Below are 56,923 nucleotides of genomic sequence, written 5' to 3'. Positions count from 1 at the left end.
TACCCACATTTTTGTCACAGATAAATCAAATCTCAGGCAATTAATCCAGAGACAAGTATCGAATAAAGTGGTGGGATGGAAAAACCCCGCGCGGTTCTGTTCGACGCCTACGGCACGCTGTTCGACGTGTACAGCGTGGGCCTGCTCGCCCAGCAGCTCTTCCCGGGCCAGGGCGCCCGCCTGGCCACCGTGTGGCGCGACAAGCAGATCGAATACACCCGGCTGGTGACCACCAGCGACCAGGGCGCGCCCCATCAGCCCCATTACCGCCCGTTCTGGGAACTGACCCAGGCCGCACTGGCCTACGCCATCAAGCTGATCGAGCCCGCCGCGCGCAGCGACTGGGCCGCCTACGAGGCCAAGGCCACGCAGCTGATGAACCAGTACCGCAGCCTCAGCGCCTTCCCCGAGAACCGCGAGGTGCTGCAGGCCCTGAAAAGCCGCGGCATCGTCACCGGCATCCTGAGCAACGGCGAGCCGCAGATGCTGGGCATCGCCGTGCGCAGCGCCGGCCTGGAAGGCCTGCTGGACCACGTGATCAGCGTGGACGGCGTGCGCAAGTACAAGACCCACCCCGACGCGTATGCGCAGGGCGAGAAGGTGACCGGCCTGACGCGCCAGCAGATCGTGTTCGTCAGCAGCAACGCCTGGGACGCGCTGGGCGCGACCTGGTTCGGCTACCGCACGCTGTGGGTGAACCGCCAGAACCAGCCCTTCGAGGAACTGGGCACCCCGCCCACGCGCACGGCCACGAACCTGCGCGAGGTCCTCGCCTTCTTCGACTGATTTCCTTTTCCTTTTGAACCGACGGAGTCCTTCCATGACGCAACGCACCAGCATCCACGGTCTGCAGGTTTCCACCGACCTGTACCAGTTCATCAACGAGCAGGTCCTGCCCGGCACCGGCGTGAGCGCCGAGAGCTTCTGGAAGGGCTTCGACGCCATCGTCACCGACCTGGCGCCCAAGAACGCCGCCCTGCTGGCCGAGCGCGACCGCCTGCAGGCCGAGCTGGACACCTGGCACAGCGCCAACCCCGGCCCGATCCTGGACATGGCCGGCTACCGCAAGTTCCTGGAAACCATCGGCTACCTCGTGCCCGAGCCCAAGAAGGTCAAGGCCACCACGAAGAACGTGGACGACGAGCTGGCCACGCAGGCCGGCCCGCAGCTGGTGGTGCCCATCCTGAACGCCCGCTACGCCCTGAACGCCGCCAACGCGCGCTGGGGCAGCCTGTACGACGCGCTGTACGGCACCGACGTGATCAGCGAAGACAAGGGCTGCGAGAAGGTCGGCAAGAAGGGCGGCTACAACCCCAAGCGCGGCGCCAAGGTCATCGAATACTGCCGCTACGTGCTCGACCGCTGCGCCCCGCTGAAGAAGGGTTCGCACGTCGGCTCCACCGGCTACAAGGTCAACAAGGACGGTGAACTGGTCGTGGGTCTGGCCGAAGGCGGCACCTCCAAGCTGGCCGACAAGAGCCAGTTCATCGGCTTCCAGGGCGAGGCCAAAGCGCCCACCGCCGTGCTGCTCAAGCACAACGGCCTGCACCTGGAGATCCAGATCAACCGCGCCACCGCCATCGGCAAGACCGACGCCGCCGGCGTGAGCGACCTGGTGGTCGAAGCCGCGCTGTCCACCATCCTGGACCTGGAAGATTCCGTGGCCGCGGTGGACGCCGAGGACAAGGTGCTGGCCTACCGCAACTGGCTGGGCATCCTGCAGGGCACGCTGACCGAGTCGTTCGAGAAGGGCGGCAAGACGATGACCCGCGGCCTGAACGCCGACCGCGAATACACCGGGGCCAACGGCAAGAAGGTCCGCCTGCACGGCCGCTCGCTCATGTTCGTGCGCAACGTGGGCCACCTGATGACCAACCCCGCCATCCTGTGGGGCGCGGAAGGCAAGGAAATTCCCGAAGGCATCCTGGACGCGATGGTCACCACCGCGATTGCCATCCACGACCTGAAGAAGAGCAAGAAGGACGCGATCCGCAACTCGCGCAAGGGCTCGGTCTACATCGTCAAGCCCAAGATGCACGGCCCGCGCGAAGTGGCGTTTGCCTGCGAACTGTTCAGCCGCGTCGAGAAGGTGCTGGGCCTGGCCGACAGCACAGTCAAGCTGGGCATCATGGACGAGGAGCGCCGCACCTCGGTCAACCTCAAGGCCTGCATCGAAGCCGCCGCCAGCCGCGTCGCCTTCATCAACACCGGCTTCCTGGACCGCACCGGCGACGAGATGCACACCGCCATGCTGGCCGGCCCGATGGTGCGCAAGGGCGACATGAAGACCAGCGCCTGGATCCAGAGCTACGAGCGCAACAACGTGCTGGTGGGCCTGTCCTGCGGCCTGCGCGGCAAGGCACAGATCGGCAAGGGCATGTGGGCCATGCCCGACCTGATGAAGGCCATGCTGGAGCAGAAGATCGCCCACCCCAAGGCCGGCGCCAACACCGCCTGGGTGCCCTCGCCCACCGGCGCCACGCTGCACGCCCTGCACTACCACCAGGTGCTGGTGTCCGACGTGCAGAAGGAGCTGGAGAAGGTCAAGGCCGACAAGCTGCGCGACGACCTGCTGACCGGCCTGCTGACCGTGCCAGTGAGCGCCAACCCGAACTGGACCGAGGCCGAGAAGCAGGCCGAGCTGGACAACAACATCCAGGGCATCCTGGGTTACGTGGTGCGCTGGGTCGACCAGGGCGTGGGCTGCTCCAAGGTGCCCGACATCAACGACATCGGCCTGATGGAAGACCGCGCCACACTGCGCATCTCCAGCCAGCACGTGGCCAACTGGCTGCACCACGGTATCGTGACCGAGCAGCAGGTGCGCGAGACCTATGAGCGCATGGCCGCCAAGGTGGACAAGCAGAACGCCGGCGACAAGCTCTACCAGCCCATGGCGGGCAACGTGGCCACCAGCAAGGCTTACCAGGCGGCCCTGGACCTGGTGTTCAAGGGCAAGGAACAGCCGAGTGGCTACACCGAGCCGCTGCTGCACGCGTGGCGTCTGAAGGTGAAGGCTGCCTGACGGTCACTGAGAGCCGAGGAGACAAAAGCGGCGCCCTTCGCAGTCCGTGTCAAAACGGATGAGCGGGGGCACACAAGAGACGCCTTGGTGCAACCCAAGGCGTTTTTTGCTTCAGAAAGCAATGCCCCGCAACTCACGTTGCGAGGCATTGTGCACAGCTCTTCAGCGTCTTGTTAGTGTTCTGACACGGACTGCATTGGCGGCCCTTGCTCATGTCCGGCGGCGACTGCTCAGAACGCGTCGATCTTCAGCCCCTGCTTCTTCACCACGGCCTTCCAGCCGTCCAGATCGCGCTGCAGGAACTGGCCCAGCTGGGCGGGGCTGCCCACCGCGGGTTCCAGCGCGTCCTTGGCGAGGCGCTCCTTCACATCCGGCATCTGCACCACCTGGGCCAGCGCGGCGTTGATCTGCTGCACCACCGCATCCGGCGTGCCCCGCGGCGCGACCAGTGCGAAGTAGTTCAGCACGTTGAAGTCGGCCATGCCGGCTTCCTTCATACCCGGTACGTTCGGCAGCGCGGGGCTGCGCTCCGGGCTGGTGACCGCCAGTGCCTTGAGCTTGCCATCGCGGATGTGGGGCGCGAGCGCGGGGATGGTGCCCGTCAGCAGCTGCAGCTGGCCGGAAATCGTGTCCAGCGTGGCCGGCGCGATGCCACGGTAAGGGATGTGGGTGATGTAGATGCCGGCGCGCGCCTCCAGCGATTCGAGCACCAGGTGGTTGATGCCGCCCACGCCGGCCGAGCCATAGTTGAGCACGCCCGGCTGCTGTTTCGCCAGCGCGATCAGTTCGGGCATGGAGCTCGCAGGCAGATCCTTGTTGGCCACCCAGACCAGCGGGCCGTGCGCGATCATGCCGACTGGCACGAAACCGCCCACCGGGTCGTAGCCCGCCGTGGGCAGCGCGGCGGCCACCGTGGTGAACGGCGCGGCGGCCAGCAGCAGCGTATGGCCATCGGGCGCGGACTTGGCCACCTCCTGCGCACCGATGGCCCCCGAGGCGCCGGTGCGGTTCTCGACCACCACGTTCACCTTGAACAGCTCGCTCAGCTTCGCAGCCACCAGACGGCCCATGGCGTCGGTGCCGGCGCCCGGCGCGAACGGCACGACGATGCGCATCGGGCGTTCGGGGAACGTGGCGGCGGATGACAGTGCGGGTGCCAGGGCCAGGCCAGCGGCGATCTGCTGGCAGAAGCGGCGGCGGTTCGGGTGGGGTGTGCTCATGGTCGTTGGGAACTCAGGTTCTGAATGACAAGCCGGACACTTTAGGTCGGCGCCTTGACGCCGTGATGACAGAAGGGTTTCAGTTGGCCCGTTGCAGCCAGTCGAGCACGCCCTGCCCGGCCCGGTGGCCGCTGGCCAGGCAGGCGGTCAGCAGGTAGCCGCCGGTGGGCGCCTCCCAGTCCAGCATTTCGCCGGCGCAGAACACCCCAGGCAGCTGCTCGCACATCAGGCCGCTGTCCAGCGCCTCGAACAGCACGCCACCGGCGCTGCTGATGGCCTCGTCGATGGGCCGCGCCGCGACCAGCGGCAGCGGCAAGGCCTTGATCGCCCGGGACAGCTGCGCCGGGTCGTTCATCGCGTCCTTGCCCAGCCGTTCGTACAGCACCGCGGTCTTGATACCGTCCAGGCCCAGCCGGCTCTTGAGGTGGCTGGAGAGGGAGCGCGAACCGCGCGGATGGGCCACCTCGCGCTGCACCCGCTCCGCGGTCCAGGCCGGCAGCAGATCCAGCTCCAGGGTGGCCTCGCCCGCCCGGACGATCTGGTTGCGCAGCAGCGCGGACGCCGCGTAGACCAGGCTGCCCTCGACGCCGGTCTGTGTGGCGACGAATTCGCCCTGGCGCTCGAACACCGGCACCGCCTCGCTTTCGAAGCGGATCGCCACGTTCTTGAACGGCTGGCCGGCAAAGCGGCTGCGGAAGTGTTCGCTCCAGCCGCCGGCCACGTCGAAGCCGCAGTTGGCGGGCAACAGCGGCGCCACCGCCACACCGCGCGCCGCCAGCAACGGGACCCAGGCGCCGTTGGAGCCCAGCCGCGCCCAGCTGCCGCCGCCCAGCGCCAGCACCACCGCGCGCGCCTGCACCGGTTGTTCGCCCGACGGCGTCTCGAAGCGCAGCGTTCGGCCATCGACGGCCCAGCCCAGCCAGCGGTGGCGCATGTGAAAGCGCACGCCGGGGCCGCCACCGGCCGGGTGGCGCAGGCGCTGCAGCCAGGCCCGCAGCAGCGGCGCGGCCTTCATGTCGGTCGGGAAGACGCGGCCCGAGCTGCCGACGAAGGTGTCGATGCCCAGACCGAGCGCCCAGGCGCGCACATCGCCAGCGCCGAAGTCGGCCAGCAAGGCCTCGATCTGCTGGCGGCGCTCGCCGTAGCGGCCGGCAAAACGGTCAGCCGGCTCTGAATGCGTCAGGTTCATGCCGCCCTTGCCGGCCAGCAGGAACTTGCGGCCGACCGAGGGCATGGCGTCGTACAGGCTCACCGGCACGCCGGCCGCCGACAGCACCTCGGCGGCCATCAGACCGGCCGGTCCGCCGCCGATGATCGCGACGTCAGAATTCATGGGGTTTCCAGTTCAATCAGTTGTCCGGTGGCGCTGACGAAGGCCAGCCGCACCGGTTCGCCAGGACGGGCCGCCTGCAGCGCCCGGCGGTAGCGCGCCATCTGCTCGCGCAGCGCGGCCTGCAGTTCCGGCCGCTCGGCGCTCTTGAAGTCAAGCACCCACCATTCGCCGCTGTCGCGCCGCCGCACCAGCCGGTCCAGCCGCAGCAGTTCGCCCTCGTGCCAGAGCTCGACCTCATTGCCCCAGTGCAGCAGGTCTTGCGCCGACCAGGCCCAGGCGGCCTCGCCCGCCACCACACGCTGCGCCATCGCCAATGCCTCATCGCCGGCCTGGGGGCTCAGCTGGAATTCGCGCACCACCGCCCGCAGGTGCTCGTCGGACCATGTGAAGCTCTCCACCGGCGTGGGCCGCCACTGCAACAGGCGGTGCATGGCCTGGCCCAGGCGGGAGCGCTCGTCGTCCTCTGCCACGTCCGTGTCGGGCATGTCCATGCGGAGCCACTTGGGGTCCAGCGCCGGCAGCGCCGGCAGTTCAATGGGCGTATGCACCGCGACCGCCTGGGTGGCCACCACCGGCGCCGGCAGCGGCTGCGCCAGCGGCTGCAGCCGCCGCCACCAGCTCTGGTCGGGCGGCTGGTGCGGCACGAAGCTAGAGATCACCAGGTTCGTCTCGGCCCGTGTGAGCGCGACGTACAGCGCATTGAGTTCCTCCAGCGCACGCGCCTGCTGTTCGGTGGCGAGCAGGTCCACCGCGCAGGTGGGCGGCCTCTTCTCGCTCGCCAGGAACACGAAGCGACGCGGTGCATCCTCGCCAGCCGGCCAATCCACCAGCACGCCCATGCTCTCGGGCTTCTGCGGCGGGTTGTCGGTGTCCAGCAGGACCACGGTGTCGGCCTCCAGGCCCTTGGCGCCGTGGATGGTGAGCAGCCGCACGGCGCCCGGCTGGTGGGCGCCGCCCGCGGCGATGCCGCCCGCCTTGAGCGCCCGCACGAAGCGGTAGGGCGTGAGAAAGCGTCCGCCGTCCTGGGCCAGCGACTGAGCCAGCAGATCCCGCAGCGCGGCCAGGGTGGCGCCGCGTTCGCTCGCGGGCACCGCGCAGGCAAAGCGCGCCAGCACGTCGCCGTGGTCGACGATGGCCGAGAGCGCATCGTGCGGCGGCAGGCGGCGCAGCCAGTCCTGGTAGAGCGCGAGCGTGCCGGCGGTGGCGGGGTCGACGCTGGGCAGCACCTCCCACCACCCGGGTTCGTCTTCAAGCCCCTCGCCTGCGGCGCGCACCGCGGTGGCCAGCGCCACCAGCCGGTCGTCGTCCCAGCCGAACAGAGGCGACTTGAGCGCCCGCGCCAGGCTCAGGTGGTGGCGCGGCGACACCAGCGCGTCCAGCAGCGCGACCATGTCCTGCACCGCGGGCGATTCGATCAGTTCGGCCTCGCCGGGCGCCTCACTCGCGATGCCGCGTTCGCGCAGCGCCTCATGCACGAGATGCAGCCGGTTGCGCTTGCGCGCGAGCACCATGAAACCGTCGGGCGCGTGGCCTGAGGCCACCTGCTGCGCGATCCAGTCGGCCACCTGGGCGGCCTCGCGCTCGGCACTGCCCTCTTCGTCGGGCAGCACGCGCGGCTGGTTCAGGCTGTCGCGCCAGACCGGCTCCTCGTCGCTGCTCGCGTCTTCTTTCGCGGGGCGTTCGATGGCGGGCAAAGCCCCCACCGAACCGGCCTCCTGGCTGTGCGTTGTGTGGGGCCGGAAGCCGGCGTATTCGCCCGCCGTCATCGCTGCGGCCATGGCGGTGTTGAGCGTCTGTACCACCGCCTGCGAACAGCGGCGCGTGTGGTCGCAGCTGAGCAGCGCGCCGCCCAGCCCCTGCACCACGAAGGCCTGGGCGGCCTTGAACACCTGGGGCTCGGCGCGGCGGAAGCGGTAGATCGACTGCTTGGGGTCGCCCACCAGGAACACCCTGGGCGCCTCGCCCGAACCGGCCCCGGCGTAGGCGCTGAGCCAGCCGTACAGCGACTTCCACTGCAGCGGGTTGGTGTCCTGGAACTCGTCGATGAGCAGGTGGCGCACGCGGGCGTCCAGCCGCTGCTGCATCCAGCCCGAGAGTTCGGCGTCGCCCAGCAGGCGGCAGGCGGCGGACTCGAGGTCGTTCATGTCCACCCAGCCGCGCTCGCGCTTGAGATCGGCGTAACAGGCCAGCAGCACCCGCGCCAGGCGGGTCATGCGCTGCTGGTGCAGCCAGGCCTCGTGCTGGGCCTGGGCCTTGAGCAGCTCCTGCAGTTCGGCTTCGGCGGCCTGGGCCGCGGGGAACTTGGCCAGGTTGGTGTTGAGGCGGTCTTCGGTCGCCACGAAGAAGGCCTTGCGCAGCGCCGCCAGCCGCCCACCCACGCGACCCGGCTCATCACCGGCGGCGAACGCGTCCACCACCGCATCGGCCGCCTTCTGCGGCGTCTTGTTCTTCTCCGCGCCCAGTTCCCGGGCCCAGCCCAGCCAGCGCGCGCGCGCGGCGTCACCCGTCAGGGCCTGCTCCGGCCGTTCGAAGCCCGCAAGCCACGGCAACACCTCGCTGAAATGCGCCACCGAGCGTTCCACCAGGCCGGCGGCGTCCGCCAGTCCGAACTCCACACGCTTGGCCAGCGCCGCCTCCAGCGCCTTGATCGTCTGGTGGCGGCCGTGGCGCGCCACGCTGTCGAAGAACGCTTGCCGGTCTTCGCTGCTGGCTGCCAGCGCCGCGTAGAAGCGCGGCCACAGCAGGGGCATGGCCTTCTTGTCGTTTTCCAACAGCTCGTAGGACAGCGGCAGCCCCAGTTCCTGCAGCACCGTCAGCGGCGCGCCCCGCAGCAGCGCCGAGAACCAGCTGTGGAAGGTGCGCAGCTGCACCTGCCGGCCCGAGGCGGTGACCCGCTGGTGCAAGGTCTTGAGCTCGGGCGCGCGGCGCCGGGCCTCGGCATCGCCACAACCCCAGCTGCGCAGGGTCTGGACCAGCCCGGCCTCATCGAGGCCCGCGCAGCGGCGCAGCTCGCTGCCCAGCCGCGCGCGCATCTCGCCGGCGGCCTTCTTGGTGAAGGTGATGGCCAGGATGTCCTGCGCGGGCGTGCCGTCGAGCAGTGACCGCACGATGCGCGCCACCAGCATCCAGGTCTTGCCCGCACCCGCGCAGGCCTCGACCGCGATCGAGCGCGCCGGGTCGCAGGCCGCGGCATAGAAGGCCTCGGCCGACACCGGCTGGCCATTGATCTGGTAGGCGGCCTGCGTGCTCATGCACCACTCCAGAAGTCCTTGCGGCACAGGCCCCGGGCGTCGCAGTGCTCGCAGACGCGCCCTTCGCCGAGCGCGGGCATCGGGTGCCCGGCCGCCACGCGCGAGAGGTCGGCCACCAGGCCCTCGCGCAGGCGTTCGCGCGCCTGCAGCACCAGCGGCTGCTCGATCAGGTGGGTGGCGCCTTTTTTCCCGCTGGCCGATCGGCCGTCGGTGATGCTCAGGTAGGCCGCACGCAGGTTCTCGTCGGGCAGCAGTGCGGCATAGAACGCTAGTTGTGTGTCTTCGAACGGATGCCTGACCCGGTCTTCGGTCTTCTGCCGGCTCTCGGTCTTGTAGTCGATGACCAGCGGCAACCGGCCCTCCGGGCTGTCCTGGAGGTCGATCCGGTCGAGCTTGCCCCAGAGGCGCCAGGGTGGCAGCTCCGCCGCCAGCTCGGCCTCGGCGCGTTCGAACACCGGCCCGGGACGGCCGGGCTGGGCCTCGTGGCCAGCCAGCCAGTCCAGATAGCCTTCGCGCAGCGCCGGCCAGACCGCCTGATAGGGAAGAAAGCCCGCCTCGGTGGCGTCGCCCTGCAGGCCCATGGCGGCCGCCACCTCGTCCCCGATCTGGTCCAGCCGCTGCGCATCGGCCTCGCGGCCCGGGCGCTGGTCGCCGCGCTCCTCGTGAAACACCTTGAGCACCGCGTGCAGCCAGTTGCCCAAGTCGCGCTGGTCGGGCTCGGCCTCCAGCTCGGGCGCATCGCTCACCCGCAGCTGCCGCAGCGCGAAGAAGCGGTAGGGACAGTCGCGCAGATCCTGGTAAGAGCTGGCCGACAGCCGGGCCGGCACCAGCGCCGGCGCGGAAGGCTGGGGTGGCGGCACCGGCGCGTGGTCCAGGCGGCGGCGCAGGTCGTGGCTGCCTGCGGAGGCAGCGACCGATTCACCATCCGGCAGCGCCAGCACCCAGGGACTGGGCGACAGCGGCTCGCCGTCTTTCTGGCAACGCCAAAGAACGTCGACCGAGGGCGCACAGAGCGCAGCGGTCCAGGCGCCTTGTGTCGCGGCCGACAGCTGCTCCCGCGTCGGCAGCCCCAGCGCCACCCGCTGTGCGGCCGTCCAGGGGCCGGGCAGCTCGGGGCTGGGATCGAGCGTGACCTCGTCACAGCCCGGCATCACCACCGCCGCGAAGCCGCGCCCCAGCAACTGGGCCATCGGCAGGATTGTCACAGGCGCTTCGACGTCGCTGCGCGGGAGGAAGCTGACGCTCTCCAGCACGTTCCGGACCCAGGCAGAGAACGCCGCGAGACCCATGCGCGGCGCCGGCCGGGCGCCATCGGCCAGCGCCTGCCCGATCTGCCGCAGCTCGGACGAGGCCCCTTCGTTCAAACGCAGCACCTGCAGCACCTGCTGCCCGGCCGGATCGTTGCAGAGCATGGACCACAGCCCGCACGCCTCCAGCGCGGAGCGCAGATCGTCGAGCCAGCGCTCCAGCGGGCGCGCCGCCTGCAGAGACTCGAGCATCGCCGTGAGCCCCTCGGGCACCAGGGGCGCCAGCGCCGCGTGCCGAAGCACCGCCCGCCAGGATGAGAGACCATGCTCGCGCGCCAGTTGTTCCAGCGCTTCCACGCCGCCGGCCGGCCAGATGCCGCCCTGCTTGAGAAGGTCGAGCACGTCGTCGGTGCGGGCCCGGGGATCCGCGGCTCGCAGCAGGCTCATGAGCCTTGCGGCCGCCTGGGTGGTGGAGAGCTTCCAGCCGGTGTCGTCGCGCAGCGGCACACCGACCGCGTGCAGCATGGCGCTGATGCGGCGGACCAGCAGGCGGTCGTTGGCCACCAGGGCCAGCGGCACCCGCCCCTCGTTGACGCGGGCGATCACCGTTGCAGCGGCGCGGCGCGCCTCGTCTTCCGGGTCGGTGCAGGCCTGAAGGCACAGCGCACCGTCGTGGGTGCTTTCAGACACGCCCAGCAGCTTTGCCAGCGAGAACACCTCGGAACGCCCGACCCAGTGCGCGGCCAGCGCCTGTCCCAGCGGGTCGTCCTGAAAACCCTGCAGCAGCCAGAGCCGGTCGGCCGCGTGGCCGGGCGCCGCGCGGTCCGACCAGAGCACGTCGGTGGCAAACCCTGCACTGCCCACCCAGGCCAGGGCCAGGGAGGCCACCAGCGCCTCCCACTGCGGGCCGGGCGTCAGGGCGGTGCGTTGCCGTTCGGCCCAGGCCGCCCGCTGCCCCGGCGGCACCGCTGCTGCGAGCGGCACCAGCTGGCGGGCCGCATCGACCAGACGCGACACCAGCTCGGCGCGCAGCGCCGGGTCCCGCTGGCCCCTGGCCATGCGGTCGACCAAGGCCTCGGCCACCAGACTGTCTCGCGCCATGTCGCCGCTGAGATCGGTGGGCGCGGGCCACCAGGGCGCCAGCCCGGCCGCCCAGTTGCGGGTGGTCTCGAAACGGGGCGCAAAGCCGGTGGGATGAGACGCAGCCCAGGCCCGACGGGCCGGATCGATCAGCTGGGCATACGGCAGCAGCACCAGCCACCGATCCGGCGAGCCGCCGCCTGAAGCCAGCGCGGCCTCAATGCGGCGCACCACCGCCTGCCATCCGTCAGGGGCGACCGGCATGGGCCCAGGCGCTGTGGGGTGGTCTGGCGCAGGCGTCATCGGTGGGGGGTTTCTGTCACAATGTCTCGGTTCACAGGCTCCCGCTCTTGCAGCTGCCCTGTTTCCGACTTTAACTTCCCCGATCCACGTTCTTCAGGATGAACCATGGCCAGTGAGCTGATCACCCACGTTTCCGATGCAACCTTTCAGGCCGATGTGCTCGACGCCAAAGCCCCTGTGCTGGTCGACTTCTGGGCCGAATGGTGCGGCCCCTGCAAGATGATCGCGCCGATCCTGGACGAAGTGGCCGGCTCCTACAACGGCAAGCTCAAGATCGCCAAGGTCAATGTCGACGAAAACCGTGACATCCCCGCCAAGTTCGGCATCCGTGGCATCCCCACGCTGATGCTGTTCAAGGACGGCCAGCTGGCTGCCACCAAGGTGGGCGCCATGAGCAAGGCCCAGCTGACGGCATTCATCGACCAGCAACTGGCCTGACCGGCCCGGCGCCGGCCACCGGTGCTCCGGGTGCAAGGCCTGGGGTCGGCTCCGGTGGCCGGTTTTTTCCTGTCATAATTCTCGCGTCAGCTGGCCCACCAACGCCCAGCCCCTCCTGACAGCGCCAGTCCGCCATCCGGACATCAGCGCCCCCTCCCCGGTTCTGACAAGACTCCCTTCCGGAGCGATTTCCATGCACCTTAACGAACTCAAGGCACTGCACGTGTCTGAAGTCCTCAAGCAGGCCGAAGCGCTTGAGATCGAAAACACCGGCCGCATGCGCAAGCAGGAGCTGATGTTCGCCATCATCAAGAAGCGCGCCAAGGCCGGCGAACAGGTGAACGCGGACGGCGTGCTGGAAGTGCTGCCCGACGGCTTCGGCTTCCTGCGCAACATGGACACCAGCTTCACGGCGTCCACCGACGACATCTACATCTCCCCCAGCCAGATCCGCCGCTTCAACCTACACACAGGTGACATGATCGAGGGCGAGGTCCGCATTCCCAAGGACGGCGAGCGCTACTTCGCGCTGAACAAGCTGGATGCCATCAACGGCCTGCCGCCCGAGGCGAACAAGCACAAGGTGATGTTCGAGAACCTGACGCCGCTGTTCCCCAAGCAGCAGATGCGCCTGGAGCGTGACATCAAGACCGACGAGAACATCACCGGCCGCGTCATCGACATCATCTCGCCCATCGGCAAGGGTCAGCGCGCCCTGATCGTCGCACCGCCCAAGAGCGGCAAGACGGTGATGATGCAGCACATCTGCCACGCCATCACTGCCAACCACCCCGAGGTGGAACTGATGGTGCTGCTGGTGGACGAGCGCCCGGAAGAAGTGACCGAAATGCAGCGCACGGTGCGCGGCGACGTGATCGCTTCCACCTTCGACGAGCCGGCCGCCCGCCACGTGCATGTGGCCGAGATGGTCATTGAGCGCGCCAAGCGCTTGGTCGAACTCAAGAAGGACGTGGTGATCCTGCTGGACTCCATCACCCGCCTGGCCCGCGCCTACAACAACGTGCTGCCCAGCTCTGGCAAGGTGCTGACCGGCGGCGTGGACGCCAACGCCCTGCAGCGTCCCAAGCGCTTCTTCGGTGCCGCGCGCAACGTGGAAGAAGGCGGTTCGCTGACCATCATCGCCACCGCCCTGGTCGATACCGGCAGCCGCATGGACGAGGTGATCTTTGAAGAATTCAAGGGCACCGGCAACAGCGAAATCCACCTCGACCGCCGCCTGTACGAAAAGCGCGTCTTCCCCTCGATCCAGCTCAACCGCAGCGGCACCCGCCGCGAAGAACTGCTGCTGGCACCCGAGATCCTGCAGAAGACCCGCATCCTGCGCCAGTTCATGTACAACATGGACGAGATTGAGGCCATGGAGATGGTGCTCAAGAGCATGAAGGCGACGAAGAACAACTCCGAGTTCTTCGACATGATGCGCCGCGGCGGTTAATACCGCAGCAAACATCATATAATTCAAGGCTTTGCAACTTGCGACAAGTACGAGAGAACGGTTCTCCCGCGGCTGCCGCACCTGACCCAAGGAATCGCCATGAAAGAAGGCATTCACCCCAACTACCGCGAAGTCTGCTTCGTGGACCTGTCTAACAACTTCAAGTTCGTGACGCGTTCCTGCGCGAACACCAAGGAAACCATCAAGATGGAAGACGGCCGCGAGCTGCCGCTCTACAAACTTGATACCTCCAGCGAGTCGCACCCCTTCTACACCGGTACCCAGAAGTCGGTGGACAACATGGGTGGCCGCGTCGAGAAGTTCCGCAATCGCTTCGGCAAGAAGTAATCGGACCGATCGACCCTGCGGGCCTGCGCCCGGGAAAGAAAGCAGCCGATCTCCCGGCTGCTTTTTTTTTCGCCCTGCGTGCCCCGCGTACCCCTGTATATTCCCCGCCGTGAGTCTTGCCACCCCCGCCATCGTGACCCAGTCGGCTGTGCGCCGTCTGCCAAGGCTTGCCCTGCTGCTGCTGGGTCTGGCCTATGTGCTGCCCGGATTTCTGGGGCGGGAGCCCTGGAAAAACCTGGACGTGGCCGCCTTCGGCGCCATGATGGAAATGGCCCGGGGCAGCAGCGGCTGGTGGCAGCCCCAGGTGCTGGGACAGCCCGCCGAGATGGTGGGCCCTCTTCCTTACTGGCTGGGAGCACTGGCCATCCGGTTTTTGCCGTTTCTGCCGCCCGACCTCGCCGTCCGGGTGCCGTTCGGCATGATGCTCGCGCTCACCCTGGTCTGCACCTGGTACGCGACCTACCACCTCGCGCGCCAGGCCAGCGCGCAACCCGTGGCCTTTGCCTTCGGTGGCGAGGCGGACCCGATCGACTATGCGCGCGCGATGGCAGACGCGGCGCTGCTGGCACTGGTGGCCTGCCTGGGCCTAGCCCAGATGTCGCATGAAACCACGCCGGACCTGGCGCGGCTGGCCATGGTCAGCGCGGTGCTGATGGCGGCCACGCGCATGGCGCTGCCGCTCACCCGCCACCAATGGAAAGCCGTGGCCCTGTGGGGTGCGGCCACGCTGGGCCTGGTGCTCAGCGGCGCGCCCTGGATTGCGCTGGCCCTGGGCACCGGTCTGCTGTTGCTGGTATGGACCAGCCGGTCGGCTCAGGGTGCGGCAGCGCCGCAGGAGCTGAGTTGGGTGGTGGGACTGCTGGCACTGGCCGCCTTGCTTGCTTCGATCACTGAGCAGATCCACTGGCCCCAGGCGCTGTCGCTGCCCGCTTCCATGGCAGACTGGAAGCGCTGGGGCAAGCTGCTGGTGTGGTTCACCTGGCCCGCCTGGCCTCTGGCGCTCTGGACGCTCTGGCGCTGGCGCCACCAGCTGCGCAGCCCACATGTGGCGCTTCCGTTGTGGGCCGCACTGGTGAGTGTTGTCAACAGCGCGATCAACCCGGATTTCGACCGTTCGCTGCTGCTGGCCCTGCCGGCCATGGCTGTCCTGGCCGCGTTCGCGCTGCCCACGCTCCGGCGCAGCGTGTCCGCCCTGATCGATTGGTTCACGCTGGTGTTTTTCAGCGGATGCGCTCTGGTGATCTGGGTCATCTGGCTCGCCATGCAGACCGGCGTCCCAGCCAAACCCGCCGCCAACGTCGCCAAGCTGGCCCCCGGGTTCAATCCCGAGTTCTCCTGGCTGCTCCTGCTGCCCGCGCTGCTGGCCACCATCGCCTGGGGCTGGCTGGTGGCCTGGCGCGTGGGACGCCATCGGCAGGCCATCTGGAAGAGCCTGGTGCTGCCGGCCGCTGGCGCCACCCTCTGCTGGCTGCTGCTCATGACGCTGTGGCTGCCGCTGTTGGACTATGGCCGCAGCTATGGGCCGGTGGCGCGCCGCATCGCCACGCTGGTGCCGCCTGGCTCACCCTGCGTGCTTGTGGACGGGCTTGGCCAGGCGCAGATCGCGTCGCTGCAGTTCCAGGGTGGGCTCAGCTTGCGCCGCACCGGTGACGGGGCCGCAGACGGCTGCCGCATCATGGTGGTGAACCCGGACACCCAGCCGACGCTGGACGAGCGGGTGGCGCTGACCGAATGGGCCTACAAGGCCACGGTGCGGCGCCTCAACGACCGCGAACGGCTGCTGATCTACCAGCGGGTCGGCGGCCCGGCTCGCTAGGCGCCGGTCGCGCGCACACGCGTGGCCGGCAGCGAGATGATGAAGGTGGAGCCGCGCCCGACCGTGCTGTGCACCACCACCTGACCACCGTGGCGCTGCGCCACATGTTTGACGATGGCCAGCCCCAGACCTGTGCCACCGGTCTCGCGCGAACGGCTGCGGTCCACGCGGTAGAAGCGCTCGGTGAGGCGTGGCAGGTGCTCGGCCTCGATCCCCGGTCCCGTGTCTTCCACAAAGAACTCCCCCGCCCCCTCATCGACAAGGCGCCAGCCGGCCCGGATGCTGCCACCCGCGGGGGTGTAGCGGACCGCATTGCTCAGGAGGTTGGACATGGCGCTGAGCAGTTCGTTGCGGCTACCGGCGACCTGCAGCTCCGACCCGGGCACCACCTCGATCTGATGCACCGGATCGGCGATCACGGCGGACAAGCCCTGCGCCTCCAGCACCGCCTGGCGCAGCAGCTCGGAAACATCGACCCACTCACCGGTGCCTGGCACGGGACTGCCTTCCAGGCGGGACAGCGTCAGCAAGTCGCTCACCAGCGTCTGCATGCGCTGGGCCTGCTGGCCCATGAGCCCCAGGAAGCGCTGGCGGTCGGCCTCCTCCAGCGGCAGGCTCTGCATGGTCTCCACAAAGCCGCTGAGCACCGTCAGAGGCGTGCGGATTTCATGCGAGACGTTGGCCACAAAATCCCGGCGCATCGAGTCGGCCAGCTGCACCGCCGTGACATCGCGCGTGAGCATCAACTGCCGCTGGTCACCATAGGGGTGGATCTGCAGCGAGATCTTTCTGGGCTGGGTCGGACGCTGGCCGGGACCATCGACCTCGATCTCGGCAACGAAGTTACCTGCGTCCATGTAGGCGTTGAAGCTCGGATGCCGCACGAGGTTGCGCACGTACTGCCCGATGTCTCGCTGCGGATCGATGCCCAGGTGCTGCGCCGCCGTCAGGTTGCACCACTCGATGCGCGCCATGCTGTCGAGCAGCACGACGCCGTTGGGTGAGGCCTGGATCGCGGCCAGAAAATCCTCCAGCCGCTCGTCGCTGCCATGGGCCTTCTGTTCGAGGGCGCGGAACCGCTTGCGCGTGCGCTCCAGCAGTTCACCCCAGAGCCCGGAGAGTCTGGGGATGTGAATGTCGTCGGCCCGGCTCAGCCAGCGCAGCAGCTGCGCAGCACGCACGCTGTCCCAGGCCAGCCAGAGCATGGCCCCCAGGCCCGCCCCCGCCAGCGTCCAGGTCACCGAGCCTCTGGTCCAGCCCCACGCGCCAGCCGCTGCCACCAGCAGCATCAGCCCAAACGCCCGCCCGATCATGCTGCGCTGTCGCCGCTTCCCTGCCCGACAGCCACGCGGGACGTGAGGCGGTAGCCCGCGCCGCGCACCGTTTCCACCATGCCGGCGGCGTCGCCCAGGGATTCCCTCAACCGCTTGACGTGTACGTCCACGGTGCGCTCCTCGATGAAGACATGGTCGCCCCATATCTTGTCGAGCAGGGTACCACGCGTGTGCACGCGCTCAGGGTGCTTCATCAGGTAGTGCAGCAGCTTGAATTCGGTCGGTCCGAGCTTGAGCTCAGCCTCACGGAAGCTCACGCGGTAGGTGGCCGCGTCCAGCGTCAGCTCGCCCACCTGCACCGAGTCGTTGACGATCTCGGGCGCGCGGCGGCGCAGCACGGCGCGGATGCGTGCCAGCAGTTCCTGGGTGGAAAACGGCTTGGTGATGTAGTCGTCGGCACCGGCGTCCAGGCCCTGCACCTTGTCCGACTCGTCGCTGCGGGCCGTCAGCATCAGGATGGGCACGGTCTTGGTGCGCTCCTGGCGGCGCCAGGTGCGGGCCAGGGCAGCGCCGCTCTCGCCGGGCAGCATCCAGTCGAGCAGGATCACGTCGGGCAGAACCGCATCGATCTCGCGGCGAGCCGACTCACCGTCGAACACCACCGTGGGTGCAAAACCGTTGTGGCGCAGGTTGACCGCGATCAGCTCGGCAATCGCCGGCTCATCCTCGACCACCAGCACGCGGGGAAGTTTTTTCATCCGACCACCGATTGCACTTTGTCCATCGAGCTGTGGCGCACATCCTCGCCCTTGACCACGAAGATGATCTGCTCGGCGATGTTCTTGGCGTGGTCGCCCACGCGTTCCAGCGACTTGGCCAGGAACAGCAGGTCCAGGCTCGGCGAGATGGTGCGCGGGTCTTCCATCATGTACGTGATGAGCTTGCGCAGGAAGCCGTTGTACTCGCCATCGATGGCGTCGTCTTCCTTGATGATGGCCAGCGCCATGTTGGTGTCCAGCCGCGCGAACGAATCCAGCGTCTTGCGCAGCATGCCGGCGGCCAGGTCGGCGGCCAGGCGCAGCTCGGAAATCGGCAGCGAGCGCGGCGAGCCGCTTTCGATGATCGACTTCACCATGCGGGCCACGCGGGCGATCTCGTCGCCGGCGCGCTCCAGGTTCTGGGTGGTGCGCGAGATGGCCATCAGGAAGCGCAGGTCGCGCGCGGTGGGCTGGCGGCGGCCGATGGTGGAGATGATCTCGTGGTCGATGTTCATCTCCATCTGGTTGATCCGGTTCTCGGTCTCGATCACCTGCTCGGCCGTCTCCTGGCTCAGATGGACCAGGGCGTAGACCGCCTGGTGCAGCTGCGATTCGACCAGCCCGCCCATCTCCAGCACGTGGGTGGAAATGGAATTGAGCTCGGCGTCGAACTGGCTGGAAATGTGTTTGTCACCCATGGTGGTCTCCCTGATCAGCCGAAGCGGCCGGTGATGTAGTCCTCGGTCTCGGTGCGCGTGGGCTTGAAGAAGATCTGCTCGGTGGAGCCGAACTCGATCAGCTCGCCCAGGTACATGTAGGCCGTGAAGTCGCTGCAGCGTGCGGCCTGCTGCATGTTGTGCGTGACGATGGCAATCGTGTAGTCCTTCTTGAGCTCGTGCACCAGCTCTTCCACCTTGCCGGTGGAGATCGGGTCCAGCGCCGAGGTCGGCTCGTCCAGCAGCAGCACCGAGGGCTTGACCGCCACGCTGCGGGCGATGCACAGGCGCTGCTGCTGACCGCCGGAGAGCGACAGGCCGCTCTGGTGCAGCTTGTCCTTCACCTCGTTCCACAGCGCGGCCTTGCTCAGGGCCCACTCCACGCGGTCGTCCATCTCGCTGTTCGAGAGGCTTTCGTAGAGGCGCACACCGAAGGCGATGTTGTCGTAGATCGACATCGGGAACGGCGTCGGCTTCTGGAACACCATGCCGATGCGCGCACGCAGCAGGTTCAGATCCTGCTTCGGGTCGAGGATGTTGTCGCCGTAGAAGTTGATCTGGCCTTCGGCGCGCTGGCCGGGGTAGAGGCTGTACATGCGGTTGAGCGTGCGCAGCAGCGTGGACTTGCCGCAGCCCGACGGGCCGATGAAGGCAGTGACCTTCTTCTCGGCGATGTTCATGGTCACGTTCTTCAGACCCTGGAACTTGCCGTAGAAGAAGTTGAGATTGCGCACCTCGAGCGCGTTGCGCTGTTCGACGGCGGCGGGAGCGATGGCGGTGGCGGTCATGTGGGTGATTTCCGTGTGGGTGGCGCCTGGCTCAGGCAGGAGTCTTGTTCCGGAAGAAGACGCGGGCAACGATGTTCAGGATGAGCACGGCCAGGGTGATCAGCAGCGCACCGCCCCAGGCCAGACGGATCCAGTTGTCGTAAGGGCTCATGGCGAACTGGAAGATCACGACCGGCAGGTTGGCCATGGGCTTGCTCATGTCGGCGTTGAAGAACTGGTTGTTCAGCGCGGTGAACAGCAGCGGCGCGGTCTCGCCGCTGATGCGGGCCACGGCCAGCAGCAGGCCGGTCATCACGCCGCTCTTGGCGGCGCGCAGCGTGACCATGGAGGCCACCTTCCAGCGCGGCGCACCCAGGGCGAACGCCGCCTCGCGCAGGCTGCCCGGCACCAGTCGCAGCATGTTCTCGGTGGTGCGCACGATCACGGGCACCGCGATCAGCGACAGCGCCAGCGTGCCGGCCCAGCCGGAGAAACCGCCGACCGTGGCCACCGCGATGGCGTACACGAACAGGCCCAGCACGATGGAGGGGGCCGAGAGCATGATGTCGGTGACGAATCGGGTCAGTTCGGCCGTCTTGCTGGTGTCGCCGTATTCCGCCAGGTAGACGCCGGCAAAGATGCCGATGGGCGTGGCGAACAGCACGGTGGCGCCCACCATCAGCAGGCTGCCGACGATGGCGTTGCGCAGGCCGCCGCCTTCCGAACCCGGCGCCGGCGTGTCCTGGGTGAACATGTTCAGGTCCAGCGCAGCCAGGCCGTTGGACAGCAGCACGTACAGGATCCACAGCAGCACCGCCAGGCCCAGCACCATGGAGCCCATGGACAGGGTCAACCCGACGGCGTTGGAGAGCTTGCGGCGCTGATAGAGGGATTGGTTGAAGTCGTTCATGTCACAGCCCCTTGGCCTTCTCGGCGCGCACGATCATCCACTTGGCCAGCGCCAGCACGATGAAGGTGATGACAAACAGCAGGAAGCCCAGCGCGAACAGGGCCGAGATGTGGAAGTCGGCGGCTTCGCCGAATTCGTTGGCCAGGGTCGAGGCGATCGAGGTGCCCGGCGAGAACAGCGAGGTGGGCATGCGGTTGGCGTTGCCGATCACGAAGGTGACGGCCATGGTCTCGCCCAGCGCACGACCCAGACCCAGCATCACGCCACCGATCACGCCCTTCTGGGTGTACGGCAGCACCACGCGCCGCACCACTTCCCAGGTCGTGCAACCCAGGCCGTAGGCCGACTCGCGCAGGATGGGCGGCACGATCTCGAACACGTCGCGCATCACGGCGGCCACGAAGGGCAGCACCATGAAGGCCAGCACGATGCCGGCGGCCAGGATGCCCATGCCGTTGGTGGAGCCGCCGAACAGGAAACCGATCAGGGGCATGCCGCTCATGAGCTTCTGCACCGGCACCTGGAAGTAGTCGGCGAACAGCGGTGCGAACACGAACAGGCCGAACATGCCGTAGATGATGGACGGCACGGCGGCCAGCAGCTCGATGGACGTGCCCAGCGGGCGGCGCAGCCAGGGCGGGCAGGTTTCGGTCAGGAACAGCGCGATGCCGAAGGCCAGCGGCACCGCGATCAGCAGCGCGATGCCGGCGCTGGCCAGGGTGCCGACGATGGCGATCGCGGCACCGAATTCTTCGTTGATGATGTCCCACTCGACGTACCAGATGAACCGGGCGCCGAACTTCTGCAGGACGGGCAGCGCATTGATGAACAGCGAGACGATGATGCCCAGCAGGGCGAACAGCACCAGCAGCGAGAACAGCTGGGTGATGCGGTGAAAAAGGGCATCCTGCAACCGCTGCTTGCGCGCGATCGACAGCATGCGGGAGTTGGCTGGCGCTGCAGCCTCGGATGGCGACGTCATGGTGATGCCCACGCTCATGATGGGGTCCCCTTCAGGTGCTTTCATACCGTTGAAAGGCCCGGGAACCGGTGCAAAGTGTGCACCAGAGCCCGGGCCACGGGTGCCGGTCTTACTTGGCGACCTGGTTCCAGACCTTGCTGCGGATCTGGGCGGTCAGGGCATCGGGCAGCGGCACATAGTCCAGTTCGGTGGCCAGGGTCTTGCCCTTGCTGAAGGCCCAGTCGAAGAACTTCAGGGCTTCGGCCGACGCGACCTTGTCGGCCGGGTTCTTGTACATCAGGATGAACGAGGCGGTGGACACGGGCCAGGCGTTGTCGCCCTTGGCGTTGACCATGGAGATGCCCATGCCCGGCACGCTGAACCAGTCGGCGCTGGCGGCGGCGGCTGCGAAGGTCGCGTCGTCGGGGCTGACGTACTTGCCGTTGGCGTTCTGCAGCTGCATGAAGTTCATCTTGTTCTTCTTCACGTAGGCGTATTCCACGTAGCCGACCGCACCCTTGATGCGGTTGACGTTGGCGGCCACGCCTTCGTTGCCCTTGCCACCGACAGACGAAGCGGCCGGCCACTTGACGGCGGCACCCTTGCCCACGGAATCGGCCCACTCCTTGCTGACGGCGCTGAGGTAGTCGGTCCAGTTGAAGGTGGTGCCCGAACCGTCGGCGCGGTGCACCACGGTGATGTTCTCTTCCGGCAGCTTCTTGCCGGGGTTCAGGGCGACCAGCTTGGGGTCGTTCCACTTGGCGATCTTGCCCATGAACATTTCGGCCAGCACGGGGCCGGTCACGCGCAGTTCGCCGGGCTGAAAGCCTTCCAGGTTGATCACGGGCACGGTGCCGCCGATGATGGCCGGGAACTGGATCATGCCGTCCTTGTCCAGCTCTTCACCCTTGACCGGGGCGTCGGTGGCACCGAAGGTCACAGTCTTGGCGCGGATCTGCTTGATGCCGCCGGAGGAACCGATGGACTGGTAGTTCAGGCCGGTGCCGGTTTCCTTCTTGTAGGCCTCGGCCCACTTGGCATAGACCGGGAACGGGAAGGTGGCGCCCGCGCCGGTGATGTCGGCGGCAAAGGCCGGGGCAATCGCCATGGTGGCCAGGGCGGCAGCGGCGACGGTCTTCAGAAGGGAGCGTTTGGTGATCATTCGGGTCCTCACGGGTTGGTGAAAAGGTTCACAACCCGGGACTCTAGGCACCCACCGTGACAGCTCTGTGACAAAACGGCGATGTCATATGACAGCCTTCAGAAAAGGCGGGCCATGTCCTGCACGTCTTCCGCGAACATCTGGCCTTTTTCGGTCAGCAGCAGGCGGCCGTCCGCCCCCGCCAGCAGCGTCACCGGCAGGCCCTTGGGCTTGGGGAATGCCTGGCGCCAGGCTGGGGAGGCCCAGGCGGCCGGAAATTCGTAGCCTTTTTTCTTAAGATACTCCGCCGCATCGGCCGGCTTGCGGTCGATCGACAGGGCCAGCATCTGCAGGCCGCGCCCCTGCTGCGCCTTCCAGAAGGCGTCCATCTCCGGGCTCTGCAAGGCGCAGAAGGGACAGATGCTGGACCACCAGTACACCAGCAGCGGCTTGCCGCGCGCCTGCGCGGGGTCGAAACGCCCGCCACCAATGAGGTCGACCGGCGGCACCGCGAGGGTGCTGCCCAGTGCTGGCAGCGGCGGCGCCTTGGCTTCTTCGGCGGCAGCCGACACCGGCTGACCCAGGACGGGTCTCACCAGCCCGCCAGCGACCACGGCCATCGCCGCACCCAGCCACTGGCGACGGCCGGGGAACGTTTCGAAGCGGGTGCGCGGTTTCATGCGGGGAGTTCCGGGGACGTTGTGGGCGTGTGTGCGAAGAGCGCAGCATACGCAGCCCGGGCCACGGCTTCAAGCCGGACGGCGCGGTCCATGCGTCACAATCGGCCCACTTTCGTCAGCGCCTGCCCCATGCAAAACGGTACCCTGCTCGCCGCCATCGACCTTGGCTCCAACAGCTTCCGCCTCGAAATCGGGCGCCTCCAGGCGGGCCACATCGAGCGCATCGAGTACATCAAGGAAACCGTGCGCCAGGGCAACGGTCTGGACGAGAACAAGATGCTCAGTCCGGCGGCCATGCAGCGCGGCTGGGACTGCCTGGCCCGCTTCGCCGAGCGCCTGCACGGCTTTCGCAAGCAGCAGGTGCGCGCGGTGGCCACCCAGACCCTGCGCGAGGCGCGCAACCGGGACGACTTCCTGCAGAAGGCGCAGGCCATCCTCGGTTTCGGCATCGAGGTGATCTCGGGCCAGGAGGAGGCGCGGCTGATCTACCAGGGCGTCTCCCACCTGCTGCCGCAGTCGGACGAGCGGCGGCTGGTGGTGGACATCGGTGGCCGCTCCACCGAACTGATCATCGGCCAGGGCTACACCGCCCGTCAGATGGAGTCGTACCGGCTGGGCAGCGTGGCCTGGTCCGCGCGCTACTTCCCCAAGGGCCAGTTCACCGCCGACGCCTTCCGCACGGCAGAGATCGCGGCCAAGGCGGTGCTCGACCAGGCGCTGGACAGCTTTCCGCCGTCGCTGTGGTCGGTGGCCTACGGTTCCTCGGGCACGGTGGGCGCGGTGGCCGACGCGCTGGCGGCCAACGGCTGGCCGGCCGGCGTGGTCACGCGCGACGGTCTGGACTGGCTGGTCGAGCGCCTGATCAAGGCCGGGAGCGCCGACCAGCTGCGCATGGACGGCATGAAGGACGACCGCCGGCCGGTGATCGGTGGCGGCGTGAGCGTGCTGCGCGCCGTGTTCGACCTGTTCGGTATCCAGGAGATGATTCCCGCCCAGGGCGCGCTGCGCCACGGCGCCCTCTACGACCTGATCGACCGCGACGCCGGGGGCGGCGACGTGCGCGAGCGCACGGTGCGCTGGCTCAGCGAGCGCTTTTCGGTGGACGCCGCGCAGGCGCAGCGGGTGAGCGAGGTGGCCACCGCCCTTTTCACCCAGGTCGCCGCCGGCGAGGCCAACGAGCGCTTCTCGCAGAAGCTGGCCTGGGCGGCGCGGCTGCACGAGATCGGCACCCACATTTCGCACGACCGCTCCTACCACCACGGCGCCTACATCCTTGACAACGTGGACGCCTCGGGGTTCTCGTTCCCCGAACTGCACCGCATGAGCCAGCTGGTGCTGGGTCAGCGCGGCAAGCTGCGCAAACTGGAGGAACCCCTGCAGGACGAGCTGTTCGCCAAACAGCTGCTGTGCCTGCGGCTGGCGGTCATCCTGTGCCACGCGCGCCGGATGCCCGAACACGAGACCCTGAAGCTGGGCTACAAGCCCGGTGCGTTCCGGCTGGTGACACCCGAGGGATGGGCCCGGCGTTTCCCGCAGTCGGCCTGGCTGCTCGGCGAGGAGCTGCTGGCCTGGCAGAAAACAAACTGGAAATTCTCCGCCGACATCCGTTGAAAGCGGCACGGCGACGTGTGCTCCGCGCCACATCGCTGTCCGATCAACCGATACCATCGCCCCCCAAAGGGCCTTCGGCGGCCTGAAAAACGAAGAAAAACAATGGCTCTGATCGTGGTGGCGGAAGACGACGCAGGAACAATGCGTCTCATCGAGGCGGCCCTGCACCTGCAAGGGCATGAGGTGCTGACGGCCAACAACGGGCAGTCGGCGTGGATGACGATCCGGCAGTACCGGCCGGATCTGGTCGTCAGCGACATCAACATGCCGGGTGTCAACGGCTTCGACCTGCTCAAGACGGTCCGCGAACACGCGGCCCTGCAGCAGACCCCGTTCATCCTGCTGACCTCGCTGCAGGAGCGGCGCAACATGCGCCAGGGCATGACGCTGGGCGCCGACGACTACCTGACCAAACCCGTGCACCCGCGCGAACTGGTCGACGCGGTGGCCGCCCAGCTCAACCGCAAGGCCATGCGCACCGCGGCGCTGGAGCTGCAGGTGAAGGAGGCCGTGAACGAGGCCCTGGACGAACAGGCCTGGACCCTGCAGGAGCAGTACGAACTGCGGCTGGCCCACGAGCTGAGCGAACAGTGGCCCGGCGAGGCCCAGGGCGACCGCGAGGACTTCCACCCACAGGCCACCGTGCTGTTCGCCGACATCCGCAACGACCGCGAGTGGGCCCGCGCCCTGGACCCGCAGCAACTGGCCATGATGCTCAAGCGCTACTACGAGGGTGGCGGCGACACGGTCCACCTGTTCGGCGCCACCTCGGCCCACTTTGTCGGCGACGGGTTGCTGGCGGTGTTCACCGACCGCACGTCCAAAACCTCCGCCCACCAGGGCCTGCGCGCGGTCAAGGCGGCCTTTGGTCTGCGCAAGTCGGCCGCGGCGATGCAGGGCTGGGTGCAGCAGCAGTTCCCCGACCTGGCGCTGCCGCGCTTCGAGGCGGGCATCGCCATCCACAGCGGTCCGGTGGCGATGATGCGGCTGGACGGCCTGCTGGGCGGCGCGGCCCAGGTGCTGCCGGTGGGTGAAACTGTGGTCAACGCTCTGGCGATGCAGCGCGCCGCCGTCGGCCCGCACCCGGTGACGCTGTCGATCCCGGTGCTGCGCGCGGTGACCGGGGCGGTGCAGCCCGTCTCGCGCCACTTCGTCACCCTGCCCCAGTGTCCCGAGCCGCTGGAGGTGTGCGCCGTCGACCCCCTGCCCGCGACCTGACCCATGGCCGAGCGCGACACCCCCACGCCGGCCGGCCGCCGCCGCCTCTCGATCGGCCCGGCGCTGATTGCCGCACTGGTGCTGTCGGCGCTGATCCCGGCAGTGCTGGTGTCCTGGCTGCTCTCGTCCAACAGTTCGCAGTCCATCGACACGCTGGCCGAGAATGCGATCAGCCAGGCCGCGCACCGGGTGGACGTGGGCGCGCTGGCCCATCTGGGGGAGTCGCACACCGTGGTCAACGCGCTGGTGCCGCCGGTGCCCACCAGCGGGGCTGAAGCCGAGCGCACGCGCAACTGGCTGCGCGACCCGGCCGCTTTCGAGCTGATGGCCTACGCGCTGACCCAGCAGTCGCCCAACGTGCCCTATCTGTACTACGGCACCACCGACGGCAGCTTCTTCGGGCTCGAACGCGAGGAAGGCCGTTTCGTGGTGCGCGAGATCCTGCCCGGCGAGAGCGGGCGGCGCCACTACGAGATCGACGCACCGGGCGACCGCAGCCGCCTGGTCAGGACCGAGGACACCATCTACGACCCGCGCAAGCGCCCCTGGTACCAGCTGGCCGCGAGCACCGGCAAGCGCGTGTTCACCGACGTCTACCGCTCGGCGGTCAAGAAGCAGTTCGACCTGACGCTGGCCCAGCCGATCTTCGACACCGACAACCGCACCCTGCTGGGCGTGATGGCGGTGGACATGAGCCTGGCGCGCCTGACCGAGCTGATCCGCAGCACGCGCATCAGCGAACACGCGGTGACCTACCTGGTGGACGGCCAGGGCCGCATGGTCGCCTCCTCGGTCGACGAGGAACTCAGCGAACTGGTCAACGGCCGCCACCAGCGCATCACGCCGCTGCAGAGCCGCGAGCCGCTGGTGCGCGAGTCCTACACCCAGCTGTTCGCGCCCGATCGGCAGGGCTCGCGACGCGCGCCGGGCCTGGTGCGGCTGGAGACCGAACGCGACTGGCTGCAGCGACTGGGCCTGACCAGCAACCGCCTGATCGCGCTGCAGCGCCCCTTCGGCGCCAAGTACGAACTGGGCTGGCAGCTGGTGGTGGTGGCACCGGAACAAGACTTCACGGCGCAGGTGCTGCAGGCCCGCCAGTGGGCGCTGCTGGCCATGGCGGCGCTCATCAGCGTCGGTGTGCTCGGCGCCTTTCTGATTGCACGGCGCCTGTCGGCCCAGTTCCACCAGCTCAACAAGTCCGCCACCCAGCTCGGCTCGGGCCAGGTGCCGCCGGTGCAGGAGAAGGCCCCGTTCCGGGAGGTCCACAACCTCTCGCGCGTGATGCACGACAGCGCGCTCAAGCTGCACGCCTACAACCGCGCCATCAAGCGCAAGAACAAGGCCCTGCGCGACGCCACCCTGCTGCTGGAAGAACGGGTGCGCCTGCGCACCGCCGAACTGGCGACCTCGCGCGAAGAGGCGCTGGCCGCGGTGCGGGCCAAGGCCGGCTTCCTGGCGGTGATGAGCCACGAGATCCGCACCCCGCTCAACGGCGTGGTCGGCATGAGCCAGCTGCTCACCGACACCGGCCTGACGCCCTCGCAGAAAGAGCTGCTGGGCGTGCTCAAGGTGTCCAGCGAACAGCTGCTGGCCGTGGTCGACGACATCCTGGACTTCTCCAAGATCGAATCGGGCAAGTTGGCGCTGGAACACCTGCCGATGGACCTGCACGCGGCCATCCAGGGCGTGTGCGACATCTCCCGGCTGCGCTGCCAGGAGAAGGGGCTGGAGTTGCGCGTCGACCTGCGCCCGGACCTGCCGCGGGCCATCGTCAGCGACATCACGCGCCTGCGCCAGGTGCTGCTGAACCTGCTGTCCAACGCGGTGAAGTTCACCCACCACGGCGAGGTCTGCCTGCGGGCCTGGGTCGAGCAGGCGGGCGAACCGCTGACCCTGGGCTTCAGCGTCAGCGACACCGGCGTCGGCATCTCGCAGCAGCGGCTGGGCGAGCTCTTCCAGCCCTTCTCGCAGGGCGACACCTCGACCGCGCGCGTCTACGGCGGCACCGGCCTGGGGCTGATGATCTGCCGCCACCTGGTCGAGCGCATGGGTGGCCGCATCCAGGTGAACAGCCAGACCGGCGTGGGCTCGACCTTCTCGTTCACCATCCGTGCCCAGCCGGCCCGTCCCGAGGACATCGTGGCGCCCCTGGTGCCCACGCTGCAGCTGGCCCGCAGCCCCCACCGCGTGCTGGTGGTGGACGACAACCTGACCAACCTCAAGGTGGCCTCCGCCATGCTTCACCGGCTGGGCTATCCGCACGACCTGCGCGACAACGGCCTGCGCGCGGTCGAGGCGGTGGAACAGGCCCAGCGCGAACACCAGCCCTACTCCCTGGTGCTGATGGACAGCCACATGCCCGAGATGGACGGCGCCGCGACCACGCGCCAGATCCGCGAGCGCCTGGGGCCTGCCGCCCCCATCGTGCTGGGGGTGTCCGCGTCGAGCCTGCCGAACGACCGCACCCGCTGCCTGGAAGCGGGCATGTCGGACTACCTGGCCAAGCCGCTGGAACTGCACACGCTCGGGCAGGCGCTGCAGCGCTGGATCGAGCGCGCGCCCGCGGCCGCCGACGGCGCCACCAGCGCCACCGGCCCTGCCCCGACCCGGCCCGCCGCGCCCTGGATCAACACCGAGCGCTGGACCATGCTGGGCGAGTTCGACAACGGCGCGGGCAAGGTGCGCGGCGCCATCGTCCAGGACTTCCTGGCCGAACTGGACACGCGCATGGACGATATCCGCCAGGCCATGGCCACGCGCGACCACGAGGCGCTGGGCAATGCCGCGCACCAGCTCAAGGGCGCTGCGCTCAACACCTGCGCGGCGCGGCTGGCGCAGCTGTGCGAGGCGCTGGAGACGCGTTCTCTGGCGGAAGACCCCGAGGTCTTTGCGTACGACGGGCTGCTCGACCAGGTGGCGCAGGGCACGCGCGAGGCGCTCGTCACCACCTGAAGGCGGTCAGCAGGCCGGTCCGCTCAGACCAGTTCCGGCGTCTGCACCGTCACAATCACGGTCTGCATGCGGCCGTTGCGCTCGCGCTGGCGCAGCCACCAGACCGAGCCCTTGCGCATGGTGCACTCGCCCTCGGGCAGGTTCAGCAGCTGGGCGATCACCTGGCCCAGCGTCGGCTGGTGCCCGATCACCAGCACCGGGCCGCGGCCCTCGGGCCAACCCACCAGCGCCAGCACCGCCGCCGGGTCCGCCCCGGGCAGCAGCTCGTCGCGCACGCGCAGCTTGCGGCCGAGCGCGCTGGCGGTCTGGCGGGCCCGCTCGGCGGGGCTCACGTACACCCGGGCGCCGTCCGGCAGCTGCCGGTCCAGCCAGGCGGCCATGCGCGCGGCCTGCTTCTCGCCGCGCGGGGTCAGGCGCCGTTCCAGGTCCAGCGGGTCGCCCTGCGCGCCCTGCTCGCCATAGGGGTGGTCCTGGGCTTCGGCGTGTCGCCAGAGGATGAGGTCCATGGGGGTCACTCCTGGGAACGGTGTCCGTAGCGTGCCATCAGCGCCGCCTGGGCCGACAGGCCCGGGCCCTCGATGGCGTCGCTGGCGCGGCGGTAGTCGCCGTCCGGCTGCAGCAGCCAGGCGTCGCGCGTGTCGTGCAGATAGGCCGACAGGCACTCGTCCTTGACGCGCTGGCGCAGCGCCGGGTCGGTCACCGGCCAGGCCAGTTCGACCCGCCGCAGCATGTTGCGGTTCATCCAGTCGGCGCTGGAGAGCCAGAGCTCCTCCTCGTCTCCGCACCGGAAATAGAACACCCGCGAATGCTCCAGCAGGCGGCCGATCACCGAGCGCACGCGCACCCGGTCGGTCACGCCGGGCACCTGCGCCGGCAGGATGCAGGCGCCGCGCACGATGAGGTCGATCGAAGCCCCGCGCTGCGAAGCGATCGCCAGCGCGCGCGCCATGGGCTCGTCGGTCAGGGCGTTCATCTTGAGGATGATGCGCGCGTCCTGGCCGGACTGGGCCGCCAGCCCTGCCCGTTCGACCCGCTCCAGCATGGCCTTGTGCAGGTGGAAGGGCGCGATCAGAGCGGTCTTCAGGCGCGGCAGCCGGCTCTGGCTGGCCAGGTGCAGAAATACCTGCTCCATGTCCGCGGTGAGCGCCTTGTCCGCGGTGAGGTAGCTCAGGTCGGTGTACAGGCGCGCCGTGCCGGGGTTGTAGTTGCCGGTGGAGAGGTGGCCGTAGCGGCGCAGCGCCCCGCCCTCGCGGCGCGTGACCAGCAGCATCTTGGCGTGTGTCTTGAGGCCGACCACGCCATACACCACCTGGGCACCGACCGACTCCAGCCGCTCGGCGTAGTTGATGTTGGCCTCCTCGTCGAAGCGCGCCTTCAGCTCTACCACCGCGGTCACTTCCTTGCCGCGCCGCACGGCCTCGCGCAGCAGCTCGATCATCTCGGCCTTGCTGCCGGTGCGGTAGATGGTCTGCTTGATGGCGAGCACATCGGGGTCGTTGACCGCCTCGCGCAGGAAGGCCAGCACCGCGTCGAAGCTTTCGTAGGGCTGGTGGATCAGCACATCGCCCTGCTGCATCCGCTCGAAGAAGGACTGGCCCGGCACCAGCTGGACCGGCCAGCCCGGCGTGTGCTGGTCGAAGCGCAGCGCGGGCTGGTCGACCTGGTCGATCAGCTGGTTCAGGCGCACCAGGTTCACCGGCCCCGGCACGCGGAACAGCGCCTGCGGCGGCAGGGCGAACTGCTCCAGCAGGAAGCTGGAGAGGAACTCGGAACAGCCCGCCGAAACCTCCAGCCGCAGCGCCTCGCCGTAGTGGCGGTGCTGCAGACCCACCCGCAGGGCGGTGCGCAGGTTCTTCACCTCTTCCTCGTCCACAGCCAGATCCGAGTGCCGCGTCACGCGGAACTGTGAAAACTCCGTCACCTGCCGGCCCGGGAACAGGTCGGCCAGGTGCGAGCGGATCAGGCTGGAAATGGAGACAAAGACCGTCTTTTTCGAACCCTTGGGCCCGGGCACGCGCACATAGCGCGGCAACACGCGCGGCACCTTGACGATGGCGACCTCGTTTTCGCGCCCGAAGGCGTCGCGCCCCTTGAGGCGCACGATGAAGTTGAGCGACTTGTTGGCCACCTGCGGGAACGGGTGCGCAGGGTCGAGGCCCACCGGCATCAGCAGTGGCTGCACCTCGCGCTCGAAAAAGGCCTTGACCCAGCGGCGCTGGGCGGCGTCGCGCTCGCCGTGCGAGACCAGCTCGACGCCCTGCTTCTGCAGCAGCGGCAGCAGCTCGTCGTTGTAGATCGCGTACTGCTGCGCCACCAGTTCGTGCAGCTGGGCGCTCAGGCGCACATAGCCGTCCGCCGTCTGCGCACCGCGCGGCTCGTTGGCATTGAAGGCGGCCAGATGCGGCGCCATGCGCACCTCGAAGAACTCGTCGAGGTTGCTGGAGACGATGCACAGGTAGCGCAGGCGCTCCAGCAGCGGCACCTGTTCGCGCCGCGCCCAGTCCAGCACGCGTTCGTTGAAGGCCAGGATGCTGTGGTCCCGGTCGAGAAAGGTCAGGCTGGGGGTGGGCGGGTTCATCAATGACGATTATTCGACCAGCCGATGACGTTTGTGTGACAGAACGGCGCGGCGCTGCCCGGGCAGCCGCACCAGGTGGGAGAGGAACAGCTCGGCCACCCGCCCCCAGCCAAAGTCCAGCGCGCGCTGGCGGGCCTGGTGGCGGCGCACGCGCAGCGCCTGCGACCAGGCCTCGCGCAGGTCGGTGTGCATCGCGCCGGCGGGGGAGTCGCCGATCACCTCCAGCGGGCCATCCACCGGGTAGGCGGCCACGGGCAGGCCGGTGGCCATGGCTTCGAGCATCACCAGGCCGAAGGTCTCGTGCAGGCTGGGGAACACAAACACGTCGGCCGCGGCGTAGACCTCGGCCAGCTCGCGCCGCGCCAGCAGCCCCACCCAGTGCACGCCGGGATAGCGGTCGCGCAGGGCCTGCTCCAGCGGCCCCACGCCACACACCACCTTGCTGCCCGGGATGTCCAGGTCCAGGAAGGCCTGAAGGTTCTTTTCGTGCGAGAGGCGGCCGACGAACAGGCTCACCGGCCGTGCCAGGTGGCCCAGCCCGGGGCATTCGCGCGGCTCGGCGTGGAACGCGAACAGCTGGGTGTCCACGCCATGGGTCCAGTCGCGCAGGTTGGCAAAGCCCCGCTGCTCCAGCAGGCGGCGCACGCCGGCGGTTGGCACCATCACCCCCCGGCTGGGCCGGTGGAAGCGCCGCAGCAGGGCATAGCCCCAGGATGCCGGTACGCCCAGCGCGAGCTGCAGCATCTCGGGAAAACGGGTGTGGAAGGCGGTGGTGAACGGCCAGCCGCGGCGCAGGCAGTGGCGCCGCGCGGCCCAGCCCAGCGGGCCTTCGGTGGCGATGTGGATGGCGTCGGGCTGGGCTTCGTCCATCAGCCGCCGCAGGCGCGCGCCCGGGAACAGGGCCAGGTCGATGCCGGCGTAGCCGGGGCACGGCCGCGTGCGGAACTGGCCCGGGTGGATCACCGTCAGCTCGTGCCCGGCGCCCTGCAGGTGGCGGACCAGCTCCACCAGCGTGGTGACCACGCCGTTGACCTGGGGTTGCCAGGCGTCGGTCACCAGCAGGATCTTCATGCGGGCGCCAGAACCCCCGGGACCGCCTGGGGCTCCTTCAGCGGCAGGGTCAGGCCGCCGTGCCCCATCGGGTGCCAGTGCACCAGTTCCAGCCGGCCGTCCTGGTGCTCGACCAGGGCCGAGAGGCTCTCCACCCAGTCGCCGTCGTTGGCGTAGAGCGTGCCGTCGATCGTGCGCATCTCGGGGCGGTGGATGTGGCCGCAAACCACGCCGTGGTAGCCGCGCTCGCGCGCCTCGGCCGCCACGGCGCGCTCAAAGTCGTTCACATGGCTGACCGCGCGCTTGACCTTGTGCTTGAGGTACTGAGAGAGCGACCAGTAGGGCATGCCCAGCTTGTGGCGGATGCGGTTGAAGTGGCGGTTGAGTTCGAGCGTCACGCCGTAGGCCCAGTCGCCCACATGGGCCAGCCACTTGGCGCACTGGATCACGCCGTCGAAGTGGTCGCCGTGGATCACCCAGAGGTGGCGGCCATCGGCGGTGGTGTGCACCGCCTCGTTGGCCACCTCGATGCCGCCGAAGTGCATGCCGTCGAACTGGCGCGCGAACTCGTCGTGGTTGCCCGGCACGAACACCACGCGGCAGCCCTTGCGCGCGCGGCGCAGCAGCTTCTGCACCACGTCGTTGTGCGACTGCGGCCAGAACCAGCGCCGCCGCATCTGCCAGCCATCGACGATGTCACCCACCAGGTACAGCGTGTCGCTGGGGTGGTGCTTGAGGAAATCGAGCAGCGCATCGGCCTGACAACCAGGCGTGCCCAGATGAATGTCAGAAATGAACACAGCCCGAAGCGAAGACGCAACCGGAGCAGAGGCTTCTTCCAGTGGAGCCGTGGAACCGGCTCCGCCGGGCCACAGGCTCCGCCCCCCTGGGGGGGTGACGCCGAAGGCGGCGCGGGGGGGCACCACGTTCAAACTCCGAAGTGGCGCCGGTACCGCGCCGGCATGTCCGCGATGCGCATGATCATCGGCAGGTCGGCGGCGTTGAAATCCGGGTCCCAGGCCGGCGGGCCCATGACCTTGGCACCCAGGCGCAGGTAGCCCTTGATCAGCGCTGGCGGTTCCACCTCCAGCGAGCTGTCCAGCCGCTCCACCGGCAGCGGCAGCCGCGGCCGCACATGGCAGTCGATCGGGGCCATGTGCGTGTCTTTCACCTGGCGCCAGATGCTGGCGGCCGCGTGGCCGCCGCCGATCATGCCGTGCGGGCCTTCGTACTGCATGGGGATGCTGGCGCAGCCGATCATGGTGTCCAGCCGGTTGCGCTGCATGAAGGCCGCGAGCGCGCCCCACAGGGCCATGATCACGCCGCCCTGGCGGTGGTCGCGGTGCACGCAGCTGCGGCCCAGTTCCACCATGCTTTCGCGCAGCGGGCGCAGGCGCACCAGGTCGAACTCGGTGTCGCTGTAGGTGCTGCCGGCCCGCTTGGCCTGCTGGGGGGTCAGCACGCGGTAGGTGCCGATCACCTTGCGCGTGGCGCCGTCGCGCACCAGCAGGTGCTCGCAGTAGTCGTCGAACAGATCGACGTCGTGGCCGGGCACGGCGTTGGAGAGAATGGCCCCCATCTCGCCGGCGAACACCTCGTACCTCAGGCGCTGCGCCTCACGAACCTCGTCCAGGTGCCGCGCCCAGCCGACGTCGATGCCGGCCGGCGCCTGGACCACCGCACCGGGGACCACCACCGCAGCGGGAGCGTCCGTGCGTGGGTGAAGTGACCTCCGGAAGTCAGGCAGCGGCGACAGGTCCAGCGTCGGGGTGGGCAGTTCTCGCATGGTGGGCTCCTGGGTGGGGATGGCGTCCACAACGGACGCTGGGTGGATGGATCGCTTGCTCATGGCCACGATGCTCCGGCCCCGCCATGTCCCTCCCGTGGCATCCCGATGAAACTTTTTTGACGTTGCAGGCCCGCCCCACAAACTGCCGCACAAGCGTCATCAAACTTTCACAGCCGCCGCACAGACTCCACGCGTTTTCCATCAACCCACGCGGAACCGACATGAGCCACAAAACCGAATCGCACTTCAACAACGAAGCGTCGAACACCTCCAGCAACCCGGCCTTCGAACAGGTCCTGGAAACCCGCCTGAGCCGCCGCAGCCTGTTCCGCGGCGCGGGGCTGGCGGGTGCCGCCGTGGGCGCCGCGTCTGTCACCGGCTGCGCCACCACCATGGGCAGCGGCAGCGCCACCCAGCTGGACCGCCTGGGCTTCAAGGCCGTGCCCAAGAGCCTCGCCGACAAGGTGATCGTGCCTGAGGGCTACACCGCCCAGGTGATCTACGCCCTGGGCGACCCGCTGGCAGCGGGCGTGGCGCCGTTCAAGAACGACGGCACCGACACCCAGTTCGAACAGCGCGCCGGTGACCACCACGACGGCATGGAGTGGTTCGGCCTGGACGCGCAGGGCAAGCCCTCGGCCAGCTACAACAGCCGCGGCATCCTGGGCGTGAACCACGAAGCCACCACCGACGAGAAGCTGGCTTCCTTCTTCATCCACGCCAACGGCGGCACCGCCACCCTGCCCCGCCCGGCCGCCGAGATCGACAAGGAACTGGCCATCCACGGCCTGTCCTTCGTCGAGGTGCAGACCGACGGCAAGCGCTGGGCCTACAAGACCAGCTCGCCGTTCAACCGCCGCATCACCACCATGACGCCGGCCGTCGTGCACGGCCCGGCCCGTGGCAGCGAGCACCTGGTCACCAAGTACAGCCCCGACGCCAGCGCCTGCCGCGGCACCCTCAACAACTGCGGCACCGGCAAGACCCCCTGGGGCACCTTCGTCAGCGGTGAAGAGAACTGGTTCGGCTACTTCTTCCGCGACGCCAAGGACGACGACGCGCGCAAGAAGGACAAGCAGGTGCAGGCCCTCAAGCGCTACGGCCGCAACGCCGGCGCCGCCAGCCGCCACGGCTGGGAAAGCGGCGGCACGGAAGACCGCTTCGTGCGCTGGAACAACAGCGCCATCGGCGCCTCGGCCAAGGACGACTACCGCAACGAGATGAACACCTTCGGCTATGTGGTCGAGGTGGACGCATACGACACCACCGCCCCGATGCGCAAGCGCACCGGCCTGGGCCGTTTCGCCCACGAGAGCGTGGCCTTTGCCAAGCCGGTGGCCGGCCAGCCCATCGTGGCCTACATGGGCGACGACGCCCGCGGCGAGTACATCTACAAGTTCGTCTCCGACGCCAAGTGGGACCCGAAGGACGCCCAGCCGGCCAACCGCCTGGCCGCAGGTGACAAGTACCTGGACAAGGGCACGCTGTTCGCCGCCCGCTTCAAAGGCGACGGCACCGGCCAGTGGCTGGAACTGTCGATGAACAACCCGCAGATCGCCAACAGCTCCTACTTCGAGTTCAAGAGCAACGCAGACGTGGCCATCTTCACCCGCCTGGCCGCCGACGCCGTGGGCGCCACCAAGATGGACCGCCCGGAATGGAACGGCGTGCACCCGCGCACCGGCGAGGTCTATTTCACGCTGACCAACAACAGCGCCCGCACCGTGGCCACGGCCGACGCCGCCAACCCGCGCGTCTACACCGACATGAAGGGCAGCAAGGAGCAGAAGGGCAACGTGCACGGCCACATCGCCCGCCTGGCCGACGCCTCGCCCGCCGGTATGACGTTCAAGTGGGACATCTATGTGTTCGGCTCGGAAGCCGATGCTGACAAGGCCACCATCAACCTGTCCAGCCTGACCGACGAAAACGACATGTCCGCGCCCGATGGCCTGGTGTTCAGCCCGGCCACCGGCATCTGCTGGATCCAGACCGACGACGGCGCCTACACCGACAAGACCAACTGCATGATGCTGGCCGCCATCCCCGGCAAGCAGGGTGACGGCGCTGCCCGCACCATCAAGCACGGCGACCGGGAAGTCACCACCTACGTGGGCAAGACCCCGACGCCGTCGACGCTGGCACGCTTCCTGGTCGGCCCCAAGGACTGCGAGATCACCGGCTGGTGCGAAACGCCCGATGGCCGCGCGGTGTTCATCAACATCCAGCACCCGGGTGAAGGCACCAAGATGGCCGACGTGACCAACCCGTCGAAGTACACCAGCCAGTGGCCTGCCAACGCCGGCTACGGCGCCGGCCAGCGCCCGCGCTCGGCCACCATCGTCATCACCAAGAACGACGGCGGCGTCATCGGCAGCTGATGGGCGGCAGCATGAACGGCGACATCCCGGCCCGGACGGACCAGCAGATCGCGCAGCTGCGCGAGGACCTGCTCGACTCGATGGACGAGGAGTTCGAGCTGGAGATGGAGGACCGGCTGGGCGAGGACGCAGGGCGCCCCGGCGCCAGCGCCTCCAGCCGCATCCACTACTTCCGCGAGCTGTTCCGGCTGCAGGGTGAGCTGGTCAAGCTGCAGGACTGGGTGGTCGCGACCGGGCACCGGGTCGTGATCATCTTCGAGGGCCGCGACGCCGCGGGCAAGGGCGGCGTGATCAAGCGCATCACCCAGCGGCTGAACCCGCGGGTCTGCCGCGTGGTCGCGCTGCCGGCTCCCAACGACCGGGAGCGCACGCAGTGGTACTTCCAGCGCTATGTGACGCACCTGCCGGCCGGCGGCGAGATCGTGCTGTTCGACCGCAGCTGGTACAACCGCGCCGGCGTCGAGAAGGTCATGGGCTTCTGCAGCGACGAGCAGTACGAGGCCTTCTTCCGCGACGTGCCCGAGTTCGAGAAGATGCTGGTGCGCAACGGCATCCAGCTCATCAAGTACTGGTTCTCGATCTCCGACGAGGAGCAGCACCTGCGCTTCATGGGCCGCATCCACGACCCGCTCAAGCAGTGGAAGCTCAGCCCGATGGACCTGGAATCGCGCCGCCGCTGGGAGCTCTACACCAGGGCCAAGGAGGTGATGCTGGAGCGCACGCACATCCCCGAATCGCCGTGGTGGGTGGTGCAGGCGGACGACAAGAAGAAGGCGCGCCTGAACTGCATCCACCATCTGCTGGGCCAGATGCCGTACCACGAGATCGAGCGCCCGGCCATCGTGCTGCCGCAGCGCGAGCGGCACGAGGACTACCGGCGCCAGGCGGTGCCGGAGCAGATGGTGGTGCCGGCCATCTACTGAAGCCACGACTTCACGCCGCGACCAGCGGCGTGTTTTCACCCAAATATTTCAACTATCATTGAAATATGGAAACAATCACACCCGCCGAGCAGCAGGCCCTGAGCGCCCTCACCGCCCTCTCCCAGGTGGTGCGCCTGCGCGCCTTCCGCGAACTGGTGGTGGCCGGCCCGGCCGGCATGACGCCGGGCGCCATCGCCGAGCGCCTGGGCGTCGCGCCCAGCTCGCTGTCCTTCCACCTCAAGGAACTGGTGCACGCCGACCTGGTGAGCGCCGAGCCGCAGGGCCGCAACCTCATCTACCGCGCCCACTTCGACCGCATGAACGCCCTGCTCGGTTACCTCACCGAGCACTGCTGCGGCGGGCAAGCGTGCGAGGTCGCGCCCCCGGCCTGCACCGACTGCGGAGACTCGGCATGAACCTGGCCGACGCGCTCAACCTCGGCTGCGCCTGCCAGACGCTGGAGACGCCGCGCCTGCGCGAGCAGCTGGAGACCGAACCCGCGCTGGCCGGCCTCACCGCCCAGCTGGCCGAAAGCCACCCGCACCTGTTCTCGCGCTCGGCGGTGTTCCTCGATGCCGGGGTGATGGACCAGATCACCGACGCGGTGGCCACGCTGGAGCGCGTGATCGCCCTGCCCGGCTGGCAGCAGCAGGCGCTGGACCGCGCACCATCCATCGCCCGCCTGGACCACGGCCCCGCCGGTGTCTTCATGGGCTACGACTTCCACTTGGCCGACGGCGGGCCGCGCCTGATCGAGATCAACAGCAACGCTGGCGGCGCCTTGCTCAACGCCGCCCTGGCGCGGGCGCACCGGGCCTGTTGCGAATCGTTCCAGCAGGTGTTCGACCCGCGGGACCGGCTGCGCCACCTTGACGAGGCCTTCGTCGCCATGTTCCGCGCCGAGTGGCAGGCGCAGCGCGGCGATGCGCCGCTGCGCAACATCCTGATCGTGGACGACGCGCCCGAGGCCCAGTACCTGGCGCCCGAATTCCAGATGGCGCGCGCGCTGTTCGCTGCGCACGGCCTGACCGCTGTGGTGGCCGACCCGCGCGAACTGCAGTGGCGCGATGGTGCGCTCTGGCACCCTGCCCTGCCCGCCGGCACGCCGGTGGACCTGGTCTACAACCGGCTGACCGACTTCTACCTGCAGGACGGTGGCCACGAGGCGTTGCAACAGGCCTATCTGGCCGGCGCCGCCGTGGTCACGCCCCACCCGCGCACCCACGCGCTGTACGCCGACAAGCGCAACCTGGTCACCCTGTCCGACGCCGCGCTGCTCGAACGCTGGGGCGTGAACGAAGCGGACCGTGCCCTGCTGCGCCGCGTGGTGCCCGCCACGCAGCGCGTCACCGCCGACCACGCCGAGGCGCTCTGGGCGCAGCGGCGCGGGCTGTTCTTCAAACCCGCGGCCGGCTTCGGCGCCCGCGCCGCCTACCGCGGCGACAAGCTCACCCGGCGCGTGTGGAGCGAGATCCTGGCCGGCGACTACGTAGCCCAGGCCACCGTGCCGCCCAGCGAACGCCTGGTGTCGGTGGACGGCCAGACCACCCGGCTCAAGCTGGACCTGCGCGCCTACACCTACCGCGGCCAGGTGCAGCTGCTGGCCGCCCGCACCTGGGCCGGCCAGACCACCAACTTCCGCACCGAAGGCGGCGGCTTCTCACCCGTGGTGGTGCTGCCGCGCACCCTCTGACTTTTCTTGCACCCTCCACCATGAACGTCCTCTTCCTCTGCACCCACAACTCCGCCCGCTCCATCCTGGCCGAAGCGGCGCTCAACCACATGGGCCGCGTCGGCGGCGAACAGCGCTTCCGGGGCTTCTCCGCCGGCAGCAGCCCGCGCGAGAACCAGCAGCCCACCCCGCTGGCCCTGCGCGCGCTGCAGGACGCTGGCATCGCCACCGAAGGCCTCTCCAGCAAGAGCTGGGACGTCTTCGCCCTGCCCGACGCGCCGCACATGGACCTCGTCATCACCGTCTGCGACAACGCCGCAGGCGAAGTCTGCCCGTTCTGGCCCGGTCAGCCGGCCACCGCGCATTGGGGCTACCCCGACCCTTCCAACGCGGTCGGTTCCGATGAAGAACGCCTGGAGGCCTTCAAGCAGACCCTGCTGGCGATCCGCCGCAGGCTGGAGCTGCTGATCAATCTGCCCGTCAGTTGCGTAGACCGCCTGCGCCTGCAGCAGGCCGCGCGTGATCTGGCGCAGAAGGGGTGATGCAATGGGACTGTTTGAACGCTACCTCACCGTCTGGGTCGGCCTGGGCATCCTCGCCGGGGTCGGCCTGGGCCTGCTCACGCCCGCCACCTTCGCCGCCATCGCCGCCGTCGAAGTGGCCCACGTCAACCTGATCGTCGCGGTGCTGATCTGGGTGATGATCTATCCGATGATGATCCAGATCGACTTCGCCGCCGTGCGCGACGTCGGCAAGCGCCCGCAAGGCCTGGTGCTCACCGTGGTCATCAACTGGCTGATCAAGCCCTTCACCATGGCGGCTCTGGGCGTGCTGTTCTTCCGCGTCGTGTTCGCAGACTGGGTCGACCCGCAATCGGCCAGCGAGTACATCGCCGGCATGATCCTGCTGGGCGTGGCGCCCTGCACCGCCATGGTCTTCGTGTGGAGCCAGCTCACCAAAGGCGACCCCAACTACACCCTGGTGCAGGTGTCGGTGAACGACCTGATCATGGTCTTTGCGTTTGCCCCCATCGCCGCCTTCCTGCTCGGCGTGACCGACCTCACCGTGCCCTGGCAGACGCTGCTGCTGTCCACCGTGCTGTATGTGGTGCTGCCGCTGGTGGCCGGCGTGCTGACCCGGCGCTGGTGGCTGGCGCGCGGCGGCGAGGCGGCCGTGAACGCTTTCGTGAAGCGGCTCAAGCCCTGGTCGGTGGTTGGCCTGATCGCCACCGTGGTGCTGCTGTTCGGCTTCCAGGCCCAGACCATCGTCGCCCAACCCGCGGTGATCGGCCTGATCGCCATCCCGCTGCTGATACAGACCTACGGCATCTTTGCCATCGGTTACCTGGGTGCGCGCTGGCTGAAATTGCCGCACGACATCGCCGCGCCGGCCTGCCTGATCGGCACCTCCAACTTCTTCGAACTGGCGGTCGCTGTGGCCATTTCCCTCTTCGGCCTGCACTCGGGCGCGGCCCTGGCCACGGTGGTCGGCGTGCTGGTGGAGGTGCCGGTGATGCTGTCGCTGGTGGCCTTCCTGAACCGCAACCAGCACCGCTTCGGAACGGCGCGGACCAGGCCCACGCACTGACCCCGCTCACTACAATCGACCGCAGCGACGCGGTCGTCCCCACACGGGGCTCCGCCATGCTGCACCGACCACGCACCAAGGAGCCCCCATGCCCTCTTCACGACTGGCCCTGACCCTGGGCACCGCGACCCTCGTGCTGATGGGCTGCTCCAGCATCTCGCTGGACCAGCCTGCCCCCAAGGCGGATGCCGCTGGCGGCGGCAGCGACGTGCGGGTCGTGCGGTCCTACGACAACAGTTTCGACGGCGAAATCAGCGGCACGCCCGCACCCGAGAGCCGCTTCGCCAAGGTGAAGATCGGCATGGAGCTGGAGCAGGTCTACAAGCTCATCGGCGAGCCCGATCAGCTCTACAACCACACCACCGGCAAGAACTGGATTCCCTTCTACTTCGGCGCCGACGGCCAGCGCATCGTCACCCACTACCGCGGCGAAGGCTGCCTGACCTACAGCGCGGGCGGCGTGTTCAACGGCAAGAAGCAACTGCTGCGCATGGACGTCGACGCCGCCGGCCAGTGCTACAAGCCCTGATGTCCAGCGCTCCGTCCGACGGCCTGCCAGCAGCCCCGCTGCTCCTGCTGGTTCACCCCAGCGAACAAGGACCCGCAGGCCTGAGCGTCTCGGCGACCCTGGCCCCGGTGGGCTCCGACGACGGGCCGGGCTGGCTGCTGCGCTACCGGCTGGAAGGCGATATCGACGCGCTGGCCCTTCCTCCGCCCGCCGTGGGCGCCACCGACGGCCTCTGGCGCCACACCTGCCTGGAAGCCTTTGTGCAGGACGGCGACGGTCCAAGCTACCACGAGTTCAACCTCTCACCCTCGGGGCAGTGGGCGGTCTACCGCTTCAGCGCCGAGCGCCAGCGCGTGCCCGGCGACGCGCCACCGCCCAGCGGGCCGACGATCACCACCGAACGCTCCGCCGATTCGCTGGTGCTGCAGGCCTGGCTGCCCGGCGCGCTGCTGCCCGCACGACCAACCGCCATCGGCCTGACCGCGGTCATCGAGACCCTCGATGGCCAGATCAGCCACTGGGCGTTGCACCATCCGCGCACCGACCGGCCCGACTTCCACCACAGCGCCGGTTGGACCTTCCGCCCCGCCCTGCCCCCGTTTCCACCCGCCCCTCCGTCCGCATGAAATTCGGCCTCGAACGTTTCCTCGAAGACCCCGCCCTGCGCGCTCCGCTGGCCGGCCGCCGTGTCGCGCTGCTCGCCCACCCGGCCTCGGTCACGCGCGACCTCACCCATTCGCTCGACGCGCTGGCCGCCCTGCCCGATGTGAAGCTCAGCGCCGCCTTCGGCCCGCAGCACGGCCTGCGCGGCGACAAGCAGGACAACATGGTCGAGTCGCCCGACTTCACCGACCCGCGGCTGGGCATCCCGGTGTTCAGCCTGTACGGCGAGGTGCGGCGCCCGACCGACGAGATGATGGAGACCTTCGACGTGCTGCTGGTGGACCTGCAGGACCTGGGCTGCCGCATCTACACCTTCATCACCACGCTGCGCTACGTGCTCGAAGCGGCTGCGCGACACGGCAAGGCGGTGTGGGTGCTCGACCGCCCCAACCCCGCGGGCCGCCCGGTCGAGGGCACGCTGCTGCGCGAAGGCTGGGAGAGCTTTGTCGGCGCCGGCCCCATGCCCATGCGCCACGGCATGACCATGGGCGAGCTGGGCCACTGGTTCATCGACCTGCTCAAGCTCGACGTGGAATACCGCGTCGTCACCATGGACGGCTGGCGGCCCGACGAAGGCCCCGGCTACGGCTGGCCCATGAGCGCCGATGACCAGCGGACCTGGGTCAACCCCAGCCCCAACGCCGCCAACCTCTGGATGGCCCGCGCCTACGCCGGCACCGTGATGCTCGAAGGCACCTCGCTCAGCGAAGGCCGCGGCACCACGCGCCCGCTGGAGCTCTTCGGCGCGCCCGACATCGACACCACCCGCCTGCTGGCCGACATGCGCCGCATCGCGCCGCAGTGGCTGGCCGGCTGCCGGCTGCGCGCCTGCTGGTTCGAGCCGACCTTCCACAAGCACGTGGGCAAGCTCTGCGCGGGCGTACAGATCCACGTTGAAGACCCGCAGCACTACGACCACGCAGCCTTCAAGCCCTGGCGCCTACAAGCCCTGGCCTTCAGAGCCGTACGCGAGCAGGCCTTCGACTACCCGCTCTGGCGCGATTTCCCGTACGAGTACGAGCGCGACCGCCTGGCGATCGACCTCATCAACGGAGGACCGGCGCTGCGCGAGTGGGTGGACGACATGAACGCCACGGCCGACGATCTGGAAGCTGTCGCCGCGCCCGATGAAGCGGCGTGGACGGAAGCCCGTCGGCCGTTCCTGCTCTACTGAGGCGAAAAGGCCGCTTGCGCCCCCGCTTGAAGCAACCGGTGCTGGCCTGGCCTAGCGCGGCGCCAACACCACCTTGCTGACCGACCCCATGTCGTATTGAACGACCTGTCGGACCCACGACGCCCGGGTCGCCCGCAGCTTCTCTGCCACCTGGGGCTGGCCCGAATGAAAGCGCTGCGCCACCTGCAGCGACACCAGACCGCGACCGTCCGGACTCTTCACGTAGCGAAAGACGTTGAACTCCATGATGTCCTGCCCGTCGGTCCAGGTGAGAAAGTCGATGGTGGCATCGGTCTTCGCCTCGTTGCTCATCACACTCGTGCGAGCCTGAGGATTGGCCTTCATGACCACCTGTTCAAGCCGCAGGGCCGCTGCCACCGGGTCATTGCCCAGAAACGGCATCTGCTGGTATCGAAGGCCGACCAGCCGGGTCCAGTTGTTCAAGCTCTCCGTGGGGCGCACAAATTCCACCAGCCGGTCACCGTTGGATGGTGCGCCGACAAACTGCTGCGCGTAGTCCTCACCGTCAAACCGGAACACCGAGGACTGCGCCCACAGCGCCGCACTGGGCAGCACGCACAACAAGCCGCAAACCCATCTTCTTTTCATCATCGCTCACTCCCCCTGAAAACCATCCCTGCCGTGCGCGAAGCCCTGCGGCGCGCCGCACACACGTACGCTTGTGTTCAGCTGGCACCCAGCCACTTCTGCATGAACTGCGCCGTGCCCATCGCCGGGTCCAGCTGATAGCCCTCGTAACCGATGCGCCGGTAGAGCTTCACCGCTGGCGTGTTGCCAGAGAGCACCTCCAGCGTCATCTTCACCGCCCCACGCGCCACCGCGATGCGCTCGGCCTCGGCCAGCATGGCCTCGGCAATGCCTTGCCCGCGGTGGCTGGCCAGGACGGCCACGTCGTGAACGTTCACCAGCGGCTTGCACTTGAACGACGAAAACCCTTCGATGCAGTTGACCAGCCCCACCGGCTGCTCACCGTCGAATGCGAGCACGCTGTAGGCCTGCGGGCGCGCAGCCAGCTCACGCGCCAGGTTGTCCTTGACGAAATCGGACAGCGGCTCGCCACCACCCGCGGGGTCGCTGGCGTAGGCATCGAGCAAGGCCACCACGGCGGCCGCGTCGGACGGGTAGCCGTAGTCGGCCTGCCGGACAGAGAACGCCGCCGCCATCAGAGCACCTTCACCGCAGCGACCAGGCGCTCGGCGCAGGCCTTGGCCTGCGCGGCATCGCGCGCCTCGACCATCACCCGCAGCAGCGGTTCGGTGCCGCTGGCGCGTATCAGCACGCGCCCCGTCTCGCCCAGTTCGGCCTCGACCGCTTTCGTCTCGGCGGCCAGCGCCGGATTGTTTTTCCAGTCTTCCTGGCCGGGCTGCAGCCGCACATTGATCAGCGTCTGCGGGAACAGGGTCACATCGGCCAGCAGCTGCGCCATGGACTGCCCGCTGCCGGCGCAGGCCTGCATCACCTGCAGCGCCGAGACCAGGCCATCGCCCGTGGTGTGTTTGTCCAGCACCAGCAGGTGGCCCGAACCCTCACCGCCCAGGATCCAACCGTGGCGCTCCAGTTCTTCGAGCACGTAACGGTCGCCCACCCGGGCGCGCACGAACTTGACGCCTTTCTTGCGGAACGCGACCTCGACGGCCATGTTGGTCATCAGCGTGCCCACCACGCCGGGCACGTCGATGTCGCGCGCGATGCGGTCCGAGGCGATCAGGTACAGCAGCTCGTCGCCGTTGAACAGACGGCCACTGGCGTCCACCAGCTGCAGTCGGTCGGCGTCGCCGTCCAGCGCCACGCCGTAGTCGGCGCCGGTCGCCTGCACGGCGGCCACCAGCGCCTGCGGGTGGGTCGCGCCCACCTCGTGGTTGATGTTTAGGCCATCGGGTGCGCAGCCGATGCGCACCACCTCCGCGCCCAGCTCGTGGAACACGGCGGGCGCGATCTGGTAGGCCGCGCCGTGGGCGGCGTCCACCACGATCTTCAGCCCCTTGAGCGTCAGGTCGTTGGGAAAGGTGCTCTTGCAGAACTCGATGTAGCGGCCGGCAGCATCGTCCATGCGGCGCGCCTTGCCCAGATTGCGCGAATCGGCCCAGACCGGGTCCTTGTCGAGCTCGGCTTCGACGGCCAGCTCCCAGTCGTCCGAGAGCTTGTTGCCCTGGGCGCTGAAGAACTTGATGCCGTTGTCACCAAACGGGTTGTGGCTGGCGGAAATCACCACGCCAAGGCTCGCACGCTGCGCCCGGGTCAGGTAGGCCACCGCGGGCGTGGGCACCGGGCCCAGCAGCACCACATCGACACCCGCCGAGTTGAAACCGGACTCCAGCGCCGACTCCAGCATGTAGCCCGAGATCCGGGTGTCCTTGCCGATCAGCACCGTCGGGTGCTCTTCGCTGCGCTTGAGCACACGCCCCACGGCGTGGGCCAGCTTGAGAACGAAGTCGGGGGTGATCGGGGCCTGACCGACGGTGCCACGGATGCCGTCGGTGCCAAAGTATTTGCGCGTCATGCGATGGATTTTAGGCGGCAGGCAAGGCTGCACCGCGGCCCGTTTTCGTGCACATCAACGCTCCAGATGCGCGAGCATCGCATCAATCTCCCCACCGATCCCGGCCAGACCGGTGTACTCGGTGGGCGGGCTGGCCACCTTGCTGCGGTCGGCGTCCATCTGCCGGGCCAGCGATTCCTGGACGCTGGGCACGGTGTCCGGCAGCTCGACCGGCACCACCGCAGGCGGCGCAGCGGATCGCACGGATGACACCGTCACCGGCGGGTCGGTCGCCAGGGCCAGCATTGGCACGGCAACCTTGGGCAGCAGCCGCTCCTTGAAAGCCGTCTCCTTGAAGTAACGGATCTTGTCCGACATCACCGGATGCGCCATGCCCTCCACCAGCAGGATCTGCTTGTCCTCGCCCATGGCCTTGAGCTCCTGCGGCAGCATCAGCGCCCGGCGCTCCTCGCTTTCGCTGCGGGTGTAGCTGCTCTCGCGCGAGCGGCTGCGGCTCACGCTGTCCTTGCGCATGCCGGTGTAACCCAGCATCTCGCTGTATTCGTTGGCGTCCTGCTGCTCGCGCGGCGCGAAGATGATGCGCAGCGCGTGGTTAGTCATGATGGTGCGCGCGTTCTCCTTGCCGTAGGTCGACTCCAGCTGCGCCATGCTCTGGATGATGGGCATCAGGCGCAGGTTGTAGCCGGCCATGAAGCTGACCGCACTGGCAATGATGTCGACGCGGCCGATGCTGGTGAACTCGTCCATCAGCAGCAGGCACTGGTGCTTGAGCTCGGGATTGGCCTGCGGCAGCTCTCGCGTGTTCTGGTTGATCAGCTGGCTGAAGAAGAGATTGAGAATCAGCCGGCTCTCGGCCAGCTTGTTGGGCTGGATCGCCACATAGATGCTCATTTTCTTCTTGCGCACGTCGCGCAGGTCGAAGTCGTTGCCGCTGGTGGCCGCGTCCACCACCGGGTTGAGCCAGGGGTTCAGCGGCTCCTTGAAGGTGCCCATGATGCTGGCGAAGGTCTCGTTGGCTTGGCCCAGCAGCGTGGCGAACGCGGTGCGTGCGCTGGCGCTCAGGTGCGGCCAGGCCGCCAGCTCCGCCAGATAGGCCTTGAACTCCTGGCCGGGGCGCCCCGACGCCAGGCGGTAGAGCCCGCCCATGGTCGGTTCCTGGAAAGGCACCCCGTACTGCTCGGCCAGGTAGGCCACCTGTTCGTAGGCATACAGCGCGAACGCGACGAAGGCGTTCTGCGCCTGGTTGGCCCAGAACGGGTCCTTGTGCAGGTCCGACACCGGGTACAGCATGGCCGCGATGCTCTGCACGTCGCTGATGCGGAACGCCGGATCGCGCGAGACGTAGGACAGCGGGTTCCAGCGGTGCGTGCGCCGGTCCTCGGCGAACGGGTTGAACAGGTAGACGGACTGCCCGTAGCGAGCCCGAAAGCCGCTGGTGAGCTCGAAGTTCTCCTGCTTGATGTCCAGCACCACCACCGAGCCCTGGTAACTCAGCAGGTTGGGAATGACGATGCCCACCCCCTTGCCCGAGCGCGTGGGCGCGGCCAGCAAGGCGAACTGCTGCCCATTGAAGTAGACGAACTGCCCGTCTTTCTTGCCCACCACCAGCGCCGTGTCCTCAGCCCGCAGCATCTTGCGCGACCGCACGTCGGCCATGGTGGCGAAGCGGGCCTCGCCGTAGAGGCTCGGCTTCCGGCGCAACAACACGGCGAGCGCCAGCGCTGCCAGCGCCAGCAAGGGCACACCAAATCCCACCAGGCCACTGCTCTTGATGACCGGGCCATGCTTGGGCGCATCGGCGTAGGCTGCCAGGTAGCGCCAGTAGTCGAACGCGCCGATGCGCTCCAGCGGCAGGCCCAGGCGCCAGGCCATCAGCCACCCGCTGAAATAGGTTCCCGCCACCAGTGCCAACACCAGCAGCACCAGCACGCCCCAGCCTAGGAAACGCCTCATTGCCGGACCTTGGCACCTTTGACTTCGCCCAGGCGCGCCATCTGGTCCTTGTAGCGCCTCAGCTGGTCGCGGGCCCACTCGTACCGGCACAGCTCGACCGAGGCGGGCAGCGCCTTGACGGGCACCGCCTGCTCGCGGGACTGCGTCGCGCAACGCGCATCGCGGTACTCGCGCCACCGGCTGTGGTCCAGGTCCTGGTGGCGCGCATAGGACTGCGCATAGCTCTTGCCGTGCTCGGCCTGCAGCGACTGCATGCGGCCCGCCCGGTAGTCGCGCACGAGGGTCAGCAGGGCCTTGTCCTGCTCGATGCGCGCGCGGCGGCAGGCCACCAGCTCGGGCGCCCCGCTGTCGCACACCGCGTCCACCCGGTCGGGTGCTGCCCCGCGCCGCGCCGCCGCCGGTGTGCCGCGCACCCAGCGCCCGCTGGCAGCCACATAGCAGTGGCTCTCCACCTTCGGGCTCCCCGAGGCGCCGGCCACCTTCAACGACACGCAGTTCGGTGCCGAAGGCTGGATCTCTCCCGCGTTGGACACCAGATCAATCTGCGCATAACGCCCTGTTTTCGGATCGAACTGGTAGAGGCTGTCCACCGGCAGCTTGCCGTCCATGGCGTACAGGCGCGTGACCTTGAAGTCCAGCAGCCCGTCGCCATTGAAGTCCCTGAACTGCAGCCATCCGCTGGCGTCCAGCCGCTCGCGCGGCATCTCGAAGGCGTGCGGAAGCGCCTGCAGTTCCTTGCCATCCTGCGTCACCACGATGTAGCCCGACCCCACCTCGCCCTCGGCGGCATCGGCCTTGTCGTCGAACTCGAAGCTGAACGCCAGCTCCGGCGCCTCGTGCCCGACCTTCTGGGTCATGGTGTCGAGACCCTGGGCCTGTGGGCGCAGGAAATCCAGGTACAACGGGGCACACGCCGCCAGGGACAGCAGCAGCGCAAGGCTGCTGGCGCTTCTCAAAACCTTCTTCATGTCCTCACTCCCTTGTTTTCACAGACCTCAGTAGCCGCAGCGCGCAAACACCGCTGTGTCGACGGGTTCATCCAGTGCGTCGGCGCCCCGGCGGCGGGACCAGAGCAGCTCGTCCTGTCGCAGCTCGAAGACATAGGTCTCCAGCGTTTTGGGCTTGTCGTAGGGCGGCATATCGACCAGGGCCTGCATGCGCCAGGTGTTGACGCGGCGAGGCTGTACATCGGTCACGAAGTACATGGTGGTCTGGGTGTTCTCCGCCCACTGCTGCAGTTGGCGTTCGTCGATCACCAGCGCCCCCGGATCGGGCTCCACCGGTTTGCGCCCGAGGTAGGCGGCGCACTTGGCGGCCCCCTCCTCGTTCTTCAGGAACCACAGCCCCCGCATGTCGACCGGGGTGATGCCCGGCGTCGGCGTGGCGGCCTGCGCCGCCATGGCACAAAGCGCGACAAAGGCCGCCGCCACAACCTGACGATGTTTCATGTTGTCCTCCTTGAATGTCATGACTCCAGCGCGAGCTTGCGCTGGGGATCGAAGTCGATGCCAGTGATGTAGCGCTGGCCGGCATGGGCCTTGATGTGCACCACGATGTCGATGGTGAGCATCAGCAACCGCTTGATCTCGTCGAAGTCCAGGCCTGAGCCCTCAGGCGAGGCCTTGACCATCAGCGCCATCTGGTCCCAGGTCTGGCTCGTGCTGCCGGCATGGCAGCTGGTGATCGAACCCGGGTGGCCGGAGGCGCAGTTGCGGATGTAGTAGAACGATTCGTCGCCCCGGATTTCGGCCAGGATGATGCGGTCGGGCTTCATCCGCAGGCAGGCCTCCATGCAGCCCTTGGCCGTGACATTGGCCGTGCCCTGCCCGCCCCGCGAATAGATCAGGTGCACGCGGTTGGGCTGCTCGATGAACAGCTCCCGCGCGTCCTCGATCGTGATGAGCCGCTCGTCCTCCGGTATGTGCGTCACCAGCGACTTCATGAAGGTCGTCTTGCCGCTGCCGGTGGCACCCGACACGACGATGTTCTTCTTGTAGAACACGGCCTTGCTGAAGAAGTCGTGGTAGTTGCGGGACCGCTTGAGCGCCAGCAGTTCTTCGTCCATCTCGCTGACGCTGTCGGTGCCCTCCAGAATCCGGGCAAAAAAGCCGTCCTCCTGGTACTGGTTGAGCGTCTTGGTGTAACGCGAGGGCAGGCGGATGGTGATCGAGACGTGATCCGCCGGCACCGCGGGCGGCAGCACGAACTGCGCGCGCTGCCCGGTGGGAAAGGTCAGCGACACCACCGGGTCCACCGCGGTGATGCGCTGGCCGGTCTTGCTCTCGTTGACCACCGTGGTGCAGAACTGGCGCGCACGGTCGAAGGTCAGCCCGGGCACATCGATGCGCTCCCAGCCCCTGACCGTCTCCAGAAACACCTCTCCTGGGCGGTTGATGCAGATCTCGGTGACGCGCGGATCGCCCAGGAACGGGGTGATGCCCAGCACGTGGTACTGGTACTCCAGAAACTCGGTGGAGATGTTCGCGATCTGTTCCGCGCCGCCACTCTCTGACATGTCAGACACCACCACCGTTCAGCGCATCGCGCTCGAGAAATCCACGTCCCGGGCGGTGAAGATGTTGATCACCGTGCCGTTGAGCACCGTCACCGTCGCCTTGCGGTTGGCCGAACGGGCCAGCATGTCGGTGGCGGCCTTCTTGGCCGTGGCCGCAGTGGCCGACTCCCAGGGATCGATGGACACCACGCCCACACCGCCGGCCCCCGTCACCGTCGTGCTGCCGCGAATGTTGTGTTCGTTCGCGAACCTCTGAGCCCCGGCATCGATGCCATCGGCCAGCAGGCTGACCAGCATGGCTGCGCCAATGCGCTCACCCCAGTGACCGTCGTAGTGACCGGGCACCCCGGCCCCACCGAGCGCGTCCGTGCCGTTGCTGTCGATCCGCACATCCAGACCCGTGGTGGTGAGCACGCGGGTCCAGACGATGCCGATCCGGTCGTAGTTCTCGTCGGCGTACTTGTACTCGCCTGTGACCTTCGACCCCTTGTCGATCAGCAACCGGCGCCCGTTGACCGAGTAGATGGGCTCGGTGACGATGCACGAGGTCATGCCAGGCAGGGTCGACACGATCTTGGTTTCCAGCGAGCAGCGGATGTACGTTCCACGGGTCAGCGTGAAGTCGGCATTGGCCAGGGCCTCGACCGCACCGCGCTTGACCGACGAGTACTCGTCCTCGAACAACTGGTTCTTCTTGCCCTTGTCCTGGGTCGCGACCAGGTTGTTCTCGCTCGCCATGCGCCGCTGCATCAGATCGTCCTTGGGCGCCTGGGCCTCGGCCAGCTGGGGCATCTCCGTAGGCAGTGACGGCACATCCGCCTTGGCCACCACTTCGGCAGGCGGCGGCGGTGGCAGCAGGTTGAGCTTCGGCTTGTTCGGCACGGTGACCTCTTCATAGGTCACCTGCTTCTTCTTGTCGTCGTCGGCCGAGAACGCATTGCTCGCAACCCACAGGGTCATGCCAATGGTGGCCAGCGACACCAGAACGATGTACGCCACCGCCGTCTTGTTCACGCCGCGCGACAGGCCCGCCGACAGCTTGGGCATGTTGTCGGACAGCACCGGGCCCTGTCCGCCGCCTTGGGGAAATTGCATGCTCATTGGTTCCTCCTGAGTCCCACCACGTCATTGCCCAGCCGCATCACCAGAAACGGATAGACGCCCAGCACCACCATCACGTTCTTCTCGCTCTTGGTGTTCACCAGAAATTCCTCGCCATTGCGTTCATTGCGCCCGAACACGGCGGGGAAGTTCGCCATCGGCGGCAGGTGGATGTAGGTGAACTGACCGTTGTCGTAGACCCGGGTGGGCACGATGGTCGACACGTCGCTGACCGCCGAATAGTCGTAGTTCAGGTGGTAGTTGCTCTGCGAGTTCAGAGCAGCCGCCGATGGCGACAGCACCGCATTGGCGGCGGCCAGCGGGCTGGCCTTGTCCGGCTCTTCATTGCCATAGACAAAGCGGATCTTGTAGAACACGCCCGCGTTCTTGGCCTCCTCCAACGTCTTCCACTTGGTGGCCGACACGCGCAGGTCCAGCAGGTACGAACGCATGTTGGTGCGGATGTACATGTTGGTGTCCACATCCACGTTCTTCGGTCGGATGTAGAAGATGTTGTCGCGCCGCACCAGCTCCCAGCCGTCGCTGAAACCGGTGCCGAAATCCTTCACCTGCTCCTGGGCGCTGATCTCGATCTGGGTGGCGATGCCAAGCCCAGTGTTCACGCGCACCACCTGGTCGCGCTGATACGGCACTTCGCGCACCTCCTGTGCGCCGGCGCTGCCCGCCCAGAGGCTGGCCGTGAGCGCCAGAACCGCCAAGGCGCTGAAGTTTCGCAATCGATGGGTCATGCTCGTCTACTCCCTGTCATTTCAGATTCAATGTGGGCGCAACCACCTTGTTGCACCCGTGTAGCGGTAGGCTCTGGCCCCTATTGACCTGGTGTGTTGATTCATCATCACAACTGAGCCAGTGATCACGTCGAATACTGAGCCACTGGGTTGATGGATGTTCTGGCTACTCGATAGAGCGGCAACGTGGCTCAGATTTCAACGTGAACACGTCCCGAAATGGCCCAGCTTTGGAAATGAATCAACACTCGGCAAGCAGCTGTGTTTTTCCCGCAACAGGTAGCTTCGAGGAAGAGATATGCCGACGTACCGGATAGGACTCTGGGTACGCAGAAGCCGTTCGCAGCAGCAATCCATCAAGACGCAGAACTTTTCCGATAGTTCTTAGAGGCAGTTGCTCGTCGCTGACACGCCGACGCTGGACGCCTTCGCGTGGAATAACGCGTATAGCCACGGGCAGGCTTGAGTCCTTGGCTAGCACTCCCTTGGACATGGAAGCGAACACCTTCTGCACATATCCGTGCTGAAAGCCCGTAGTGAAGTTGCCCGAGTAGTAACAACTGAACGCCTTGCCCCAGTCCTGGGCACGGTCGTAGCACTCTCGAAGGATGCGGGAACCCGCTTGCAGGTTAGGGCAGACTTCGAACGCTTGTTCGTAGGTCTTGAGGCCGTATTTCGCCAGGTTGTAGCGATTGACCTGAGAGATGCCTACGGAAAAGTTGTAGCCCTCTTCCTTGAGCTGGCGCACGGTGGCCAGCGCTTCTTCAAGGTTCTTGGGCTGGCGCGCCAGATACCCGCCCACCACCCCGATGGCGAACGGATTGCGCGATGACTCCACGTGCACGACGTGTTGCATCACCTCCCTGGGTACCGCGAGATCCGGACAATCCAGCATGACAGCTGCGCGGGCCGGCGAGCCCAGCCACGCTGTGTCGCGCTTAGGCCGGACCTGCTGCCACTTCCTCCTGAATATATTTTTGGCAGGTCGGGATTGTAACTTGCGTACTAGTTGGCTTCACCCCCAAAGCGGAGGATACACACTTTGTTGCGAATTTAGGCTGTGTTCGCTGGTACACCTATGGCCAACCATACGGCCAGTCCATCCACCGTGTCCCGAACATCGTGTACACGAACCACTGAAGCACCACGCTCCACCGCGAGTACAGCCGCCACCACACTGGAGGAAACACGCTCGACAGGAGTCGGTCGTCCAGTGACTGCACCGAGCGATGACTTACGCGACCAACCGACAAGCCACGGATATGGCTGTTGACTCAATACGGACTGATTTGCCAGAAGTTCAAAGTTCTGCTGCACCGACTTGCCAAAACCAATGCCGGGATCAAGCACGATTCGTCCTCGCTGCACCCCCCTGAGCTCCAGTGCAGAAGCCCGATCACTTAGAAATTTCCCCACAGGAGTCAGCACGCTGCCACCCATGGGCGCCACCTGCATGGTCTGTGGGTCCCGGTGCATGTGCATCAGGCACACACCACAGCGCGGATGGCCGGACACAACGCTTTCGGCACCCTCGCGGCGCAGGGCCCATATGTCGTTCACGATGTCGGCACCGAGGTCCAGCACAGATTGCATGACTTCCGGCTTGTAGGTGTCCACGGACACCGGTACCCCCAGCTTCACCGCTTCCCGCACGACAGGAATGACCCGTTCGAGCTCGGCCTCCAGAGGAACTGCTGGGCTGCCCGGCCGGGTCGACTCCCCTCCGATGTCGAGGATGTGAGCTCCCTCCTTGAGCACCTGCTCGCAATGCCTCAGTGCCGAAGAGGTGCTGTCGTGCTGTCCCCCATCGGAAAATGAGTCAGGGGTCACGTTAATGATGGCCATGACCTTGGGCACATCCAGGTCGATGACGAAGCGGGAGGTGATCCACTGCATTGAAGGCTCGCTGAACGAAAACGGGGCCCAAGGGGCCCCGCAGAAAGAACAAATTGGCAGGTGACGTGGTTCAGGCGGCTGTCGGCGCCGTATCCGTCGCCACGGCAGGCGTCCCGCCGCTGCCACCACCGCCTGCCGAAGGTGTGCGAGGCGTCCAGTCCTTGGGCGGACGAGGGGGCTTGCCCGCCATGATGTCATCGATCTGGTCGGCATCGATGGTTTCCCACTCCAGCAAGGCCGTCGCCATCGCGTGCATCTTGTCGCTGTGCTCCTCGATCAGGTTACGCGCCAGCTTGTACTGCTGATCAATGATGCGACGAACCTCGGCGTCCACCTTCTGCATGGTCTGCTCACTCATGTTGGTGGTCTTGGTGACCGAACGGCCCAGGAACACCTCGCCCTCGTTTTCAGCGTAGACCATCGGGCCCAACGCGTCGGTCATGCCGTAGCGCATCACCATGTCGCGGGCGATTGAGGTGGCACGCTCGAAGTCGTTGGAAGCGCCCGTGGTCATCTGGTTCATGAACACCTCCTCCGCGATGCGGCCACCGAACAGCATGCTGATCTGGTTCAGCATGTAGTCCTTGTCGTAGCTGTAGCGGTCCTGCGCCGGCAGGCTCATGGTCACACCCAGTGCCCGGCCGCGCGGAATGATCGTGACCTTGTGCACCGGATCGCACTTGGGCAGCAGCTTGCCAATCAGGGCATGCCCAGCTTCGTGATAAGCCGTGTTCTTGCGCTCCTCCTCGGGCATCACCATGCTCTTGCGCTCGGGACCCATGAATATCTTGTCCTTGGCCTTCTCGAAGTCCTGCATCTCGACCACGCGCGCGTTGCGGCGGGCGGCCATCAGGGCGGCCTCGTTGCACAGGTTGGCCAAGTCGGCACCACTCATGCCGGGCGTCCCGCGGGCGATCACGCTGGCGTTCACGTCGGTGCCCAACGGCACCTTGCGCATGTGCACGTTCAGGATCTGCTCGCGACCACGGATGTCGGGCAGCGTCACGTAGACCTGCCGGTCGAAACGCCCCGGGCGCAACAGGGCGGCGTCCAGAATGTCCGGGCGGTTGGTGGCGGCCACCACGATCACGCCCAGGTTGGTTTCAAAGCCGTCCATCTCGACCAGCATCTGGTTCAGGGTCTGCTCTCGTTCATCGTTGCCCCCCCCCAGACCGGCACCTCGCTGGCGACCGACCGCATCGATTTCGTCGATGAAGATGATGCAGGGCGCGTTCTTCTTGGCGTTCTCGAACATGTCGCGCACACGGGCCGCACCCACGCCAACAAACATCTCCACGAAATCCGAACCCGAGATGCTGAAAAACGGCACCTTGGCTTCGCCGGCAATGCCCTTGGCCAGCAGTGTCTTGCCGGTGCCCGGAGGACCGACCAGCAATAGGCCGCGCGGAATGCGGCCGCCAAGCTTCTGGAATTTCTGAGGGTCCTTCAGGAAGTCAACGACCTCCTTGACCTCTTCCTTGGCTTCGTCGCAACCGGCGACGTCGGCAAAGGTCACAGTGTTGTTGTTTTCGTCGAGCATGCGGGCCTTGCTTTTGCCGAAGCTGAAGGCGCCACCCTTGCCACCGCCCTGCATCTGGCGCATGAAGTAGATCCACACGCCGATCAGCAGCAGCATCGGCCCCCAACTCACCAGCAGGGTCATCAGCAGCGAGCCCTCTTCGCGCGGACGCACGTCGAACTTGACATTGTTGTTGATCAGGTCACCCACCAGACCGCGGTCGAGATAAGTGGCCGTGGTGCGGATGCGCCGGTCATCGTGCGTGACCGCCACGATTTCGGTACCGCCCTGGCCCTCCTGGATGGTGGCCTGCTTGATCTGCTGTGCTTTCACCTGATCCAGGAACTCGGAGTAGCCGACGTAACCGGCTCCGGCCGTCGCGCGGCCATCGAATTGCTTGAAGACGGTGAAAAGCACCATGGCGATCACCATCCACACGGCAATCTTCGAGAACCACTGGTTGTTCAAGGTCGGCTCCTGACTAGAACGGATACTGGCATGTTGAGGCCATTTTAGGTGTTTCAAGCCACGAGGGACTTGACATTTGGGGAGGCAACGCCAATGAAATGGTTAGTATTTATTGATCAGCTCGGGCTTTTGAGACCCATGCCCACCAAAAAGGTTTCAGAGGATTTGTCCCTCGACGCCTTGGGCTTGAAGGTCTTTACCACTTTGAACGTCTTTCGGAACAGGGCCACCAGAGGGTCGTAGGCCCCACCGTGAAACAGCTTGGCCACCAAGGCACCATCTGGCTTGAGGTGCTGACTGGCGAAGTCCACTGCAAGGCCCACCAGATCCTCAATGCGCGCGGCGTCGGCCGACCCGATGCCAGAGAGATTCGGCGCCATATCGGACACCACGACATCGACTGCCTTCACCCCACGGTCGGCCAGCGCCTGCTCCAGCGCGGCCAGTACTTCGCGCTCGCGAAAGTCGCCCTGGATGAAGTGCACGCCTTCGACGGGTTCCATTGGCAGCAGGTCCAGCGCGATGATCTGTCCGTGCAACTCGCCGACAGCGGCGCCGCCCGGGCTCAGGCGCCGCCGCACATACTGACTCCAGGCGCCGGGCGCCGAACCCAGATCGACCACCACGTCACCCGGACGTATCAGCCCCAGGGTTTCGTCGATCTCCTTGAGCTTGTAGGCCGCCCGCGCACGGTAACCCTCTTTCTGGGCCAGACGCACATACGGATCGTTGACGTGCTCGTTCAGCCACGCCTTGTTGACCTTCTTGCTCTGAGTCTTGACTTTCATGCCCATGGCGAAACCGGGGCTGTGAGCCGCCGCTATGTAAACGATAATTGTCCCATGCCCCAGATCCAACTCACGCCCGCACAGCGCAAGGTGCACCGCGCCGAGGCGCACCATCTCGATCCCGTCGTTCTTGTTGGCGGAGACGGACTGACCGCCGCCGTCAAAAAGGAGGTGGACGCAGCGCTCAAGGCCCACGGCCTGATCAAGATCCGTGTGTTCAGCGACGACCGCCCATCCCGCGAGGCCATGCTCCAGACGCTGGCCGACGAGCTGGAAGCAGCCCCCATTCAGCACATCGGCAAGTTGCTGGTGCTGTGGCGCCCGGTTCCGGAGAAGCAGAAAGTGGCCGATGAAGACCGCATGCCCGGGCCACGCGATGTGAAGGTGCTCAAGTTCAGCAAGCGCGGAGGCCAGAAGCCCGAAGTCAAGGTGGTTCGGGTGCTGGGCAACCAGCGGCTGACCCCCGGCGGCCAGGTCAAGCGCGCCAAGGTGCTCAAGAAGAGCATCAAGAAAAGCGCCCGCTGAGCCGGTGTCCCGGGTTCCAGCCGCCCAGGCCATTGAACTTTCTGTCCCGAGCCCCTAC

At 67.4% G+C, this 56,923-nt stretch carries 48 protein-coding genes and 1 pseudogene; 19 read left to right on the top strand and 30 right to left on the bottom strand.

The window, feature by feature from the left end:
- The first annotated feature begins 75 nt into the window (after positions 1-75).
- Entirely contained in the window at positions 76-786 is a 711-nt protein-coding gene (locus tag DD542_RS21625) for a haloacid dehalogenase type II (RefSeq protein ID WP_127807030.1), read from the top strand.
- 34 nt (positions 787-820) lie between these two features.
- Positions 821-3,025 carry a malate synthase G gene (locus tag DD542_RS21620; RefSeq protein ID WP_127807029.1) on the top strand — a complete coding sequence of 735 codons (2,205 nt, stop codon included), beginning with the start codon at positions 821-823 and terminating at the stop codon, positions 3,023-3,025.
- A gap of 230 nt (positions 3,026-3,255) precedes the next feature.
- Here DD542_RS21620 and DD542_RS21615 read toward each other — a convergent pair whose 3' ends face one another.
- The 4 genes from DD542_RS21615 to DD542_RS24235 all read right to left on the bottom strand — a co-directional run bounded on the left by DD542_RS21615 (position 3,256) and on the right by DD542_RS24235 (position 11,420).
- On the bottom strand, positions 3,256-4,245 hold the full coding sequence (locus tag DD542_RS21615; RefSeq protein WP_066151292.1) for a tripartite tricarboxylate transporter substrate binding protein: 990 nt from the start codon (positions 4,243-4,245) through the stop codon (positions 3,256-3,258).
- Between the two features lie 79 nt (positions 4,246-4,324).
- Positions 4,325-5,578 carry a TIGR03862 family flavoprotein gene (locus DD542_RS21610; RefSeq protein WP_127807028.1) on the bottom strand — a complete coding sequence of 418 codons (1,254 nt, stop codon included), beginning with the start codon at positions 5,576-5,578 and terminating at the stop codon, positions 4,325-4,327.
- Positions 5,575-8,829 (bottom strand): UvrD-helicase domain-containing protein, encoded by a 3,255-nt coding sequence (locus tag DD542_RS21605; protein ID WP_127807027.1) that lies wholly within the window; start codon positions 8,827-8,829, stop codon positions 5,575-5,577. The genes DD542_RS21610 and DD542_RS21605 overlap by 4 nt, the downstream gene beginning before the upstream one ends.
- Complete coding sequence (locus DD542_RS24235) at positions 8,826-11,420, bottom strand: PD-(D/E)XK nuclease family protein (protein ID WP_127807026.1); 2,595 nt, start codon at positions 11,418-11,420, stop codon at positions 8,826-8,828. Before DD542_RS24235 ends, DD542_RS21605 begins: the two co-directional genes overlap by 4 nt.
- Positions 11,421-11,564: 144 nt before the next feature.
- On the opposite strand from DD542_RS24235, the gene trxA reads away from it, so the two are divergent.
- The 4 genes from trxA (at position 11,565) to DD542_RS21580 (ending at position 15,517) form a co-directional block, all read left to right on the top strand.
- Positions 11,565-11,897: a thioredoxin TrxA gene (trxA, locus tag DD542_RS21595; protein ID WP_066151299.1), complete on the top strand. Its 333-nt coding sequence runs from the start codon at positions 11,565-11,567 to the stop codon at positions 11,895-11,897.
- A 193-nt stretch (positions 11,898-12,090) separates the two neighbouring features.
- Positions 12,091-13,353, top strand: coding sequence for a transcription termination factor Rho (rho, locus tag DD542_RS21590; RefSeq protein ID WP_066151301.1), 1,263 nt, complete (start codon positions 12,091-12,093; stop codon positions 13,351-13,353).
- 99 nt (positions 13,354-13,452) lie between these two features.
- Positions 13,453-13,701: a type B 50S ribosomal protein L31 gene (locus tag DD542_RS21585; protein ID WP_066151302.1), complete on the top strand. Its 249-nt coding sequence runs from the start codon at positions 13,453-13,455 to the stop codon at positions 13,699-13,701.
- 109 nt (positions 13,702-13,810) lie between these two features.
- Complete coding sequence (locus DD542_RS21580; RefSeq protein ID WP_127807025.1) at positions 13,811-15,517, top strand: hypothetical protein; 1,707 nt, start codon at positions 13,811-13,813, stop codon at positions 15,515-15,517.
- Here DD542_RS21580 and phoR read toward each other — a convergent pair.
- From phoR to DD542_RS21540, 8 genes are all read right to left on the bottom strand, one after another.
- Positions 15,514-16,830 (bottom strand): phosphate regulon sensor histidine kinase PhoR, encoded by a 1,317-nt coding sequence (gene phoR, locus DD542_RS21575; RefSeq protein WP_241559621.1) that lies wholly within the window; start codon positions 16,828-16,830, stop codon positions 15,514-15,516. The genes DD542_RS21580 and phoR overlap by 4 nt on opposite strands.
- Positions 16,827-17,549: a phosphate regulon transcriptional regulator PhoB gene (gene phoB / locus DD542_RS21570; protein ID WP_127807024.1), complete on the bottom strand. Its 723-nt coding sequence runs from the start codon at positions 17,547-17,549 to the stop codon at positions 16,827-16,829. The genes phoR and phoB overlap by 4 nt, the downstream gene beginning before the upstream one ends.
- Positions 17,546-18,247 carry a phosphate signaling complex protein PhoU gene (gene phoU, locus DD542_RS21565; RefSeq protein WP_066151307.1) on the bottom strand — a complete coding sequence of 234 codons (702 nt, stop codon included), beginning with the start codon at positions 18,245-18,247 and terminating at the stop codon, positions 17,546-17,548. The genes phoB and phoU overlap by 4 nt, the downstream gene beginning before the upstream one ends.
- Before the next feature lie 14 nt (positions 18,248-18,261).
- Positions 18,262-19,053 carry a phosphate ABC transporter ATP-binding protein PstB gene (pstB, locus tag DD542_RS21560; RefSeq protein WP_066151309.1) on the bottom strand — a complete coding sequence of 264 codons (792 nt, stop codon included), beginning with the start codon at positions 19,051-19,053 and terminating at the stop codon, positions 18,262-18,264.
- Between the two features lie 31 nt (positions 19,054-19,084).
- Positions 19,085-19,942 (bottom strand): phosphate ABC transporter permease PstA, encoded by an 858-nt coding sequence (gene pstA / locus DD542_RS21555; protein WP_079365730.1) that lies wholly within the window; start codon positions 19,940-19,942, stop codon positions 19,085-19,087.
- A gap of 1 nt (position 19,943) precedes the next feature.
- Positions 19,944-20,942 (bottom strand): phosphate ABC transporter permease subunit PstC, encoded by a 999-nt coding sequence (gene pstC / locus DD542_RS21550; protein ID WP_079365729.1) that lies wholly within the window; start codon positions 20,940-20,942, stop codon positions 19,944-19,946.
- A 91-nt stretch (positions 20,943-21,033) separates the two neighbouring features.
- On the bottom strand, positions 21,034-22,065 hold the full coding sequence (gene pstS, locus DD542_RS21545; RefSeq protein ID WP_066151313.1) for a phosphate ABC transporter substrate-binding protein PstS: 1,032 nt from the start codon (positions 22,063-22,065) through the stop codon (positions 21,034-21,036).
- A gap of 98 nt (positions 22,066-22,163) precedes the next feature.
- Positions 22,164-22,724: a TlpA disulfide reductase family protein gene (locus DD542_RS21540; RefSeq protein WP_241559620.1), complete on the bottom strand. Its 561-nt coding sequence runs from the start codon at positions 22,722-22,724 to the stop codon at positions 22,164-22,166.
- A gap of 129 nt (positions 22,725-22,853) precedes the next feature.
- On the opposite strand from DD542_RS21540, the gene ppx reads away from it, so the two are divergent.
- The 3 genes from ppx (at position 22,854) to DD542_RS21525 (ending at position 28,505) form a co-directional block, all read left to right on the top strand.
- Entirely contained in the window at positions 22,854-24,335 is a 1,482-nt protein-coding gene (ppx, locus tag DD542_RS21535; protein ID WP_127807023.1) for an exopolyphosphatase, read from the top strand.
- A gap of 102 nt (positions 24,336-24,437) precedes the next feature.
- A complete protein-coding gene (locus DD542_RS21530; RefSeq protein WP_127807022.1) occupies positions 24,438-25,553 on the top strand; it encodes a response regulator in 1,116 nt (371 codons plus the stop codon).
- A gap of 3 nt (positions 25,554-25,556) precedes the next feature.
- Positions 25,557-28,505 (top strand): hybrid sensor histidine kinase/response regulator, encoded by a 2,949-nt coding sequence (locus DD542_RS21525; RefSeq protein WP_127807021.1) that lies wholly within the window; start codon positions 25,557-25,559, stop codon positions 28,503-28,505.
- A 23-nt stretch (positions 28,506-28,528) separates the two neighbouring features.
- On the opposite strand, the gene DD542_RS21520 is transcribed toward DD542_RS21525, so the two are convergent.
- The 5 genes and pseudogenes from DD542_RS21520 to DD542_RS21500 all read right to left on the bottom strand — a co-directional run bounded on the left by DD542_RS21520 (position 28,529) and on the right by DD542_RS21500 (position 33,919).
- Complete coding sequence (locus DD542_RS21520; protein ID WP_127807020.1) at positions 28,529-29,011, bottom strand: histidine phosphatase family protein; 483 nt, start codon at positions 29,009-29,011, stop codon at positions 28,529-28,531.
- A 5-nt stretch (positions 29,012-29,016) separates the two neighbouring features.
- Complete coding sequence (gene ppk1, locus DD542_RS21515; RefSeq protein WP_127807019.1) at positions 29,017-31,083, bottom strand: polyphosphate kinase 1; 2,067 nt, start codon at positions 31,081-31,083, stop codon at positions 29,017-29,019.
- A gap of 9 nt (positions 31,084-31,092) precedes the next feature.
- A complete protein-coding gene (locus DD542_RS21510; protein ID WP_127807018.1) occupies positions 31,093-32,154 on the bottom strand; it encodes a glycosyltransferase family 1 protein in 1,062 nt (353 codons plus the stop codon).
- Positions 32,151-32,939 (bottom strand): annotated as a pseudogene (locus DD542_RS21505) (UDP-2,3-diacylglucosamine diphosphatase); the annotation flags it as partial. The gene DD542_RS21510 and the pseudogene DD542_RS21505, both read right to left, overlap by 4 nt.
- 122 nt (positions 32,940-33,061) lie before the next feature.
- Positions 33,062-33,919: a GNAT family N-acyltransferase gene (locus DD542_RS21500; RefSeq protein WP_127807465.1), complete on the bottom strand. Its 858-nt coding sequence runs from the start codon at positions 33,917-33,919 to the stop codon at positions 33,062-33,064.
- A gap of 224 nt (positions 33,920-34,143) precedes the next feature.
- On the opposite strand from DD542_RS21500, the gene DD542_RS21495 reads away from it, so the two are divergent.
- The 9 genes from DD542_RS21495 to DD542_RS21455 all read left to right on the top strand — a co-directional run bounded on the left by DD542_RS21495 (position 34,144) and on the right by DD542_RS21455 (position 42,830).
- Positions 34,144-36,303: a PhoX family phosphatase gene (locus DD542_RS21495; protein ID WP_127807017.1), complete on the top strand. Its 2,160-nt coding sequence runs from the start codon at positions 34,144-34,146 to the stop codon at positions 36,301-36,303.
- A gap of 11 nt (positions 36,304-36,314) precedes the next feature.
- On the top strand, positions 36,315-37,226 hold the full coding sequence (ppk2, locus tag DD542_RS21490) for a polyphosphate kinase 2 (RefSeq protein WP_127807016.1): 912 nt from the start codon (positions 36,315-36,317) through the stop codon (positions 37,224-37,226).
- 65 nt (positions 37,227-37,291) lie between these two features.
- On the top strand, positions 37,292-37,642 hold the full coding sequence (locus DD542_RS21485; protein WP_127807015.1) for a metalloregulator ArsR/SmtB family transcription factor: 351 nt from the start codon (positions 37,292-37,294) through the stop codon (positions 37,640-37,642).
- Positions 37,639-38,919: a hypothetical protein gene (locus DD542_RS21480; protein ID WP_127807014.1), complete on the top strand. Its 1,281-nt coding sequence runs from the start codon at positions 37,639-37,641 to the stop codon at positions 38,917-38,919. The genes DD542_RS21485 and DD542_RS21480 overlap by 4 nt, the downstream gene beginning before the upstream one ends.
- Positions 38,920-38,939: 20 nt before the next feature.
- Complete coding sequence (locus DD542_RS21475) at positions 38,940-39,440, top strand: arsenate reductase ArsC (RefSeq protein ID WP_127807013.1); 501 nt, start codon at positions 38,940-38,942, stop codon at positions 39,438-39,440.
- A gap of 4 nt (positions 39,441-39,444) precedes the next feature.
- Complete coding sequence (arsB, locus tag DD542_RS21470) at positions 39,445-40,485, top strand: ACR3 family arsenite efflux transporter (RefSeq protein ID WP_127807012.1); 1,041 nt, start codon at positions 39,445-39,447, stop codon at positions 40,483-40,485.
- An 88-nt stretch (positions 40,486-40,573) separates the two neighbouring features.
- Positions 40,574-41,014 (top strand): hypothetical protein, encoded by a 441-nt coding sequence (locus tag DD542_RS21465; protein ID WP_127807011.1) that lies wholly within the window; start codon positions 40,574-40,576, stop codon positions 41,012-41,014.
- On the top strand, positions 41,014-41,619 hold the full coding sequence (locus tag DD542_RS21460) for a DOMON-like domain-containing protein (protein WP_127807010.1): 606 nt from the start codon (positions 41,014-41,016) through the stop codon (positions 41,617-41,619). Before DD542_RS21465 ends, DD542_RS21460 begins: the two co-directional genes overlap by 1 nt.
- Entirely contained in the window at positions 41,616-42,830 is a 1,215-nt protein-coding gene (locus tag DD542_RS21455) for a DUF1343 domain-containing protein (protein WP_127807009.1), read from the top strand. Before DD542_RS21460 ends, DD542_RS21455 begins: the two co-directional genes overlap by 4 nt.
- A 51-nt stretch (positions 42,831-42,881) precedes the next feature.
- On the opposite strand, the gene DD542_RS21450 is transcribed toward DD542_RS21455, so the two are convergent.
- The 13 genes from DD542_RS21450 to DD542_RS21390 form a co-directional block, all read right to left on the bottom strand.
- Entirely contained in the window at positions 42,882-43,442 is a 561-nt protein-coding gene (locus tag DD542_RS21450; RefSeq protein ID WP_127807008.1) for a hypothetical protein, read from the bottom strand.
- A 74-nt stretch (positions 43,443-43,516) separates the two neighbouring features.
- Complete coding sequence (locus tag DD542_RS21445; protein WP_127807007.1) at positions 43,517-44,014, bottom strand: GNAT family N-acetyltransferase; 498 nt, start codon at positions 44,012-44,014, stop codon at positions 43,517-43,519.
- Positions 44,014-45,351, bottom strand: coding sequence for a phosphoglucosamine mutase (glmM, locus tag DD542_RS21440; protein WP_127807006.1), 1,338 nt, complete (start codon positions 45,349-45,351; stop codon positions 44,014-44,016). Before glmM ends, DD542_RS21445 begins: the two co-directional genes overlap by 1 nt.
- A 54-nt stretch (positions 45,352-45,405) precedes the next feature.
- Complete coding sequence (locus tag DD542_RS21435) at positions 45,406-47,304, bottom strand: type IV secretory system conjugative DNA transfer family protein (RefSeq protein WP_127807005.1); 1,899 nt, start codon at positions 47,302-47,304, stop codon at positions 45,406-45,408.
- Positions 47,301-48,272: a hypothetical protein gene (locus DD542_RS21430; protein ID WP_127807004.1), complete on the bottom strand. Its 972-nt coding sequence runs from the start codon at positions 48,270-48,272 to the stop codon at positions 47,301-47,303. Before DD542_RS21430 ends, DD542_RS21435 begins: the two co-directional genes overlap by 4 nt.
- Positions 48,273-48,299: 27 nt before the next feature.
- Entirely contained in the window at positions 48,300-48,752 is a 453-nt protein-coding gene (locus DD542_RS21425; RefSeq protein ID WP_127807003.1) for a hypothetical protein, read from the bottom strand.
- A 17-nt stretch (positions 48,753-48,769) separates the two neighbouring features.
- Positions 48,770-49,819, bottom strand: coding sequence for a P-type DNA transfer ATPase VirB11 (gene virB11 / locus DD542_RS21420; RefSeq protein ID WP_066151792.1), 1,050 nt, complete (start codon positions 49,817-49,819; stop codon positions 48,770-48,772).
- An 18-nt stretch (positions 49,820-49,837) separates the two neighbouring features.
- Positions 49,838-50,914, bottom strand: coding sequence for a TrbI/VirB10 family protein (locus DD542_RS21415; RefSeq protein WP_164868452.1), 1,077 nt, complete (start codon positions 50,912-50,914; stop codon positions 49,838-49,840).
- Positions 50,915-50,916: 2 nt separating this feature from the next.
- Entirely contained in the window at positions 50,917-51,669 is a 753-nt protein-coding gene (locus DD542_RS21410) for a TrbG/VirB9 family P-type conjugative transfer protein (protein WP_127807001.1), read from the bottom strand.
- A gap of 241 nt (positions 51,670-51,910) precedes the next feature.
- On the bottom strand, positions 51,911-52,564 hold the full coding sequence (locus tag DD542_RS21405) for a lytic transglycosylase domain-containing protein (protein ID WP_127807000.1): 654 nt from the start codon (positions 52,562-52,564) through the stop codon (positions 51,911-51,913).
- 158 nt (positions 52,565-52,722) lie between these two features.
- A complete protein-coding gene (folP, locus tag DD542_RS21400) occupies positions 52,723-53,565 on the bottom strand; it encodes a dihydropteroate synthase (RefSeq protein ID WP_127806999.1) in 843 nt (280 codons plus the stop codon).
- 70 nt (positions 53,566-53,635) lie between these two features.
- Positions 53,636-55,552, bottom strand: coding sequence for an ATP-dependent zinc metalloprotease FtsH (ftsH, locus tag DD542_RS21395; protein ID WP_127806998.1), 1,917 nt, complete (start codon positions 55,550-55,552; stop codon positions 53,636-53,638).
- Positions 55,553-55,668: 116 nt separating this feature from the next.
- Positions 55,669-56,340, bottom strand: a complete 672-nt coding sequence (locus DD542_RS21390) for an RlmE family RNA methyltransferase (protein WP_079365892.1) — start codon at positions 56,338-56,340, stop codon at positions 55,669-55,671.
- Between the two features lie 54 nt (positions 56,341-56,394).
- Here DD542_RS21390 and DD542_RS21385 point away from each other — a divergent pair, with 54 nt between their 5' ends.
- Complete coding sequence (locus DD542_RS21385) at positions 56,395-56,865, top strand: YhbY family RNA-binding protein (protein ID WP_066151374.1); 471 nt, start codon at positions 56,395-56,397, stop codon at positions 56,863-56,865.
- Positions 56,866-56,923: the final 58 nt, after the last annotated feature.

This window comes from Hydrogenophaga sp. NH-16, assembly GCF_004006415.1.
In the GTDB taxonomy this organism is placed as follows: domain Bacteria; phylum Pseudomonadota; class Gammaproteobacteria; order Burkholderiales; family Burkholderiaceae_C; genus Hydrogenophaga; species Hydrogenophaga pseudoflava.
The sequence above is the reverse complement of the archived record's forward strand: the minus strand, read 5'-3'. Positions and strand labels throughout refer to the sequence as shown.

Excerpts from the sequence above, each read along its gene's own strand:
- DD542_RS21625 (WP_127807030.1), top strand. The coding sequence starts at position 76 with ATGGAAAAACCCCGCGCGGTTCTGTTCGACGCCTACGGCACGCTGTTC.
- DD542_RS21430 (WP_127807004.1), bottom strand. The coding sequence starts at position 48,272 with ATGAAGAAGGTTTTGAGAAGCGCCAGCAGCCTTGCGCTGCTGCTGTCC.
- DD542_RS21615 (WP_066151292.1), bottom strand. The coding sequence starts at position 4,245 with ATGAGCACACCCCACCCGAACCGCCGCCGCTTCTGCCAGCAGATCGCC.
- DD542_RS21610 (WP_127807028.1), bottom strand. The coding sequence starts at position 5,578 with ATGAATTCTGACGTCGCGATCATCGGCGGCGGACCGGCCGGTCTGATG.
- ppx (WP_127807023.1), top strand. The coding sequence starts at position 22,854 with ATGCAAAACGGTACCCTGCTCGCCGCCATCGACCTTGGCTCCAACAGC.
- DD542_RS21585 (WP_066151302.1), top strand. The coding sequence starts at position 13,453 with ATGAAAGAAGGCATTCACCCCAACTACCGCGAAGTCTGCTTCGTGGAC.
- DD542_RS21385 (WP_066151374.1), top strand. The coding sequence starts at position 56,395 with ATGCCCCAGATCCAACTCACGCCCGCACAGCGCAAGGTGCACCGCGCC.
- arsB (WP_127807012.1), top strand. The coding sequence starts at position 39,445 with ATGGGACTGTTTGAACGCTACCTCACCGTCTGGGTCGGCCTGGGCATC.
- DD542_RS21475 (WP_127807013.1), top strand. The coding sequence starts at position 38,940 with ATGAACGTCCTCTTCCTCTGCACCCACAACTCCGCCCGCTCCATCCTG.
- DD542_RS21465 (WP_127807011.1), top strand. The coding sequence starts at position 40,574 with ATGCCCTCTTCACGACTGGCCCTGACCCTGGGCACCGCGACCCTCGTG.
- pstS (WP_066151313.1), bottom strand. The coding sequence starts at position 22,065 with ATGATCACCAAACGCTCCCTTCTGAAGACCGTCGCCGCTGCCGCCCTG.
- DD542_RS21540 (WP_241559620.1), bottom strand. The coding sequence starts at position 22,724 with ATGAAACCGCGCACCCGCTTCGAAACGTTCCCCGGCCGTCGCCAGTGG.
- phoR (WP_241559621.1), bottom strand. The coding sequence starts at position 16,830 with ATGATCGGGCGGGCGTTTGGGCTGATGCTGCTGGTGGCAGCGGCTGGC.
- DD542_RS21530 (WP_127807022.1), top strand. The coding sequence starts at position 24,438 with ATGGCTCTGATCGTGGTGGCGGAAGACGACGCAGGAACAATGCGTCTC.
- virB11 (WP_066151792.1), bottom strand. The coding sequence starts at position 49,819 with ATGTCAGAGAGTGGCGGCGCGGAACAGATCGCGAACATCTCCACCGAG.
- DD542_RS21450 (WP_127807008.1), bottom strand. The coding sequence starts at position 43,442 with ATGATGAAAAGAAGATGGGTTTGCGGCTTGTTGTGCGTGCTGCCCAGT.
- phoB (WP_127807024.1), bottom strand. The coding sequence starts at position 17,549 with ATGAAAAAACTTCCCCGCGTGCTGGTGGTCGAGGATGAGCCGGCGATT.
- DD542_RS21485 (WP_127807015.1), top strand. The coding sequence starts at position 37,292 with ATGGAAACAATCACACCCGCCGAGCAGCAGGCCCTGAGCGCCCTCACC.
- phoU (WP_066151307.1), bottom strand. The coding sequence starts at position 18,247 with ATGGGTGACAAACACATTTCCAGCCAGTTCGACGCCGAGCTCAATTCC.
- DD542_RS21520 (WP_127807020.1), bottom strand. The coding sequence starts at position 29,011 with ATGGACCTCATCCTCTGGCGACACGCCGAAGCCCAGGACCACCCCTAT.
- DD542_RS21460 (WP_127807010.1), top strand. The coding sequence starts at position 41,014 with ATGTCCAGCGCTCCGTCCGACGGCCTGCCAGCAGCCCCGCTGCTCCTG.
- folP (WP_127806999.1), bottom strand. The coding sequence starts at position 53,565 with ATGCAGTGGATCACCTCCCGCTTCGTCATCGACCTGGATGTGCCCAAG.
- DD542_RS21390 (WP_079365892.1), bottom strand. The coding sequence starts at position 56,340 with ATGAAAGTCAAGACTCAGAGCAAGAAGGTCAACAAGGCGTGGCTGAAC.
- DD542_RS21480 (WP_127807014.1), top strand. The coding sequence starts at position 37,639 with ATGAACCTGGCCGACGCGCTCAACCTCGGCTGCGCCTGCCAGACGCTG.
- DD542_RS21620 (WP_127807029.1), top strand. The coding sequence starts at position 821 with ATGACGCAACGCACCAGCATCCACGGTCTGCAGGTTTCCACCGACCTG.
- ppk1 (WP_127807019.1), bottom strand. The coding sequence starts at position 31,083 with ATGAACCCGCCCACCCCCAGCCTGACCTTTCTCGACCGGGACCACAGC.
- DD542_RS21455 (WP_127807009.1), top strand. The coding sequence starts at position 41,616 with ATGAAATTCGGCCTCGAACGTTTCCTCGAAGACCCCGCCCTGCGCGCT.
- DD542_RS21525 (WP_127807021.1), top strand. The coding sequence starts at position 25,557 with ATGGCCGAGCGCGACACCCCCACGCCGGCCGGCCGCCGCCGCCTCTCG.
- pstC (WP_079365729.1), bottom strand. The coding sequence starts at position 20,942 with ATGAGCGTGGGCATCACCATGACGTCGCCATCCGAGGCTGCAGCGCCA.
- trxA (WP_066151299.1), top strand. The coding sequence starts at position 11,565 with ATGGCCAGTGAGCTGATCACCCACGTTTCCGATGCAACCTTTCAGGCC.
- glmM (WP_127807006.1), bottom strand. The coding sequence starts at position 45,351 with ATGACGCGCAAATACTTTGGCACCGACGGCATCCGTGGCACCGTCGGT.
- DD542_RS21410 (WP_127807001.1), bottom strand. The coding sequence starts at position 51,669 with ATGACCCATCGATTGCGAAACTTCAGCGCCTTGGCGGTTCTGGCGCTC.
- DD542_RS24235 (WP_127807026.1), bottom strand. The coding sequence starts at position 11,420 with ATGCCGGTCGCCCCTGACGGATGGCAGGCGGTGGTGCGCCGCATTGAG.
- DD542_RS21445 (WP_127807007.1), bottom strand. The coding sequence starts at position 44,014 with ATGGCGGCGGCGTTCTCTGTCCGGCAGGCCGACTACGGCTACCCGTCC.
- pstA (WP_079365730.1), bottom strand. The coding sequence starts at position 19,942 with ATGAACGACTTCAACCAATCCCTCTATCAGCGCCGCAAGCTCTCCAAC.
- DD542_RS21405 (WP_127807000.1), bottom strand. The coding sequence starts at position 52,564 with ATGCTGGATTGTCCGGATCTCGCGGTACCCAGGGAGGTGATGCAACAC.
- DD542_RS21415 (WP_164868452.1), bottom strand. The coding sequence starts at position 50,914 with ATGCAATTTCCCCAAGGCGGCGGACAGGGCCCGGTGCTGTCCGACAAC.
- DD542_RS21495 (WP_127807017.1), top strand. The coding sequence starts at position 34,144 with ATGAGCCACAAAACCGAATCGCACTTCAACAACGAAGCGTCGAACACC.
- ppk2 (WP_127807016.1), top strand. The coding sequence starts at position 36,315 with ATGAACGGCGACATCCCGGCCCGGACGGACCAGCAGATCGCGCAGCTG.
- rho (WP_066151301.1), top strand. The coding sequence starts at position 12,091 with ATGCACCTTAACGAACTCAAGGCACTGCACGTGTCTGAAGTCCTCAAG.
- pstB (WP_066151309.1), bottom strand. The coding sequence starts at position 19,053 with ATGACCGCCACCGCCATCGCTCCCGCCGCCGTCGAACAGCGCAACGCG.
- DD542_RS21500 (WP_127807465.1), bottom strand. The coding sequence starts at position 33,919 with ATGCGAGAACTGCCCACCCCGACGCTGGACCTGTCGCCGCTGCCTGAC.
- DD542_RS21605 (WP_127807027.1), bottom strand. The coding sequence starts at position 8,829 with ATGAGCACGCAGGCCGCCTACCAGATCAATGGCCAGCCGGTGTCGGCC.
- DD542_RS21425 (WP_127807003.1), bottom strand. The coding sequence starts at position 48,752 with ATGAAACATCGTCAGGTTGTGGCGGCGGCCTTTGTCGCGCTTTGTGCC.
- DD542_RS21435 (WP_127807005.1), bottom strand. The coding sequence starts at position 47,304 with ATGAGGCGTTTCCTAGGCTGGGGCGTGCTGGTGCTGCTGGTGTTGGCA.
- DD542_RS21510 (WP_127807018.1), bottom strand. The coding sequence starts at position 32,154 with ATGAAGATCCTGCTGGTGACCGACGCCTGGCAACCCCAGGTCAACGGC.